This window comes from Shewanella sp. BJSY2023SW001 (genome assembly GCF_047314685.1).
Taxonomy (GTDB): Bacteria; Pseudomonadota; Gammaproteobacteria; order Enterobacterales; family Shewanellaceae; genus Shewanella; species Shewanella indica.
In genome coordinates this window covers 1-57,671 of record NZ_JBKORF010000007.1, presented here as the reverse complement: position 1 = coordinate 57,671, position 57,671 = coordinate 1, and the positions used below count along the sequence as shown (strand labels likewise).

Genomic DNA, 57,671 nt, shown 5'->3' with positions numbered 1-57,671 from the left:
CCGTTGGGCGAACTCAGCGGCGCCGATATTCTCACCGAGGCAGGTAACAGCTTGTGTTTCATCGACAGCAGTAACTTGATGATGCCTGCCATGCCGGCAGCGGTCAGCAAGTGGCTGAGATTGGACTTGACCGAGCCGATTTTAGGCGCGGCGCTGCCTTCCAGACGGGGGCCGAAAAACTGCTCCATGGAGCTGAGTTCCACCTTGTCACCCAGAGGCGTGCCAGTGGCGTGGCACTCAATCACCTCCACCTGGGATGGCGCGATATTTGCCGCCTCGGCGGCCCGTTCAAACGCCAGTACCTGGCCCTTGCTGGCGGGGCTTAAGACAAACTGGCCGCGACCATCGTTGGAAAGCCCTGTGCCTCTGACTATGCCGTGAATGGTATCGCCATCCCTTTGGGCATCGCTCAGGCGCTTGAGCACCAATACGCCGCAGCCTTCACCGGCAAACAGGCCTCCCGAACCGTTATCCAGCGGGGCGCTTTGGCCCGACTCGGGGAAGGCCTGGAAAATGGAAAAGCCCATATGGATAAAGAAGGGATCGGCGCCGCTGACGGCACCGGCCAACATCACATCGGCGCTGTGGTTACTGAGATAGTCGCAGGCCAGGCGCAATGCATAGACTGAGCTGGCGCAGGCAGCATCCAGGCTCAGGCTGGGGCCGCCAAGCCCCAGGCATTCGCACAGCAGTTCAGAGCCCTGGGCGGCGATATCCGTATCCCAATGGCGAATGCCTGCATCTGCCGCCGTTCCCGTATCTATGGCTGACGCCAATGGCGGCATGCCGGGGAAACGGCGCCGCAGCGCCGTATCGACACTGTGATGATACAGCGGCAAAAAGGCTTTGTTGGAAGCTCGGGTCGGGAACGAAAGCGTGCCCATCACGGCGCCGCAGCGCGCCAAGTCGGAAGCGTTTTGTGCAGGGGTTAGCCCGGCGCTTTGCAGGGCCTTGCGGGCGCAATCGAGTGCCCACAACAGGTGCTGATCCCAGGTTTGGGCACCCGTTGCCATTTCATCCGCTGATCTGGCATAGCCCTCGGGCGAGAAGTTTAGCTGGCGAATATAACCGCCCTGATCACAATAGAAACGGTCGCTCTGGCCTTTTGCGCCTTGATAATCGCTGACACTGGCGCCCAATTGGCTGTCATTCAGGGAGCTGATGGCATCCCGGCCTTCGCTGAGCAGTTGCCAGAAGGCGTCCAGATCCTCACAGCCCGGGAAGCGGGCGGCCATGCCAACTATGGCAATGGGCTCGGCTTGTTTACTTGTCACTCTGTTCTCACTTTCTCACGTCACTAAGTTTATCGGGCCGGGCAAGCTGTGGATACAGCGCCGCTGTGGCCAGTGGGACCCTGTGGCTGATGAGTCGAGCCAGGGCCTTGAGTAATGCTTTGTTGTCGGCGGCGCCGCTATGCTTGCGATCGCAGCCAAAGGCCTTGATATCGCTGGAGAGCTGTTTTCCGGCCATCGCCTGGATAATGCTGCTGGTTTGGCTGTCGGCGCCGACCTCCAGAAACAGCTGCGCGCCATGTTTTCGGGCTCTTTGCAGTAGCGACTCCAGATTGAGTGGCTGGCTGAAACAAGTCGCTATGGTCTCGGCTATCTGCTGGCGCTCAAGCCTGGCAGGTTTGAGCGACTGCTCGCTGCCGGCGCTGATATAGACGGGCTGCGGCTGTTCAAGCTCACCCGAGAGTGGTCTGTCATAAAAAGCGGTCAATTCGGGCTTTACACGCAGGGCAGCAGGTGTGTGCATGGCGGTGACCCGGTTGGCGGCAACGCCGCGTTTGCCAAGGGCCTTTATCAGTGCCCGGCACTGAGCCTCATCCCCGGCCAGCACGCAGCTTGGCCCCTGACGTATGGCGAGGTAGACCCGTGAGTAAGCCGGGTTTTGCAATAATGGCGTGATGCTGTCTGCATCAATGCGCAGCAGAAAACTGTTCCAGTAGATGGCATCTCTGGCATCGAGTTGCCACTCCTGGCGCACGGCTGTGAGCGCGCCCGAGATCTGCTCCGAGAAAATCCGGCTTTCCAGCGTAGGTTTAACCAAAGCAAAAGGCTTGTCCCAGACGCCATTGGCGGCAAACATGGCCGCTTCGCCCATGGAGTAGCCGATGGCAAAGGCTGGGCGGAGCTTGAGCTCCCGCCGCAGTATCTGCGTCAGCAGCACACTGGCGCCGACCCCGGAAACGGCCTGCTCGGCGAGTGTCATTGTTGGCGCCGGACTGGGTGCGGCCTCTGCTTTATCGCTCAAGGTTGTTTCTTTGGAAGCATCGCTCAAGGCTGTTGGCAGCAGGGTGGATAGGGCGACATTTTCGGCTGTTGCCGCGGCCTCAAAATCGGCATAACTGTTGGGAAAGGCCTGTTTTAAGGCGCCGAGCATGCCATGGTAAGCCGTACCGACACCCGGATAGACAAAGCAGAGGCGAGCAGGGCCCAGTGGCTTGGCGCAAAAAACGCTGCCATTTGGCGTAATAAGCTCAAGCTCTGGCAGTTCGGCCAAAGACGTTATTTTTTGAAGCTGACCCAGGAGCAATTCGCTCTCGGCAATAAGCTCGGTGGCATCTCGGCCAATAAGCACCAGCGAATAGTATTCGCCGCCCTCGGGTGCTGTGTCTGAAAAGCTCTGCTCCAGGGTTTTTAATTCATCCGTCAGCCAGCGCGCCAGAGCATGAGTGCTCATCGATTGGCTCAGGCGACTTTGGGCCTGCTGCAGCGCAGTTTGCGCCTCACTGAGCAGAGTCTTTGGGCTGGCAATCAAGGTCAGCGGTAAAAGCCAGGGCGCTCCTTGGGGGCAAAGGCCAGAAGTTGATTCTTTTCCAGAAGCCAAGCCGCTCACACCAGAGCTGTTCAGGCAAGAGTCGCTCAGGGCTGTTTCATCACAAGAACCGCTCAAGGCTGTTTTATCGCAAGAACCGCTCAAGGCTGTTTTATCACAAGAACCGCTCAAGGCTGTTTTATCATAAGAGCCGCTCAAGGCTGTTTTATCACAAGAACCGCTCAAGGCTGCTTCATCGCAAGAGCCGCTCAAGGCTGTTTTATCATAAGAGCCGCTCAAGGCTGTGCCTTGGCTGAGGATCAGCGCCATAGCCGGGGAGTTACTGGCCAGCGCCAGAGACTTGCCTTGAAAAGGCAACCCCGCCATTTTCTGCGCCAGGCGCCGCTTGGCAAATGCCTCCAGTTGCAGGCATAACGACTCAAGTTCCAGCGATTGCTCCAGAAACAGAGTGTCCCTTTCTTCTATCTCCGGGCGTTTTGCCTGCTGCCAGGCCTGCTTAAGAAGCTGCTGCGGCTTGTGAGCGCCATGGCTTAAGGCCTGCAGCAAGGCTTGTGGATGCAGTCTTGCTTGCGCCGCATCGACTGCGCTTAGCAGCAATAGCCGCTGCTTTGATGGCAGCACCAGGCTCAGGCTTGCCCCGGCCTTGACCTCGGCCACCAGCCAAGGCCAGTCGGGAGCCTGATTGCTATCAAACGCGATAGTGCGCAAGGCAGCCCTAAGCTTGGGCGCCAGGCTTTGCTCCTCTTCGACCAGGCACAGCGCCAGCCGCAGCGGCTTTTCGGCCGCGGACTCAGCTGGCTTTACTCCAATGTGAGGCATAGGGCCTATCGCTTTGCTCAAGGCCTTTCTCTATTACCTGTGGCGGCCTTGGCCGGTTCAAAGGCGGCATTGAGCCCCTTGCTAATGGTGACCTTGGCATTTTCCAGCCCGGTTTGCAGTTGGCCCTCGGCGTTGAACAGGGCCAGATCGGCGCTGAGCTGACGGCTGGAGTGCTTGGTCACCTGCAGGCGAATAAGGCCGGTGTCATTTTCAGGCAGCAGGGCGTTTTGCCAGAGCGCCGCCAGGGAAGAGGGCAGGCTGGCGGCATCGTATTTGAGCCGGGCCCAGATCAACATGGCCTGCAGCAGTGCGTCTTGCTGGATCAGGGCGCGATCTTCGCTCGATGCGGCATCCGGTAGCCGGTATCGGCAGCTAAGCCCTTGGTCGTCAAACTGCAGCACCTCAGTAATGGCCTGCAGCTGCGGGCCATGGAACAGGGCGCCGCTGTGATAAAGCTCACTGCCTTGACGCACTTGGAGCTCACCTTCGCCGATCTCGGGCCCACTTTCACCTGTTTCGGGCATAGAAACATGTGCCAGTGGCTGACTGGCGGGCTGCTGCATTAACGGTTGCTGCATTAACGGCAGCAGGGTCGCCTGATACTGAGGCCGCTCATCACAGCTGATGCTCGCCTGCAGCTCGCCGTCGGTTCCCAGCGTCAGGCTGAGCTGCAATCGCTTTTCATCACTGTCAAACACCACGCCTTTGAGCAGCTTATAGTCCACGGCGCGCCAATCGCCGCCAAAGAGGCTCTGGGCACTTTGCAGCATCCACTGGAGCGCGCAGACAGTCGGCCATACCGGATTGCCGCCTATGCAGTGATCTTTCAGCAGCGCCAGCTCCTGGCGCTTGATGCTGCGACTCAGGGTTTGCGGGCTAGCTTGGGCCTCTGGCACATCTGTGTGGTTCAGGCCTTGTTTGCCCCCCGGGCCTTGCATACTGGAGCCAATCAACAGCTGCGGCTCCGAGCGGGCCAGAATCGCCTCGGCAAACAGCTTGGCACCGGCTTCTCTTGGGATCACATAGACGCCGCGGGACTCAAACATCTGCTTCAGCGCCGCATTGACCATGCCGCCATCCCAGGGGCCCCAGTTGAAACTGATCACTCGGGTGGTTGGCAACTCATGATGCAGCCGATGAGCGGTTTTATTGAGGATTTCATTGGCCATGGCGTAGTCGCTCTGGCCTGTGTTGCCGTAGAAACCGGCGGCGGAGGAAAACAGCGCCAACAGTTTTAAGTACTCGGCGGCCTTTTTGTTTGGCGCCAAGGCTCTGAGCAAGGCGGAGAGGCCGCCAACCTTGGTGCCTGTAACCAATTCGAGTTCGGCGAGGGTCTTGTCGGCGATGTGTTTATCGGCCAACACCCCGGCGCCGTGAATAAGCCCGCTGATAGGCGCCAATGCCTGAATGGGCGCCAGTGTGGACGCGACCGCATCCGGGTTACTGACATCCAGGCTCAGGTATTCGGCGCTGGCACCTATGGCCTCAAAGCGCTTGAGCGCTGCGTGTATCTCAAGCGCGTTGACCAGAGGTTTTATCAGGGCTTCCACTTCCTTGGGCGAGGGCTTTTGCCCCTTGGCCAATAGCGCGGTGATTGCGGCTGCTTTTAGCTGACCGCTCTCAAGCCCCTTGGCCCAATCGGGGAATGCTTCCAATGCCAAGGCCTTGCTGCGACCGGCGAGAATAAAGTGACTGCCACTTTGGCGGGCCAGCGCCAGGGCACAGTCCAGGGTGACGCCTTTTGCGCCCCCGGTCACCAGTATTTTATCTGAACTATCGAGTCTGCATGGCGCCAGGCTTGTATCGGCAGCATTCTGGTCATCGGCCGAAGTCGCTACCAGGGTCACTCTGCCGGCGGCGCTTTTGCCCCACTCCAACGGATCCTGACTCGGGCTGTAGAGCGCATCCATGACTTGCGAGGCCAGCGCCGAGGCATCAAGCTCAGGAGCAAGATCCAACGCGCGGCAATGCACCTGAGGCCATTCCTGCGCCAGGGTCTTGGTTAAGCCAAACAGGGCGCTCTGATTCAGTTCACAGGGCTGACCGCTGAAACCCAGCTGACCATCCATACGCGCCACAGTGATAAAGGCGCGGCGGCCTTTTGTCGGCGTTTGCCAGGCTGGGCTCAAATGCTTGGCGAACAGGAAGCTCAGTTGTACCTGAGTCTTGGCCGTGATGTTGAGCGGCATCAACTCTTCGAGTTGTTCCCGCGGCAGTTGTGGCTGCAGATGGATATAGATGGCCACTTGCTGTTCGAGCCCGGCGATGAGCGCCTCGACTCCGGCATCATCATTGCTGGCCAGAGTCAGGATTGGCAGTTTGCTATCCAGCGCCGATTGCGAATCGGTTGCCGCCGGGCGCACCAGAGTGACATTGATGCCACTGTCTGTCAGTTTCTTGGCCAGGACACCGGCGTTGTGGCCGTCATCGAGCAGCAGCGCACAGCTGTTCGCGGCAAACAGAGCCTCGGCGCTTGCGCCTGAGAATCTATCTGCCGCCGGCAGCTTTTTTAGGCTGACTCCCGAATGGGGCGGCAAGGCCACACTCGGCTGAGTGTTTGGCGTCTCATCGGTTTGGGTTAGCGGCTCGGCGGCATGCTCAGCGTTTGAACCGGCAAAACAATCTATGATCTGCCCCAGGGTGCGGCATTCGCTTAAGCTTGCGGCGTCCAGCTGTGGCAGCTCTGGCAATTGGTCCTGCACTGTGCCGAGAATTTCCACCCGCTTGATGGAATCGATACCGAGATCGGCCTCCATATCCATCCCCAGTTCGAGCATTTCTGTGGGGTAGCCGGTCTTGTCGGCCACCACTTGCAGCATCAGTGCCGTCACATCACTAGCTGTGTTTGATTGAGTTGTGTTTGATTGAGCCGTGTTTGACAGGGCTGGGCTCGGCTGAATTGGCTCGGGTTGCACGCTTGAATCCACTCCGGCGCTTTGCTGCAGATAATCGACTATCTGCCCCAGGGTGCGGCATTCGCTTAAGGTGGCGGCATCCAGAGGCGGCAGCTCAGGCAATTGGTCCTGCACTGTGCCGAGAATTTCCACCCGCTTGATGGAATCGATACCAAGATCGGCCTCCATATCCATCCCCAGCTCGAGCATTTCGGCCGGGTAGCCGGTCTTGTCGGCCACCACCTGCAGCATCAGTGCCGTGACATCATTCTGATTTGCATGAGCTGTGTTTGACTGGGCAGGGCTCAGCTGAATTGGCTCAGGCTGAACGCTTGAATCCACACCGGCGCTTTGCTGCAGATAGTCGACAATCTGCCCCAGGGTGCGGCATTCGCTTAGGGTGGCGGCATCCAGCTGTGGCAGTTCAGGCAATTGGTCCTGCACTGTGCCGAGAATTTCCACCCGCTTGATGGAGTCGATACCGAGGTCGGCCTCCATATCCATCCCCAGCTCGAGCATTTCTGTGGGGTAGCCGGTCTTGTCCGCCACTACCTGCAGCATCAGTGCAGTGACATCATTCTGATTTGCATGAGCTGTGTTTGACTGGGCAGGGCTCAGCTGAATTGCCTCAGGCTGAACGCTTGAATCCACACCGGCGCTTTGCTGCAGATAGTCGACAATCTGCCCCAGGGTGCGGCATTCGCTTAGGGTGGCGGCGTCCAACTGTGGCAGCTCAGGCAAGGCATCCTGCACTGTGCCGAGAATTTCCACCCGCTTGATGGAATCGATACCGAGATCGGCCTCCATATCCATCCCCAGCTCCAGCATCTCTGTGGGGTAGCCGGTTTTGTCGGCCACCACCTGCAGCATCAGTGCCGTGACATCATTCTGATTTGCATGAGCTGTGTTTGATTGAGCTGCGTTTGATTGAGCCTGGGGTGGCTGAACACTGGAGTTCACACCGGCGCTTTGCTGCAGATAAGCGACTATCTGCCCCAGGGTGCGGCATTCACTTAGAGTTGCGGCATCCAATTGTGGCAAGTTGGGCAATTGATCTTGCACTGTGCCGAGAATTTCCACCCGCTTGATGGAGTCGATACCGAGATCGGCTTCCATATCCATCCCCAGCTCGAGCATTTCTGTGGGGTAGCCGGTTTTGTCGGCCACCACTTGCAACATCAGCTCTTCGACACCTGTGCTTGGCTTGGCTGTGGTTTCGGCTACTGCTGGGGCTGGAGCTTGAGGCCGGCTCTGTAGCACCTGGCTTGGTTGCTGTGGCGTGCTTGCTGCTTTTACTGGCGCTGCGGCGTGAGTTAAAGGCGCTGCGGCCTGGACGGGCACAGACACAGACACTGGTACTGCTTGGGCCTGCTCTATATTGGGCAATACAGCATTGGTCAACACAGAATTTGGTAACACAGCACCGCCCTGAAGTTGTTGCAACAACTGCTGGGCGCCGAGATTTTGCGACTGAATAAAGTCGTTGTGGATCTTCAAAGTCTCGGCCTGGTGCTGGTGGAACATGGCCAGGGTCTGATTGAGGCTGTCAGGAATCGCTTTGCCGGCCGTCGCCAGTTTTACTTGCTCGGCGAGCAGTTGCTGCACACTGTTGCCATATTGCAGCGGGATATTCAGAAACTGCTGATGCAGCTCGGCCAACTGTTGCTGGGCGCTGAAAAACTGCTGTAATCCGCTGCCGCTGTTTGCTGGGAGGCCGTTTGCAGCTTGTGGCGCTGTAGCTTGGCTCGGTTGACTCGGGTTTTGGCTTGCGGCCGCAACTGGGATCTCGACGATTTTTTCCACGACTTTCTCGACTATTTTTGTCTGTTGACTGATCCGGCCCTCTTTGAGTGAGGCCGCCATCTTCTGGGCGGTCGCCGGGCTGATATAGTTACTGGCACCGAGCTTGATAGTCATCGGTGAGGCTTTGTGTTTGGCCTGGGTTTGTACGGCGCGATAGGCATCGGGATCTGTCAGAGGCAGGCCCGCCAATGCCAGGCTGATAAGGGCTTGCTTCAGCTCAGTGTCGGCGGCCAGTGAATCGATACAGCTTGGGCTGTCCAGCGAGAGGAACAGGCATTCGGCGGCGCGATCGCCCAAGGTGGCTTGCGCCAACCTGGCCAGGGTGTTTTTCGGGCCAAACTCGACAAATATTCTGGCGCCGTCCCGGTACATGCTCTCTATCTGCTCACTGAAGCGCACCTGCTTGAGCATATGCTGCTCCAGGTTGGCTCTGAGGCTTTCGGCATCCTGTGCCAGCTTGTCACCTGTGGCATTGACATACAGAGGCGTTTTCGCATCGCTCAAGCCCTGGCGGGCAATCGCCTCGGCAAAGGGTTGCTGCGCATGGGCCACCAGCGGAGTGTGGAAGGCACCGGATACCGGCAGCGCTATGGCGCGCAAACCTGCCTCGTTCAGCTTGAGGTTGAGCCGGGCTACCGCTTCACTCGCGCCGGCAATCACAAGCTGAACCGGGCTGTTGATATTGGCTATCTGCACCTCGGGTTCAGTCTGCAGCAGTTGCTCGAGAGTATTCCGCTCAGCGGCTGAAGGCAGGATAACGGCGCTCATGGCGCCCGGATCTTTATCTTCGGGGACACTGGCCATGGCATCGCCTCGGGCGAAGGCCAGCGCGTAATAGCTCTCACGGCTCAAGGCACCAGCGGCGCGCAGTGCCGACAGCTCACCAAAGCTGTGACCGGCCAGCATATCCGCCTGGAATCCGGCCTGGCAAAGCAGAGTGAACTGTCCCATGCCGAGGGCGCCAATGGCGCTTTGGGCAAAGCGGGTATTGGCCAGTGCCAGTTCATCCTCTTTGCTGGCCTGGGGCGAGAATTTGGCTATCGGGAACACCCGCGCCGACAAGGGGCCCATGCCGTACTTGTCGGCTATGCCCTGGCGGGAAAACTCACGGTCGGCGGCGGCAAATTCGGCGCGAAGCTCGGGGTAGAGTTGGGTTAGCCCAGAGCCCATCTGTAGATACTGACTGCCTTGACCGGCAAACAGGGCGGCGGTCTTGGCCTCAGTCAAAGGCGCGCTGCGGTACTCGACTCCCTGATGTTGCCAACGGTTTTGCGGCTGTTCTTCAGCCGTGCTTTGCAGCTTGTTCAAGGCCTGTTGCAGCTTTTGCTGCAGCTCTATGGTGTCGCAGGCAAGCAGTCCCAGCCTTGGGCCTTGTACCTGTGTCTGGCTGCCGAGGCGATAGGGCGCGCACAGGGTTTCAAGGTCGTCATGGGCATCTGACTCCAGCGTCTTGAGCAGAGCGCTTATCTCTTGAACTAGCGCCGGTTTGTCTGGTGCGCAAAACAGCAGCGGCAAAGGCGTGCGTCTCAGGCGCGAGGGGTGCTTGGGTAATTCGGGGCTGTGCTCTTCCAATACCAGGTGGAAGTTGGTGCCACCAAAGCCAAAGGAGCTGACGGCGGCGCGCCTTGGCGTACCGTCGGTTCTTGGCATCCAGGGGCGGGTTTGAGTGTTGAGATAGAAGGGCGATTGCTCCACTGCCATCTTGGGGTTGGGCTGCTTCACATTGATGGTGGGCGGCAACACCTTGTGATGCAGCGCCAATGCCGCCTTGATCACCCCGGCGGTGCCGGCGGTCGACTTGGTATGGCCCACCTGTGACTTGATTGAACCCAGGGCGATATGTTGCAGCTCAGGATTATCCTGGCTCATTACGGCGTTGAGGCCGCTGAATTCGGCCACATCACCGGCGGCCGTACCTGTGCCGTGGGCTTCCATCAGGCCCAGAGTATGGGGTGGGAACCCGGCATCATCATAGGCCCGCTGCAGCGCCTTGGCCTGGCCTTCGGGGCGCGGCGCGTAAATGCTCTTGAACTTACCGTCGCTGGAGGCGCCAACCCCTTTGATCACCGCATAGATGCGGTCACCGTCGCGCTCGGCATCCTCCAGGCGTTTCAGCGCCACCATGCCTATGCCTTCGCCTATCATCATGCCGCGGGAGTCGGCGTCGAACGGCTTTATCTGCTCGTCGCTGGTAAAGGCCGGGGTCTTGGAGAAGCTCATGTACATATAGGCAGAGTTGTCGGTGCAGACGCCTCCGGTGAGCATCATATCGCTGCGACCTTCGGTCAGCTCGGTGAGCGCCATTCGCATTGCCGCCAGCGAGCCGGCACAGGCGGCGTCGACCACACAGTTCATGCCGCCGAGATCGAAACGGTTGGCAATCCGACCGGCGATAACATTGCCGAGTGACCCAGGGAAGGAGTTTTCCTCCCAGTGTATATATTGGTCCTGGAATTTGCGGATCAGCATTTCGCTGTCCTGCTCACTGACGCCACTCTCGCGAAACACCTTTTTCAGCACAGGGTATTGCAGCCTGGCATTGAGGCTTTGGCTGATCTTCTGGCCACCGCCAATCCCCAAGGTGATACCGATGCGGTCGCGGTCATAGTCCGAGCCTTCATGGATACCTGCATCCTCCAACACCTCTTTGGCTACCACCAGCGACAGCAGCTGTGAGGTGTCGGTCAGTTCGAGGATATTGGGCGGCAGACCAAACTCCATGGGGTTGAAATCCACTTCCGGGATAAAGCCGCCGCGCTTGCAGTAACTCTTGTCGGCGGCTTTCTTGTCGGGGTCAAAATAGTCTGCCACTTGCCAGCGGTCGGCGGGCACTTGGGTGATGGCATCTATCTTGTCGCATATCAGATCCCAAAACTGGTTCAGATAACGACTGCCGGCAAACAGGCTCGCCATGCCGACTATGGCAATCGGCGTGTCTTTCAGCCTTTTGTTGAGGCGTTTGTCTATCTGAGAGGCTTGTGCTTGGCTCATTGAGCATCTCCATTGGTGGCTGCAAGTTGCGGCCTGGGTTTGCGCCCTGCCTTGGCGGCAGCGGGAAACCTGGATTGGAAAATATGATAGTTGCGTACCAGCAAGCGGCGCAGTGCAAACGGGGCACGCTTGAGGACGTAGGCTATGTAGCGGTCGGCGGCGTGGGTGTCGTCATCCTGATAGATGTCGACATAGACCCAGCCGCTGACGGGATCCATCCCTATGAGTACCGAATGGGTCTGTTGGCCAATGGGAATACTCATGGCTTCGACCTGAACCACAGTGTGTTCATCGGTACTGGGCAGCATCAACGCATCGGCGAGCGTTTGGCTGTTGAGGGTGTAGGTTTGCATTTTGCTGCCGCTGTAGACCGGCAGCTTATTGAAGTGTTTCGGCGGCAGCGAGTGCGCAGCATCAATATTGTCGAGCCGGGACGCGCCGTGGCGTTTCAGACAGCGGGCCAGCCCGGAGCGCGAAACATGGGGATTGATAAACTCTTGGGTGACTTGCAACAGCCTGTCCAATGGCAGCTTGAGCTGCCAACGCAGTCCGACAACCACATATTCCTGAATATCGCTCAGGGTAGTATTCAGATGATGCGGGGTATGGGATTGATCCTGGGTCGACTCGCGTTTACGCCACTTGCGAACGGTTGCTTCACTGATATTCAGTAACCGTGCCAGTTGGCTGACATTGAGCTCCGACTCCTGGATAAAGCGGCGCATTTCCGGGGTGGTGGTGGCATTGCGATGGCGCCGTTTTCCGGTTTGAGTTTGCTTCATAATCAGCTGGGACTGGGCCCTTGGGCTTCCTTTCTCGCCTGTCTGCTATGGTTGCAAACTTCCACAATACTGAGCGTCAGGCTGTTATTTCAGTAACAGGTGAAGCAGATTACCAGTGCCTGCCACTCGATACAATCATCTGGGACTGAAAATCCTGCTTTTGTTTTAAGGCTCTTACTCGCAAATGAGTCCGGAATGACTTGTTGTTGATTTGTTTTTAAATTGATATAACTTGGTTGTTTTGGTTTTTTGTGCTGTAAAAATGGATATCTGATACCTATTTATCCCTAATCCCCTGTGATCTGTTGCCGCTTATATTGCAGCTTATGTTACAACCTGGGTATCTGCCTTTAGGGCAGCTGGATGAACTGGCATCAGCAACAGAAATGGAGAGTGTCAGGTGTATTTAACAAAAAATAATCTACTGGGAATGGCGAGCGCGGCCTTGTTTACTGTACTCGGCGCCGGTTGCAGTGCTACCAGTGCCACGACCGCCGAGTTGTCGCCAGAGGACGCGGCCCGTCAACAAAGACTCGATGAACAGGGATACCGCTGCGATCGGGTTAGGGTTACCGGCAGCAATATTCCCAACCGCCGCTGTACAACCGCCCAGCAGCGGGAAAGAGAGCGGGAAGAGGCGAGAGCCTATGTCGATAAAATGAATCAGCAAAACATGAATGATTAGCACTTGAGACCGAGGGGGAGGCCAGGGCAAAATAGCCTACTCCCCCTTGGTTTTTTGGAGCCTCCCATCAACGCCGTTCAGCTCTTTTTGTATCCCTTACGCCCGAGTGAGCCTTTAAAACTCAAAGATCTGGCGCTGTGCCTAGCGCCGGCCGAGCGGGAAAAGTTTGCCCGAATAAGCCATAAAGAGGTAAAGCAACGGGCAATAACAAGCCGCGCCTTGCTGAGAAAGACCCTGAGTACTCAAGCGCCGCTTGCAGCCCGGGAGTGGTGTTTCGATTATGGTCCCCAGGGTAAGCCGCGCCTTTGTGATGAGCAGTTTCAACAGACTCAGCTGCATTTTAACCTCAGTCACAGCGGTGATTGGCTGCTGTTGGCATTGCTGAAACATCCTTCTCCTGAGTTGCAACTTGGCGTCGATATAGAGCGTTTACGGATGCGCACGGCTATCGATACTGTGATGCGCCACTATTTTGCGCCTTTTGAGCTGCAGCAGTTACGAAATCTGGATGATGCCGCGCGGCGAGAGGCGTTTTTCGACCTCTGGGCCTTGAAAGAGTCTTATATCAAGGCGACCGGCAAGGGGTTGGCGCAGCCGCTTGATGGGTTTGCGTTCGACTTGAGCTCAGGGGAAGCCTGCTCGGCCGAGCGGCCTGCCGAGATTGTTTCGATGCGCCGCGGGCTTTTGTTAAAGCCTAAGGAAAACACCCGATGGCAGAGTTGGCTTGGCCATATGGAGCCGGGTTATCGATTGGCCCTGACCATAGGGGCGCCTGCAGCCATCAACTGGCAATTGCAGTGGCACCTTGGCCAGTAGCACTCTGAAATAGGTAACGCGCAAGAATGAAAAAGCGGCCTTAAAGCCGCTTTATGTTCGATTACTGTCTAGCCAGGCGTTGGCTTTCCGGCACGTGCTCAAAGTCACTGCGGAAAGGGTTGATGTCCAATCCACCTCTGCGGGTGTAGCGGGCGTAGACGGTCAATTTACTGCAATGGCAGAAACGCTTCAGATCGGTGAATATCCGCTCCACACACTGTTCGTGGAACTCGTTATGCTGGCGGAAAGAGATCAGATAACGCAGCAGTTTTTCCCTGTCTATCTTGGGGCCCTGGTAGCGGATCATCACGCTGCCCCAATCAGGCTGTGAGGTGATCAAACAGTTGGACTTAAGCAGGTTGGAGTTCAAGGTCTCGGCGACTATCTGCTTGTCGTCTGTGCTTTCTTCGAGCCATTTGGGGTTGAACTCATAGACGTTGACTTCAATATCCAGATCGTCAATGCAGTGCCCCGGCAGCTCAACAACTCTCTGGCTGTTGAAGTGCTTGGGCTCAATCACTCTGACTTTTACCTCGCCATTGGCACAGCGGCTCAGATCTTGGGTCAGGGTCTGCTCGACGGCTTCAGTACTGTCAAAGCGAGTTTGATTGAAACTGTTCAGATAGAGCTTGAATGATTTGGACTCAATTAAATGCTCACTGTTGAGATCCAGCTGGAACTCGGCGATGGCTACCATGGGCTTGCCCTTGGCATTGAGCCAGGAGAGCTCATAGCCGGTCCAGATATCGGCCCCCTGAAACGGCAGAGGTGCACTCAGGTTGATTGCATCACGGTTGAGTTTGCGGGGCACTCCCTGCAACAGCTCTGGGGCGTAATGCTCTTGATAATCTGTCTGCTGACCCAGTGTCAGGCCAGATAAGGCTTCAGCGTTCCGGTAAGGGTCGTGATTCTGTGTCATCAAGCGGGTTTCCGTGTCAAAATAGGTTACCATTATACCTGAATTTGGAAGTGCGATAAGTGTCTTGTGCCCAGGCGTTGGAGCAATTTCTCAGCCGTTATCATCAAAGTTACCAGTCGAGTCTGGGGGAAGGCCCCAGATATTATGCCAGGGGAGAAGCCTCGCCCTGCTTGCTGCAGGAGGATGGCGAAGATCCACTACTGTGGCAGACTATTCGCCGTGAACAGCCAGGCAGTTTTGCCAATGTCAGTCATGCGCTGGAGTTGCCGCTGCATGCCGATATCGACGAGTTTTATGGGCAGTTTTTTGCCGCGCATCTGTTGTTTGAAGCCGATTTCGGCGAAGGGGAACTATTGCAGCCCTGGAGTCAGGATGATTTTGAGTTTCTGCAGCAGAATCTGATTGGGCATTTGATGATGAAACGCAAGCTCAAACAGCCACCGACCTGGTTTATCGGTCTATTGGGGCAAGGTGATGAGATGATCTGCGTGGATAATGAAACCGGTGCTGTCTGGCGTGAGGTCCCGGGTGAGCTTCCCTCAAAGAAGCTGGCAGACAGCCTGGAAGAGTTTCTTGTTATGCTGCGCCCCAGAGTGGCGCCGGCGGTCGAGCCAGTGGAGCCGGCCATGGCGGATGTCGACCATCCCGGTCTCTGGGCGCGAATGAAGCTTATGTGGCAACACCTGTTTTCCCGCCGCTGACAGTCGGGGTTACCACAGTCACTATTGATTGATGATCACTGCTATTGATGATCCTAGGCTATTGATTGTCCCAGTTTATTGATGATCCCAGGAGAGGTTGGAGACTATCCGGCAGTTGTCACAGCGGAAATGAAATAGATCCAGTAACGGGCTGGGTTGGCGCCAATCCGGGTTGCCGCAGCGGGGGCAGGGACGGGCCAATTCGGCTTGTTTACTCTCTCCCCCGACCCGGTAAAGGTAGTAATAGGTAGGAATTTTGGTCAAATATTCGATACGGCCACGCAAATCCCAGCCGCGGCGAAACAGATCGCTGTCCGGGCAGGAAAGCTCCTCAAGGGCGGCAAATTCGGCCTTGGTTGCTGCGGCCATCTGCAGTTCATCACAGGCTTGCCACTCGGTTTGCCAACGGATCACCCGCTTGTGATCGCCGTTGAAGGTCGCGGGAATACGGTAGAGGGGAATGGGTAGCAAGTTATCGCCGCTGCGCAGTGGCGAGCACATATGCACATAGCTGGTATAAAGCAGCTGCCAACTTGGGGGCTCCAGGGTGCTGACCTCGGAATTGATATCCTGACCTATGAGCTTTTCCTTGGGGGCCAGCAATTTGGCCTCGGTTAACTGTTGCAACGCCTGTTTGGCCCAGGGACTGTTATGCCTGTTGGCCAGACTGGTTTCTTCCGGCAGCAGCAGCCTGACTCTGAACTCCCCGTCTCTAAAGGCCACCGCAAATTCCCGCCCCAATACCTGACCATTGGCTCGCCAGGCTTCAAGCAGGGTGTTGATGGCTTTTTCTGCGGCGCTGATCGTGGTGTTGGCAAAGCATTCAAACCTGAGTTCGCAGACAAACATTATTGCTGCTCCTCAAGCTTGGCGAGCCTTTGTTGCAAGTCCGCGAATTCTTGTTTCAGTTGTTGTTGTTCCTGGCGTAGCCAGCTGATTTCCTGCTGAAGAACTTCTACTGTGGGCACTGCTTGCTGTGGTGCAGTTTCATCCTGTTGAGGTTGGCTTTGAGACATTTTTTCCCGTTCACTCTCAGGCAGGGACTTGAAGCGCAGCAGTCCTTCAACCAGCACGGGCATTGGTAACTTATTGCCGAGTCTTGCCTTAATCAATGCCAGAGAGGGAGTATGGCCGCTTTGGGCTACTGCCGCAGCTGCGGCCATGACCTGTTCCAGTGGAGTGGACATCTTGGTAAAAAACCTCACATTTTCGCCAATAGCTACATAGTGCAGCTGGCGTTTGTTTTTATCTTTTTGATATTTATTAAATTATTTATTGGCCCACATGTTGCATTGCGTTTGCTGCATTTGCTTAACAAAAGTCAACATTTGATAAATATAACAAGGAGTGACAATGAATAAGTTATTACTGCCACTAGTGGGGATTGCAAGCTTAGGGCTTAGTGCTTGTGTGGTCAATGTCGGTGATCACGAAGCCAACTGGGATGAAAGGGAATCCTGGCAATTACAACAACAGCAAAATCAGCAACAACTGGCCAAGTTGAACCTGGGGATGGATCAGCAACAGGTGCAGCAGCTCATGGGGCAGGCCGACTTTAATGAAGCCTTTCTCTCCAATGATCAGCAAGTACAGGTGCTCTTTTATCGTACCCGCCACAGACACAGTGATGGTAAGACCACCAAGGATGAGTGCACCCCCTTGGTGTTTCGCGATCAACAGCTGATAGGCTGGGGCGATAAGGCTTACGCGCAGCTGTAATTCAAACTCATTTCAATCAACGCCTGAGCTGGGCGTCCAAATGATCTATGGTATCTGACCATTGGGCGTCCTCGGCCAGAGCCTCTGTTAAAAAAGTGCGTTGTGCATCATTCCAGAATGGTGCATCCACCAGTTTGACTCCCTCGGGGATAGAATGTGCGTCGATAAAGCCTTCTATCGCCTTGCTGCCGCTGGGGAGTCCCAATTGCTCAAACAAATGGGCCAAGTCTGTGTGGGTGGTATCCATATTCTGACCTCCTGAAATCCCGGCATATTGCCAAGTGATGAGTGATGGGCGAACAAGCCTTCATAAAAAAAGTAAGTATTATTGCTTCCTTAGCTTATATCAATTGAACAGCAGATCCATTTCTTTAAATTGAGGAGGGGGCGCTTGTGCACCAGGAGCGCCTAAAGGCTTGGATGCAAGGTTGTAGGTCAAGAGCTTAGTTAATCCCATCTATAATTTGAATAGATACGCTGCCGGCAGAAACTGTGGTGATAGTTGGTAAGCAAGATGTTGTACTCTGATCCAATATTGTTAAATTGGAAAGTGCCCTTTTGGCTGACAAGGACAACAACAAATGGAAACTCAGACTTCTGATTCCCTGCGTGCCGTTTACCTGACGGCAGAAGATTTACGCTTGGCCGCATCAATTCTTTATAACGCCTATCACGATGATGCGTTTTTTCTGCAGACCTTGCCGGCTGCCAATGCCGCCGAATATGAACAAAAGCTCAGGGCCGCAATTCGTGAAGAGCTCAATGAACTTTGGCAACAGGAGCAGCCCCTTATTGGTTTGTTCGACGCTGAGCGCTTGATTGGGGTTGCCTGCGTGGTTACCTCATCACTTCCCCAAGGCGAAGGGCGCTATTGGCATTGGCGTTTGAAAATGCTGCTGGGGACGGGCTGGCAGGCGACGCAGAAGTTGATGCAGAAGGAAAATTCAATTCTGGAGCACCTGCCGGCGACAGAGTACGGCGTTATTCAATTTATCGCAGTAGCGTTAACCGAGCAACACAAGGGGTATGGCAAGTTGCTCGTCCAGGCGGTATTGGGTTGGTGTGATGAGCAGCCGGAGCTGGAAGGAGTTGGGGTCTTTGTGACCGAGGATGGTCATTCTCATCTGTTTCGAGAGCAAGGCTTTGTACCTGTGGTTGAGCTCAATATAGGGTTGTTAACAGGAGAGTTGCTCTTTTACCACAGTCACACTGATGATGACGTCTACCAATAACAGGAGTTAAGCATGGAGCAAAAGTACAAGAGTTTTGCTGAGTTTTATCCTTTCTACCTGTCGCAGCATTCCGATCCCGTATGCCGAGGTTTGCATTATTTAGGTTCGACCCTGGTATTGCTTTTTCTGTTATTCAGCTTGCTTAGTGGACAATTTGTATGGCTCTTGGCTCTGCCTGTGGTGGGTTATGGCTTTGCTTGGATTGGTCACTTTGGTTTTGAACACAATAAGCCGGCGACCTTTCAATACCCAGTCTATAGCTTGATGGCTGACTGGGTCATGTTGGCCCAGTTTGTCAGTGGCAAACGTCGTTTCTGAGTGTTTTTGGTTATTTACCAGTACTAATGTGAGACATGTCTCACAAAGCTGTGCGATAAACATAAGCCTTATTGGCTGTTCTTACTGGTGAATAATTAAATATTTTTAATAAACAAGAGATTAGACTTATATTAGTGACTGCTGAATATTTGTTGTTCCCAGCCTGTTCTAAAATCGACCATCTCAAATAGGGGTCTTTGGGTACACTTAAGTTGTGGTCAGGGCAGGATGCTTTGACAGAGCTTCCAAGGAAGAGGGAGCAGCAAGGAAAGCAACGCCAAGGAGTTTAAGGTGGCAGCCAAGGAAGGGCAAGTGTCAGGATGATACGTTTTGGAAAGGCCTATTCAAGGATGAGCTGCAAGGAAGCCTGATAAATGGATTTTAATCATGGATGACAATCAAGACAGGACGTCTTGAAACCATTGCAGGGAAGTTAAAGCCAAGGAAACGGCTCGCAGGGAAAGCAGACACCAGGATGGATCCACAGGAGATTTTTTCCGGTAATAAGGAAATTGCCGCGCCAGGAAAGGCCATTTGAGACAGGAAGGTCTGCTAAGGAAAGTGTTCAGGATGAAGTAGAGGACAGGCTCAGGGATGCCAGCCTTTGGGTTAAGGGAAAACCCAACTCATGGACGACACCGCTCGTGGATGGGCAAACATGGAAGATGAGTGCCAGGAGGCCACAAGGAGGCTCAAGGGAATTGAGCAGACACCAGGATGGTTGTAAGCAGGGATGAAAAGATGGCTTGGAAGCTGTCATCACTGAGACAAGGTGTCCACAGGAAGAAATTCATACGCATGGAAGGTGCAGGGAGCACAACTCAGCGGGATGGCTGACAGCAGTAAATAGGGCGCGTCTTAGGACGCGCCTTTTCTTTGTGCGTCAGGCTGTAGTGACCAACTCGTTTCAGTTCAGTTCAGTTGGTGTTGGTAGGATGCCATTGTAAGCCCTCTTTAAGCCCGGTCATGGACGCCATTGGCTGTACGGCGAGGGAGCGCATCTTGAGGTGGGAAAGGAGTAATATGGAAAATAGCTCACGGATCTGACGAACTGGAATCGAATAGATGTACCTGCAATGGCTGAAGTAAGTGGATTAAAGTTCAGCATTGAATTGTCACCAATAATCCAGACACTTACCTGCTGTTCTTTCCGCTGAGTGACATGCCATTTACACTGTCTTTTGTACTGTTTGAAACCTGGATAGAGCGATGACTTCTCTGCTTTGTGAGAATAGCATTTGTTTATCTGGCCTCTCTTTGGCGAGAAGGTACAACAAACACAGGATAAAGAAACCTCCAAGCAAGGTGGATTTTTACTTTTTGTCATCCTCATGGCTTGATGATTTGGCGATTTTGTTGGTTACCACAAGTGAGCCAGGCTTGGCATTTAAACCTAGACAGAACACAAACTGAAACCGTTTGCTGTTTCCTTTGCAATAAAGATGAAAATTTTTCCGATTTCGCCCTTGATCTCCCGCTTCAGTCTCGGCATAGTGTAATGCCGTAATGGTGTACCGCTACAGTGATGCGTTCAGGTATGCCGCACAAAATAATTTCAGGTGATCAGAATGCAGTCCAGTAACATAGAGAATGTGCACATCAGTGCCGAACAAGTCCTCATCACTCCCGAAGAACTCAAGCAGCAGTTGCCACTTTCTGATCACGGCTATCGCTATATTCTCAGCGCTCGCAAGACGGTTTCTGACATAGTTCACAAGCGTGACAACCGGGTGTTGGTCGTTACCGGCCCTTGCTCTATTCACGATATTGAGTCGGCCAAGGAATATGCCCTGAAACTGAAAAAGCTCCATGACGAGCTCAAGGATCAGTTTTTTATCCTGATGCGGGTCTATTTTGAAAAGCCCCGAACGACTGTGGGCTGGAAAGGGATGATCAATGATCCCGATATGGATGAGTCCTTCAATATTGAAAAAGGGTTGCGGATGGCGCGGGAGTTGATGCTGTTTCTGGCCGAACTCGAGTTGCCGGTTGCCACTGAAGCGCTGGATCCCATAAGTCCGCAATATATTTCCGAGCTGGTGACCTGGTCAGCCATAGGCGCCAGAACCACAGAGTCACAAACCCACAGGGAGATGGCCTCCGGGCTTTCCATGCCGGTAGGATTTAAAAACGGTACGGATGGCAATCTGGGGGTGGCCATTAACGCCCTCAAGTCGGCGGCCAGCAGTCACAGATTCATGGGGATCAATCAACAAGGGCAGGTGGCTTTGCTGCAAACCGCCGGTAACCCGGATGGGCATGTGATCCTGCGGGGTGGTGCTGGCCCCAACTATGACGCCGATTCGGTGGCTGAGTGTGAACGGCAGCTGCATGGTGCCGGGCTCAATGCCAGACTGATTATCGACTGTAGTCATGGCAACTCCAACAAAGATCATCGGCGGCAACTGCCTGTGTGCCGGGATGTATTTGACCAGATAGCGGCGGGCAATCGCTCCATCATAGGTTTGATGTTGGAAAGCCATCTGTTTGCCGGTAGTCAGGCCTGTGACAAGCCGCTTGCCGAGCTTGATTATGGGGTTTCGGTCACAGATGCCTGCATAGATTGGCAGGATACGGAGCAACTGCTCAGGCAAGGGGCAGCGCAACTGAGTTCTATTTTACCCACTCGCTTTGATATGCTCAGGGTGGCAAATGGCTGACGGAAGATTTGAGATGAGTGAGAAAACCACGGCAGAGCTGGAAAAGTTACGCGGACTGATTGACGGCGTCGACCAAGAGTTACTCAAGTTGCTGCGTCAGCGGCTGGATCTGGTGGCCCAGGTCGGCGCGGTCAAACACAATGCCGGCCTGCCCATCTATGCACCGCAGCGGGAGGCCGCCATGTTGGCCAAGCGCCGCGTAGAAGCCGAAAGTCTGGGGGTATCGCCGCAGTTGATAGAGGATGTGCTCAGGCGTCTGATGCGGGAATCCTATCTCAACGAAAAGGATGTGGGTTTCAAGCAGGTGAACCCGGATATCAACAAGGTGGTGATCATTGGCGGCCGTGGCCAGTTGGGTACCCTGTTTGCCCAGATGCTGACACTCTCCGGCTATCCAGTGCATCTGCTCGATAAAGATGATTGGGATAATGCCGATGCTATCCTCGACGGTGCCGGTCTGGTATTGGTCACTGTGCCGATTGCCATTACCTGTGAGCTTATTCGCTCCCGTTTGCGGCACTTGCCCAAGGATTGCATCCTTGCGGATCTGACCTCGATAAAGTCGGAGCCGCTGCAAGCCATGCTCGAGGCCCACAGCGGGCCTGTGGTGGGGCTTCATCCCATGTTTGGCCCGGATGTGGGCAGCCTTGCCAAGCAGGTTGTCGTGGTATGCCATGGTCGGCAGAGTGAGGCCTATGCCTGGCTGCTGGAGCAGATAGCTATTTGGGGAGCGCGGTTGGTGGAAGCGGATGCCGGCAAACATGATAAAGCGATGCAACTGGTGCAGGCGATGCGTCACTTCTCCAGCTTTGTCTATGGCCTCAACTTGTGCCGGGAGCAGGCCGATCTCGATAGCCTGCTGCAGTTCAGCTCGCCGATTTACCGGCTGGAGCTGGCCATGGTCGGTCGCTTGTTTGCCCAAAGCCCAGATCTTTATGCCGATATCATCTTCGCCCAGCAGGAGAGCCTGGGTGCTATCTCCGACTATCTGGACAACTATGCCGGCGCTTTGGCCATGCTCAAGGCCGGTGACAGAGACGGCTTTGTGCGCCAGTTCCGTGAGGTGGCCGAATGGTTCGGTGACTTTGCACCACAGTTTCGCAGCGAGAGCCGCAGTATGCTGCAGTCGGTCAATGATATGAAGAGTCACTGATCTCAAGGCGGTCAACTCCGCTGGCAGTGCAACGCGATTTATCCAAGGGAGCCTTTTAGGCTCCTTTTTCATTTGTATCAGCAAGATAGAAGTCAAAAAGCCATTTATTCAGCAATTGCTTAAGGTGATCTCCTTCAAGCTTTATGACTCACGTTCTTTCGTCTGAGCGATGAAAGAGTACACTGATTTAAAACATGCAAAAATAAAGCATGATTAAAGGAGATATGCCGTGTTTTGTATTCAGTGTGAGCAAACCATTCGAACCCCGGCCGGTAATGGCTGCAGCTATGCCCAGGGGATGTGCGGTAAATTGGCCGCAACCTCGGATCTGCAAGATCTGTTGATTTACATGTTGCAGGGGCTGTCTGCCTATGCTGTCAAACTCCGGGAGTTTGAGGTTATCGATCCGCAAGTCGATACCTTTGTGCCCAAGGCGTTTTTCGCCACTCTGACCAATGTCAACTTCGACGACGAGCGGATTAGCGAATATGCAAAGGAGGCCGCTCGCTTGCGAGACCAGCTAAAGCAGCGCTATCTGGAGCTTTGCGAACAAAGGGGCGTGACACCCGAGCCTATGTCCGCCGCGGCGACTCTGCTGCTGGGGGCATCCAAGGCCGAGCTGTTACAGCAGGCCAAAGTCGCTGCGCCCAACCGCGGTGATGACCTCAATGAAGATATTCTCGGTTTGCGACTTCTGTGCCTCTACGGCCTGAAAGGGGCGGCGGCCTATATGGAACACGCCCGGGTTCTGGATCAAACCAGCAGCGAAGTGGCCGGTCGTTTCCACGAGATCATGGCCTTTTTGGCGACCGACAGCACAGATGCTGACAAACTGTTTGCCACCGCAATGGAGATAGGTCAGCTCAACTATTCTGTGATGGCTATGCTCGATGCCGGTGAAACCGCGGCCTTTGGTCATCCAGAGCCGACTCAGGTCAACACCAAGCCGGTGAAGGGCAAGGCTATTCTGGTATCGGGCCACGATATGAAGGATCTCGAGCTCATCCTGCAACAGACTGAAGGCAAGGGCATCAATGTCTATACCCATGGTGAGATGTTGCCGGCGCTGGCTTATCCCGAATTGAAGAAATACCCGCATCTGGTGGGGAACTACGGCAGCGCCTGGCAAAATCAACAGAAGGAATTTGCCAACTTCCCCGGCGCCGTGGTGATGACTTCCAACTGCATTATCGATCCCAATGTCGGTCAGTATGCCGACCGCATCTTTACCCGTAGTATCGTTGGTTGGCCGGGCGTGACTCACCTGACCGGCGACGATTTCAGTGCTGTTATCGACAAGGCACTGGCGCTTGAAGGCTTTGCCTATGATGAGATCCCCCATATGATCACCATAGGTTTCGCCCGCAACGCTTTGATGAACGCGGCGCCTGCCGTGGTTGAAAACGTCAAGAACGGCAATATCCGTCACTTCTTCCTGATTGGCGGCTGTGATGGTGACAAGGCTGAGCGCAGTTACTTCACCGACCTTGCCAAGGCGGCCCCCAAAGACAGCCTGATCCTGACCCTGGGCTGTGGCAAGTACAAGTTCAACAAGCTCGAATTCGGTGATATCAACGGTATCCCCAGATTGCTGGATATCGGCCAGTGTAACGACGCCTACTCGGCGATCCAGCTGGCGTTGGCACTGTCCGAGGTATTTGAGTGTGATATCAACGAACTGCCGCTGAGTTTGGTGCTGTCCTGGTTTGAGCAGAAAGCGATAGTGGTCCTGTTGACCTTGCTGTCACTGGGAGTGAAGAACATACGTACCGGCCCAACCCCACCGGCCTTCCTGACCGCCAATTTGCTGAAGGTACTGGAAGATAAGTTCGGCCTGCGTAATGTTGGCACGGTTGAGGAAGACCTGGAGGCGATTCTCGGCGCCGCTTGATGCGTATCTCTTGAGGCCGGGATGCCTGCGGCATACCGGCCATTTCTTTCTCTGTAGAGGGAGTTTCGATGACACTCAATCCATTACAAGTTTCGCCGGCAATCAGTCAATATCAGGCTGGTCAATGGGTTCCCGGAGAGCTGCGGCTCATTTGTGTCGCCCGCTGGCAGGAAACCCCGGATGTGGTGAGTTTTCGTTTTAAAGCGGCCCAGCCGCTGTCTTTTCATTTCAAGCCCGGGCAGTTTGTGGCATTGCAATTGGAGATTGCCGGTGAGGAGTATCGCCGCTGTTATACCATCTCCTCTTCGCCATCTCGGCCAAACTCATTGGTGTTGACCATCAAGAGGGTCGAAGGCGGCAAAATTTCCAACTACCTTATTGATAATCTTAAGCCGGGTCACAGCCTGATGGCTTCAGGGCCCTACGGTCAGTTTAACCTTATCGATATACCGGCCGAGCGCTATCTGTTTTTAAGCGCCGGTTGTGGCATTACGCCGATGTTTTCCATGAGTCGTTTTCTGACCGACAGTTATCTTGACAGCGATATCGCCTTTATTCACAGTGCCAGAAGCGAGCAGGATCTCATCTTCCGAGACAGTTTGCGGGCCATGAACAGCCGTCACGATAATTTTAAGCTGGGCTATCTGCTGGAGCAGGGAAGTGAGACTGCCTCAGTCTCCGGGGACCTTGCCGAGTGTCCTATGTTACCGGGACGCCTGAGCTTGGCGGCACTGGAGCAACTGGTGCCGGATTATTGTCAGCGCACTGTGTATGTTTGTGGCCCTGAGGCTTATATGACGGCCACAGAGCAGATGCTGGCGCAAGCGGATTTCGATATGACGCGTTTTCACAAGGAAAGCTTTGCTGAAAATACCTCGGCGCCCGCGGGTGACGGTTCGGCCAATTACCGTTTGAGTGTTGCCGGCCTTGAGCTCAGCATCAATGGCGAGCAGACCCTGCTTGAAGCGCTGGAGTCTGAAGGCTTGCCCATTATTGCCGCCTGTCGCAGCGGTGTTTGTGGCTCCTGTAAGTGCCGGGTTGTCTCCGGTGAGGTGGAAAGCAGCAGCCAGCAGACACTCAGCCAGGATGAGATTGACTCAGGTATGGTGCTGGCGTGCTCCAGCCGGGTGAAGAGTGATATTCAACTGGAAACCGGCCCCTTCTAATTCTGTTTCCGGCATTGCAGAAGTGGCGATCTCACAGTATGGTTAAAGCAGGGCAAGAGCTTTGGGCCCTGCATTCCAGATGTTGGCCGGAGACAGACTATGACCAGCTTACCCTCAGAAGCATTTGCCAGTGAAGATCGCAGCATGGGCCATTTTTTATATGCGCTTATGTGTGCCTTTCCATTGTTTTTCCTGCCTGTGATCCTGAGCCTGTTGATTAACTTAAGCCAAAGGCAGGTTGCACCTCTGTCGCTGCTGGGCTCTCACTTGCGCTGGCAAAGGCGCAGTATTATGGGTTTGGCACTGCTACTGGTTATGGGCTACTGGGTCAACCCGCTGTGGCTCAGCCTTAGCTTGTGCGCCCTGGGGGTTATCTGGTTCAGCTACCGGATCTTCAAGGGCTGGCTCAGCCTTACAGATGGACAAGCCATGTAGCTCTTGTCTGCTACCAGGGAAGCGGTCAGCCTGATCGCAAGGAAATATGACGGACTATCAACTCTTCTGTGTGCTGGCGGCGCTGGCACTGATTATCTCGCTGTTATCCAGCCGTTTTCACTCACTGCAGGAAACCATAGCCATCACAGGCCTGGCCATGCTCCTTAGCCTGATTATCCTGGTGGTGGGTAAGTGGTTTGAGCTGGATATCCATATCAAAACCATTTCGGTATTGCAGCGGCTCGACTTTCAGGCGCTGCTGCTGAACGGTATGTTGGGTTTTCTGCTCTTCGCCGGTGCACTGCAGATAAGGCTCAAGGTGCTGGCCAGCCAGAAATGGGAAATTCTCTGTCTGGCTCTGTTTGGTACTGTGATTTCCACTCTGACAGTGGCGGCGCTTTGCTTCTATTTGATGCCGCTGCTGGGATTGACACTGCCCTGGAGTTACTGCCTGTTGTTTGGGGCCTTGATATCACCAACCGATCCGATAGCGGTTTTGGCCATCTTGAAAAAACTCGGCGCGCCTGAGGATATTGCCATTCAGGTTGAGGGGGAGTCGCTGTTCAATGATGGCATTGGCCTGGTGCTGTTTGTTGCTGTCTCGCAGCTGGCTTTTTCCGCCGAGGCCCTGAGCCTGGCCGATGTCGGCGCGCTGTTTTTCCATGAGGCCGTTGGCGGCATTGCCTATGGCCTGGCGCTGGCCTTTGCGCTACATCAACTGATGAAACTCACGGATGAAGAAACCCAGAGACTCTTGATTACCTTGGTGGTGCCTACCGCAGGTTATGTGATGGCAGAAAAACTTTCGGTGTCCGGCCCTCTGGCCATGGTGGCCGCTGGAATCGTGCTGGGTAATTTCACAGTGCCCAAATGCTTTGGGGTCACGGGGAGAATATTGCTGCAAAGGTTCTGGGGCCTGCTTGAACACTTTTTCAATTCGCTCTTGTTCCTGCTATTGGGACTCCTGCTGCTGTTGACCCATCTGGATATGCAACTCTGGTGGTTCGTGCTGCTGAGTATCCCTGTGGTGTTGTTGGCAAGATGTGTCAGCGTGTACTTACCTTATCTGGGGTTCAGGCGTATGCGGCAATACAGCCAAGGCGCTGAGGGGATCCTGATCTGGGGTGGGCTCAAGGGCGGCCTGGCGCTGGCTATGGCCATGAGTATTCCGGCGGGGATAGTGCTGACCCCTGAGCTGGAGCTCAGGGATCTCTTGCTGGTAATGACTTATGCCGTGGTGGTCTTTTCTATCATGGTGCAGGGCTCAACGGTTTCCCGTTTGATCCGCCGCAGCCGTGAGGCGGCAGAGGCCGGTAAAGCCGCTGCCGAAGCGACTCAGGCTGTCTGATACAGCTTGGTGATTAAGCCTGCATGTTGCTGTGGATGACGGACATCTGCAGCGATGATTAAACCATCTACGCCCAACGTCTTGATAGCCAAGGCCTGAGCCGTCAGTGTTTGCTCACTGCTGCTTGGGCTGAGGCACAGGCTTGGATTCACCAACAGCGGCAGGTGACTCAGGGTTTTTAGTTCCACCAGGGCGGCGAGATCCAACACAAGTTGTTCTGGTTGATTCAATCCACTGACCCCCGCATCACAGAGGATTAACTGCTGATTCCCGCCGGCGAGCAGGGTATCGGCGCTGGCCAGCCAATCCTGTTGACTGGCCATGGGATTACGCTCCAATATCACCGGCAGGTTCTGTCCGCCAAGCGCATTGAGCAGCTCTGTGTTGTACATCTGTTTGCCGCTGAGCAGCAGCATGTCGGCCGCAGTCTGGGCCAGAGCCAGATCTTCTGCATGCTCCAGGGCAATAATGCTCTGCAGCCCGGCTTGGTTTAACAGGCTTTGCAACTTGGGCAGTTGCTGCTTGGCATCGGGCTGACGCGTCAGCGCACTGAGAACCACCCCTTGAAATCCTGCCTCCCTGAGGGCCTTGGCGCTTGGGGCAAAGCTGTCTGCATCTATGGGGAGGTTCAGTTGCGCCAAGGCGGCGAACTGGCCTTGTCCCAGTTTGAGCTGACCGCAACTAATTTCTGTGCTTGCCGGTTTATAGTGGCGGGAATGTCTCTGGGGTGACGGTTTGGCGCTGTCCTGCCTGGAACTCTCTGGTTCAATCAACAGTTGGCTGTGACTCAGCTGAGTTGGCTCGACCGTCTCACAAGGGTAACAGCCAAGTACCTTGATAAAGCGGGTGAGCCGTTCAAGCTCGGCAAGTGCTTGCTGCATAGCTATGGATGCCAGATTGGCATCGACATCTAGATAAAACATCTCTTCCCAAGGCGTGCCCGGGATAGGGCGTGACTCCAGCTTACTCATATTGAGGTTGTGATCTTTGAGGATCAGCAAAGCTTCCACCAAGGCGCCTGGCTTTTGACCGGTTGCCATAATCAGTGTGGTTTTGGCCGGCAGTTGCTCCGGCACTTCTATCGCCTTGCGGGCCACTACGATAAAACGGCTCTGGTTGATTTTTTGATTGGCCAGTTCCTGCTCCAGAGGTTCCAATTGGTAGAGGGCGCCGCCTTCACTGGAGCCGATAGCGGCCACAGTGCTATCGCCCTGGAGAACCTTTTCCATCGCTTCGGCGCTGCTGGCGCAATATTCCAGACGAAAGTCGGGATGGCGGCTCAGGTAGCGACTGCATTGGCTGATGGGTTGGGGGTGAGCGTAGACGGTTTTGATATCGGCAAGTTTGCTTCCCGCTTTGGCCAGCAGACAGTGGCCCACTTCTATAGTGGTTTCACCCACAATAGCCAGGCTGGTGTGCTGCAACACATCGTAGACTTCGTTGATGGAGCCGGATGAGGTGTTCTCTATCGGCAGAAACCCATAATCGGCATGGCCGGACTCAACGGCCTGTACTATATCATCGAAGTTCTGACAACCCAGATCCTGCATCTCTACCTGACGGCGTTGACAGTAGCGACTGGCGGCCAGATAGGAATATGAACCTCTGGCGCCCAAATAGGCGATGCAGTATTGCTGTTTTTGGGTTTCGGGATTGGCTCTGCCCTGGAGGTAGGCCTGCTGGTTCAGCACTGAATCTTCAATTATGGCCTGGTACAGACTGATGACATAATGGGCATCCAACCCCTGTTCCCGCCCTTGGCGAACCAACCTTGCCAAGAGTTCTTTTTCTCTCTGGGTATCACGGATAGGGCGAATGTCCACCTCTTTGCTGCGGGCGACTTCCAGGCTGAGTTGTCGACGTTTGGCCAACAGCGCCAACAGATCCCTGTCCAGAGTAGTGATGTCATCCCTTATTCGCTCCAGCGGCGGTACTTTATTCATTCAGACCTCTAAACCAGTAATACTCAGTGCATGATACAGACAAAAAAGCCTCCCTGGTGGGAGGCTTGGCAATTTTCATTTTCGTTTTTACACGTCAGGGCCGCCTCCGGGAATAAGGTGTAAAAAAGAAAATAAAAAACGAGCGATTAAGGTATGGCATGACGATTAAGCTAAAACTATCCCCTTGGGCTGTCAATCAAAAAATCCTAGGCTTCAATAATGAAAAGCGCACCCGGAGGTGCGCTGGTTAGTGGGAGATTGAAATATCAAGCTGCGTAGTCCTCCTTGTAATCGTATTCGAACTCAGGTTCGGTGGCTTCGGGTTCAAAGGCACCACGCTGAGCTGCGGGTTTGTGGGTCAGGCGATTGAGCTGTTTTTCCAGCTTTTGTCCCATTGCATTTATGGCTGCGTAGAGATTTTCATGTTTCGCCTGGGCAAAAAGTTGTCCGTTGGCCAGTTTAATTGATGCTTCTATTTTAAAGAGTGGCCCTTCTTTGAGGATGATGACATGGGGATTAATCAGCTGAGTATCGTAACGGTCCAGTTTGGTAAGGCGACTCTCAACGCGTTCACGGATGGCAGCTGTGACTTCAAATTGCTTGCTGGTGATCTTTAGCATATTGTCAAACCCTCTGTTGCTTCCTTGGCTTCAGATTAACAATCCCCAGACTTAAAAATGTGATCCAGATCAATATTTGTGGCGAGTCAGAGAGCGTTTGTCACTTATTTGATCACTTAGACAAGTTTGGATTATTTTGCCCTGAAAAGTCTTGAACCCTGGTTGATAAAGGGCCATATTTGATGAGATCACTGAGTATCAGTCCTTTCCGATTGCCTCCTCCCGTCGCTTTAAATATCATCATGTGTATTATCTACAACTCTTTACCCTTATGCCGTTCGGGCCAAAACGGGTGATAACAGGAAGTACTTTATGAATAACAACGAAGTTAAAGTGAAGGTCTGGGATATACCTGTACGGGTGTTTCATTGGGGCATGTTGCTGCTCTTGGGCGGGCTGTGGTGGAGTGCCGATCAGGGCGAGATGAGCTATCACCAGTTGTTCGCCTATAGTCTGATGATCTTGTTGGTGGTACGGCTTATTTGGGGCTTTATCGGCAGTGACACCGCCCGTTTCAGTCATTTTGTTCGCCATCCCCGTCAGGCATTGGATTATCTTGCCAAAATGCGGGCTAAGCAGGCTCCTCATTCTCTGGGGCATAATCCTCTAGGGGGTTATATGGTAATACTCTTGCTGACCATCATCAGTCTGCAACTGGTGTCGGGGTTATTTGCCACAGATGAGATATTTACCGAAGGACCCTTGGTTTCTTTTGTTAGCGGTGAAACTGCCAGTTGGTTTACCTGGCTACACAAGAAAAATTTTGATCTTTTATTGATCCTTGCCGGGATTCATGTGGCCGCCGTCTTGCTGCACCGCTTCAAAGGTGAAAAGCTGGTGGGGGCAATGTTCAGTGGCTATAAGCGCTTACCGGCTGCGGAAGCGCAGCAACCCAGGTTTGCCTCTTTGATACTGGCATTGGTGCTTTTATTGGTAGTCGCCGTGCCTGTGGTGCACTTTTTGATGATGCCCGTGATAGGTATGTTGTAAGCTTCCAAACAATAAAAAGCCTGCTTGATGCAGGCTTTTTTAATGTAATCAACGAAAGAGATTAGTCTTTCTTGTATACGTCGTGGCAGCCTTTGCAGCTCTTGCCAACGGCACCGAAGGCTTTTTTCAGCTCATTCTTGTCGCCGCCTTTGGCTGCAAGAGCCAGGGCGTCGGCATTGGTTTGCAGTTCTTTGAACTTGGCTTCAAAGTCAGCCTTGTCGGCCCAAATCTTGGCCAGGGCTTCAGTATCACCTTTGTCTGAACCATCGATAAAGCCTTCCAGTGGCAGTTTCGCCAGGGCTGCCACATTGGCTGCACGCATAGCTGCAACATCGGCGTTAAAGTCTTTCTTGCCTTTGAGCATGGCACCGATATCACCGAAGTTATAGGCCATCAGGCTGAAACCAGACTGACGGTACTGGATGGCATCATCGCTGCTTTCAAAGTTGTGGGCCTGAACAGCTGTAGCGCTAAGCGCCGCGGTGGCGGCTAACATCAGTAAGTATTTTTTCATTATCATTCTCACAAGTTTGTGCGTTAATGTGACATTGCTTGGCTATTGTACACATTTTGTTTGACCTAGGGAGTAGACTTTTTCAGTTTACATGTAAAGTTTTGTCAGTAACTGGCTGCTAAAACACGACTTTTTTTCGCAAGAAAACAACGCTATACTGTGTTCACGTACCATTACGTGAACACGAAAGAGTTGCTATGCGCCCTGATTGGATATCAGTACTGGAGAAAGTACTGACTCACAATAATCCCGAAGACCTTAATTGCCTGTTTGAATTACTGCTGACCGATGATGAAAGACATGCCATCGCCGGCCGTTTGAAGGTGTTTCAGGTATTGCTTGAAGGTGAGATGAGTCAGCGGCAGATTGCGGCCGAGTTCGAGGTGAGCATAGCAACCATAACCCGTTGCTCCAATTATTTGAAGCATATGCCCGAAGCGCTTAGAGAAAAAATCCGCGCCTTGATCCTTTGAGTCACATTAGGGGTTGTCGCGGCAATTTGTGGCGGCGGTATAGATGGCGCTGATTCAAAATATAGCCGCCCCAGGCACAGATGAGCAGTCCTAGTAGTTGATATACTTCCTGGTCGGCAAACCTTAACAGCAACATGCCCGACAACAGCCAGAGGAAAGGCAATCCTGCATACAGGGGGGCGGGCCAAACTCCTCCCCGTCGCAGGCGTTTGGGATCGCTGCGTCTGTGACTCGAACGCAGGTTGTAAATCCGGGCCGCAACCAATATAAGCAAAACTGATCCCAGGATCCCAAGTAAGGATTCGAGTAAATAGAGCGTCAGGCTACCGGTTAAAAAATACAGATAGGGCAGGCTCTCATAGACCAATCTGGATAAGATCACGGGGCATTTCTTCGCATCCGGGAGTATCTATTAATTTTAGTCCAAAGCAGGGCACCAGGCCTTGTTTTTCCAAGTGCCATAAACAAAGAGTCCGGCATTGGCCGGACTCTCGATTGTAATCAGTAATATGTTTAGGCGTCAGTATGACTGGCTATCAACCTCGGCAGCCGCAACCACCGTTACCGTCACAACCTTCTTTCTTGGCGTCTTCTTCGGCATCTGAATTACAGCAGCCGCCGTGTTCGTGATCGTGACCGCCACAGCAACCGCCGTGATCGTGGCCGTGACCACCACAACCGCCATGGGCGTGGATATGGCCGTGAGCAATCTCTTCGGCTGTCGCTTCACGCACGTCCATCACTTCGACATTAAAGGTCAGTGATTGGCCTGCCAGAGGGTGGTTGCCATCAACGATAACACTGTTGTCCAGTACTTCGGTCACTTGTACCGGGCGCTGGCCCATTTCAGTTTCGGCGATGAAGCGCATACCAGGTACTATGTCCTGGATATCGCCAAAGGCTTCCAGAGGAACTTCCTGACGCAGACCATCATGGTATGGGCCATAGGCTTCCTCGGCATCTATGGTCACTTCCAGCGTATCGCCTTTGCTCTTGCCTTCCAGTGCTTTTTCAAGTCCCGGGATCAGGTTTTCCATACCGTGGAGGTAGACCATAGGATCTGCCTCAAAAGAACTTTCTATCAACTGACCCTTGGCGTCAGTCAGGCGGTAGTGAATGGTAACCGCGCTGTGTTGGGTGATTTGCATATCGCCTCCCGTTCAGAATGTGGCCGCATGATAACGTGCTTTTTCCGCGCTGGCGATATCCGAGCGTTGCTTATGCCAACTGTTGCACAGAGTTTTGCCACCAAGATGACATTTTAGGTCAGGTTGGCATTAGAAAAGCCATTATTGTTCAGGCGTCTTTTCTAAAATTTCTATTTGGGGGTACTGACTTGAATCTTGGTGTGCTTGACTGCGCTTGCTTGGCTGATACTCAACTTTTAATCCAATACACTTTACGTCAAGGTTAAAGGTAATAAGGGAGTTTTGTTGATACTTATCCAGTTAAAAACAGACTTTGGTGAGACTTATTTAATGAGATTGGCATTTTATTAAAACTTTCATGAAAACGCCCCTTGACAAGCGCCACATAAAAAAGCAATCCTGTTTGCATTGCTGCCATTCCTGGGAGATTGACTCCTGAATGAACCGGCCTGAATACAAGAGAACGAACGAGTATAGAAACCTAATGTATCAGCTAAGCTCAGTTGTAATTACCACCATTACAACCACCACCATTACCAGTGTGGGGGCGGGCTGACTATACCCTGAAGAATTGCAAACAAGAAGCCCGCTCCCATCCAGGAGCGGGCTTTTTTGTTTCCTGGGCGGGCGCGGTAATTAAAGGAGATACAGATGAAAGTGATGAAGTTCGGCGGTACCTCGCTGGCAAACTGGCAAAGGTTTGAAATGGCAGCAGAAATTGTTCTGACCAGTGCCAGAGAAGAGCAAGTGGCCACAGTACTGTCGGCGCCGGCAACCGTAACCAACAATCTGTTGGCCATGGTTAATATGGTGTTGGCCAAGGGGGATGTTGACGAGGCCCTTGCCAAGGTGGCTGAGGTATTTGAAGCCTTGTATGCCGATGCATCTGTATCTCTCGCAGAGGAAGCCAGACAGCAGCTGAAGAAGGTATTGGCACAGCAACTGGCGAGTTGGCGCGCAAAATTGGCAGGAGTTCAGCTTCTCGGGGAGTGTCCTGACAGTGTGCGGGCCGAGATCCTGGTAGCCGGGGAGCGACTCTCGGCCGCCTTGATGGTTGAAGTGCTCAAAAATAAGGGAGTCAGCGCCGGTTTACTTGATCCGAGGGAATTATTCCTAGGTGTCGGTACACCCCTGGAGTCTGTGGTGGATATCGCCGTCAGTAAGCCCAGATTTGCGTTGCTCAAACTCGATGAGCAAAGAGTGTGGGTTATGCCCGGGTTTACCGCCGCCGGTGCCGATGGCAAGGTGGTGACTCTGGGACGCAATGGTTCGGATTATTCGGCCGCAGTTCTGGCAGCCTGTCTGGATGCCGACAGCTGCGAAATCTGGACAGATGTCGATGGGGTATACAATACCGACCCCCGGGTGGTTGCCGATGCCAAGCTGCTCTCTCAGCTCAGTTATCAGGAGGCAATGGAACTTTCCTATTTTGGCGCCAAGGTGCTGCACCCCAAGACCATTTCACCCATAGCCCAGTTCCAAATTCCTTGCTACATCAAAAACAGTTTCAACCCCCAGGCGCCGGGTACTCTGGTATCCAATCAGCCGGATCAGACCGGGCTGCAGGTCAAGGCGATCTCTAATCTGGACAACCAAACCATGTTCAACGTTTCAGGCCCGGGAATGAAAGGCATGGTGGGTATGGCGTCGCGTATTCTGGAGTCCATCGCCAGAGCCAAGGTTTCGGTATCACTAATCACTCAAAGCTCCAGTGAGTACAGCATTAGTTTCTGTGTGGCCACTTTGGATGCCCCCAGAGTCAAGTGGGCGCTGGAGCAGGAATTTGAACTAGAGCTCAAGAGTGAACTGTTGGAGCCGCTGGAGATGCGGGATCAACTGGCGATAGTATCCCTGATAGGTGACGGTATGCGTACCCACAAGGGCGTGGCCGCGCGCTTCTTTCAGGCTCTGGCTCAGGCCAGTGTCAATATCATTGCCATTGCCCAGGGCTCGTCCGAGCGCTCTATTTCTGCCGTGGTCGAGCAGCGCAAGACGCGTCATGCGGTGGCGGCCTGTCACCAGGGCTTTTTCGATGTGCAGCAGTATCTCGATGTCTTCCTGGTTGGTGCCGGTAACATAGGTGCTGGCTTGTTGGAGCAGATAAAACAGCAGGAAGCCATGCTCAAAGGGCAACATATCAGCATTCGGGTTTGTGCCATCGCCAACTCAGGCAAGATGTTGCTCGACGCCGCCGGTATCTCTCTGGCCGATTGGCAGTCAAGGCTCAACGACTCGTCCGTCGCTTTTGATCTGACACAGATGTTGGCCTGGGCCAAGGAGCAGCAGTTACTCAATCCCGTATTGCTGGATTGTACCTCTTCGGATGTCATTGCCGGTCGTTATCTGGATGTGATGAATGCCGGTTTGCACGTGGTGACACCCAACAAGAAGGCCAATACCCGTGAGTTGGCTTTTTACCGCGCGCTGCGGCAAACCGCGCTGGCCCAGCGGCGTCAGTTCCTTTATGAAACCAATGTCGGCGCCGGTTTGCCGGTTATCGATAACCTGAAAAAGCTGCTGTTTGCCGGTGATAAGCTGTTGCGTTTCCAGGGGATACTCTCGGGTTCGCTGTCGTTTATCTTCGGTATGCTGGATGAGGGGATGAGTCTGTCACAGGCCACGGCCATTGCCCGGGAAAAATGCTTCACTGAGCCGGATCCCAGGGACGATCTCAATGGTATGGATGTGGCGCGCAAGGTGTTGATTCTGGCCCGGGAAGTGGGCTTGCCGCTGGAGCTGGATGATATTCAGGTGGAGTCTGTCTTGCCGGATGACTTTGATGCATCAGGCGATGTAGCCCAGTTTATGGCGGCTTTGCCACAGCTGGATGCCGCCGTTGCCGAACGAGTGGCTGCTGCCCATGCCAAGGGTAAACGCCTGCGTTATGTCGGCCAGATAGATGAATCAGGTTGCAGGGTGCGTATCGCCGAAGTGGCGGCTGATGATCCCCTGTTCAGCGTCAAAGGTGGTGAGAATGCGCTGGCTTTCTACAGCCGCTACTACCAGCCGATCCCCTTTGTGCTCAGAGGCTATGGCGCCGGTACTGAAGTGACGGCCGCCGGGGTGTTTGCCGACTTACTCAGAACCCTCAACTGGACTCGGGAGGTCAGCGCATGAGTCAGTTTATTCCCGCCAATGTCCCCGTGACTGTCTATGCGCCCGCCTCTATGGGAAATGTCGGTGTCGGCTTTGATTTGCTGGGCGCCGCACTGGCCCCCATTGATGGCAGTTTACTGGGGGATACAGTCACAGTGGGCGCCGCGCCTTGCGGCGTTTCTCTGACTCAACTTGGCCCCTGGGCTCATAAGCTGCCGCAGGAGCCGCAGCAGAATATTGTCTATCGCTGCGCCGAGTTTTTCCTAGGTGAGGCCGGGATCAATCAAGGCGTTTCCTTGACCCTGTCCAAGAACCTGCCGGTTGGCAGTGGTCTTGGTTCCAGCGCCAGTTCAGTGGTGGCAGCGCTCTATGGTCTCAATGAATATTTCAACCGTCCCTATGATGAGCAGGCCTTACTGGCGTTGATGGGGCGTTTTGAAGGGGAGATCAGCGGCTCGGTGCACTATGACAACGTGGCGCCTTGTTATTTGGGTGGATTGCAACTGATGCTGGATTTGCCCGGGCGTATCTGCGAGCCCTTACCGGCCTTTGATTCCTGGTACTGGTTGGTGGCCTATCCCGGGATTTCATTGTCGACGGCGGCAATGCGCGCCTTGATGCCGAACCAATACGATAAGGGAACCTGTATAGAATTCGGTCGCAATCTCAGTGCCTTTGTTCATGCCTGTTACCGCCAGGATGAGGCACTGGCGCTGACTGTGTTGAAAGACGTGTTGGCTGAACCCTATCGGGCCGAGGCTATCCCCGGGTATCTGGCGGCGCGGCGCGGATTGTCTGAGCTGGGTATGTTGGCCACCGGGATTTCCGGCAGCGGCCCAACTCTGTTTTCCATCAGCGCTGATCTGGCCCGCGCCGAGCAGGCCAAACGCTACCTGGAACAACACTATTTAACCGAAGCGAGCGGCTTTGCCCACATCTGCCGCCTGGATATGCAAGGCACCCGGGTATTGTCCTGAAACGCATTTTCATCCAAAAAAGAATTTAAGGCATCAATATGGAACTCTATAACCTCAAGCACCCGGCACAGCGGGTAAGTTTTACTGAAGCGCTCAAGCTGGGTCTTGGCATGGACCGAGGGCTCTTTTTCCCAACCCGGATCCCGAAACTGGCAGATGTCGATGCCCTGTTGGCCCTGCCTTTTGTCGAGCGCAGCAAGCAGATACTCGGTGCCTGGCTCGCCGATGAATTGGGGCAGGACTGTGTCGACAAGCTGGTGGAGAAGGCGTTTAATTTCCCTCTGCCGCTGGTGCAGGTAGACGAACAGCGCAGTTGTCTGGAGCTGTTTCATGGGCCAACCTTGGCTTTCAAGGACTTCGGTGCCCGCTTTATGGCTCAGTGTCTCAATCAGCTTGGCGGCTCAGAGCCTCTGACTATCTTGACCGCTACCTCAGGGGATACAGGTGCGGCGGTGGCCGATGCCTTCTTTGGCCTGGATAAGGTGCGGGTGATGGTGCTCTATCCCAAAGGCAAGGTAAGTGAGTTGCAAGAGAAGATGTTTGCCACTCTGGGCGGCAATATTCACACAGTTGCGGTCGAAGCTGACTTCGATGCCTGTCAGCATTTGGTCAAGCAGGCCTTTGAAGACAGTGATATTCGTGACGGTTTACACCTGAACTCGGCCAACTCTATCAACATCAGCCGCTTGCTGGCGCAGATCTGTTATTACTTTGAAGCGGTTGCCCAATATAGAAAGCAGCATCAATCGGCGCCGGTTGTCAGTGTTCCCTGTGGTAACTTCGGTAACCTGACCGCGGGTCTGCTGGCCAAAGCCATGGGATTGCCCATCAAGCGCTTTGTGGCGGCCACCAACAGCAATGATACTGTACCGCGCTATTTGAGTTTTGGTGATTGGGCACCGCGGCAGACCGTTGCGACCATGTCCAACGCCATGGATGTGTCCGAGCCGAGTAACTGGCCCAGAGTGGAAGCGATTTTTGCTGAGATGAAATGGCCACTGTCTGACTTGTCCGGCCTGGCGCTGTCCGAGGGGCAAACCCGTCAGGCCATGTTAGCGCTTGAGCAGACAGGTTATCTGGCCGAGCCCCATGCGGCGGTGGCTGCCGAGGCACTGCGCTTGTCATTGAAGGAGGAAGAGCAGGGGATCTTTCTGGCAACCGCGCATCCGGCCAAATTCAAGGATGTGGTCGACCGCGAGCTGAACACCAGTCTGCCACTGCCTCAGGCATTGCAAAGAGTGGCCGATAAGGCGTTGCTGTCGGCTGTTCTGCCGGCCGATTTTGATAGCCTTAAACAGCACATGTTTGCGGTTCTGGATGAGGAATTATAGTCTGGTTTTGGAAGCCAAGCAGGCCTCCAAAATTAACAGCTAGATGAAACATCTACAGCTGTAGGTTAATAAACACAGATCCAACTGATAAACAATACGTTGGATCTGTGTTTGGCTTGGCAGTGCTTACCAAGTGTATTATCAATCCGGATGTGGATCTGAGCCGGTTTGGTAGTCGAAGGTTGGCATGGCCCAGTGATACTTTATAGCCAGCATCCGCAAACTGAACCCTAGAGTGAGGCACAGGCTGAGATTTAGCCATTCTGTCAGTTGCCATTGCGATAAAAATACATAGAGCCCAGCCGTGATAATGGAGATCACAGCGTACAACTCTTTGCGGAATATAAGCGGCATCTGATTACAGAGAATATCGCGAATAATACCGCCAAAAACCCCGGTAATCACTCCCATCACCACAGCGACAACTGGGCTGAAGCCCAGCAGCAGGGTCTTTTGAGCTCCGACAATGGAAAACACTGCCAGGCCAAGAGCATCGATTGCCAGAAACAGCTTTGACAGGTAACGCATCACAGGGGCGATTATCACCGTCAGCAGTGAAGCAAAGCCGATAGCCACCAGATAATGCCAGTTTTCTACCCAGATTAACGGGTAGTTACCCAACAAGATGTCTCTGAGCGTGCCGCCGCCTATGGCGGTAGCACAACCTATAATTACCACGCCAAAGAGATCCATCTGTTTTTTACCCGCCGCCAAGGCACCGGTCATAGCTTCGGCCAGTACACCAATCAGCCAAAGTATGGCGATAAACTGAGCTTCTTGCATAATATTCGCATCAAAATAACAGAGGATCAGAATTCTGCCGGAAAACACCGCAGTTTAATAGTGATTTTATTTAAATATTTGGATTAGTTTTATTTATGTTTTATTTGATTTGTTTAGATTCTTGTTTTTTAGTTTTATGATTTTAAATGGTTTTGTATTTTTTGTGCATGAGGATTACTGATTGATTTTTATCTTTGTCTTGCTGTCGGTTTGTTTGGGTTTATTGTTGCTCCCAATTAGGTGAAAACTCCAGTTATTCCGCTTTGCGCTCCTGGCGCTGTACAGTCAAGCCGAGCAGCGCTAGAGTGTTTTGGCCTCATGTATCTTAATGTGGGGCAACTGGATGTGATATGGGGGATAGATGATAGATTTCAGAAGCGATACCGTGACTCAACCTACTGCTGCGATGCGTCAGGCCATGGCGGCCGCGCAGGTGGGCGATGATGTTTACGGCGATGATCCTACGGTAAATCGCCTCGAAGCTATGGCCGCCGAGATGTTCGGCTTTGACAGTGCCTTGTTTACCAGCTCGGGCACTCAGGCCAACCTGTTGGCACTCATGTCCCACTGCGAGCGGGGCGATGAATATCTGTGTGGTCAACAAGCCCACAATTATAAGTTTGAAGGCGGTGGCGCGGCCGTGTTAGGCAGTATTCAGCCTCAACCACTGAATAATCAGGCCGATGGCAGCATAGCGCTTGAAGATATTCGCGCTGCCATCAAACCCGATGATTTTCACTTTGCCCGCACCCGTCTATTAAGCCTGGAAAACACCATAGGCGGAAAGATATTGCCGCAGGAGTACCTGGCCAAGGCGCAGCAGCTGGCCTTCAATCACGGTTTGAAAATCCATCTCGATGGCGCCAGGGTGGCCAATGCGGCTGTGGCGCAGGGGTTGGAGATAGCCGATATAACCCAGTATTTCGACTCGGTATCCATCTGTCTATCCAAGGGGTTGGCGGCACCGGTTGGCTCTTTATTACTCGGGGATGAGCGGCTTATTCACAAGGCGCGTCGCTGGCGCAAGATGCTGGGTGGCGGAATGCGCCAGGCCGGGATCCTGGCTGCTGCCGCTGAGTTGGCCTTGACTGAGCAGGTGGCGCGCTTGGCGGAAGATCACGCCAATGCCAAGGCTTTGGCCGAAGGTTTGAGTCAGTTGGATGAGCTGGCACTGGATATGAGCCAGGTACAAACTAATATGGTGTTTGCCACTTTGGCCGATGAAGTGGATATTGAAGCTCTGGTCAAAGGCTTGTTGCAGGAAGGAGTGCGTATCAGCGGCGCTCGGCAACTACGCTTGGTGACGCACAAAGATATCAGCGCCGCCGATATCGACAAGACTCTGCAGGCCTTCAAGCGGGTGCTCAGTCAGGTTTGAGCATGGTCCATTACGGTGCAGCAGGAGTTATCCTGGTGCACCGTAATGGCATTTATGAGCATAAGTGTGTTGTAACTTATTGAATTATATTGATTGAATGTTTGGCGTCCAATTTGCTTTAGTTCAAGTGAGAATTCCAATCACAGGTGAATGCGAGGACGCAAACATGAAATACTACAGTCGGCGTTTGGTTAAACACGAACATCTCAACCCGGCGGGAGCCTTGTTCGGTGGACAGTTGATGAGCTGGATTGATGAGGAAGCCGCCATCTTCGCCGCATGCCAGATGAAGAGTGTCAGCCATGTGACCAAGCTTATCTCGGAAATCAACTTTATGACCCCGGCCAAGCTTGGGGATGTGATTGAGTTTGGCCTCGAGCTTATCAGCCTGGGACATACTTCCATCACTATTCGCTGCGAAGTGCGCAATAAATTGAATCTGGCGCCTATTGTCAGCATTGACAAGATGGTCTTCGTTAATGTGAATGAAGCCGGTTTGCCCGTGCCTCACGGTATGAGGGCCAATGCCGCCTGATAACTCTGATGTTTGAATGTGCTTGCCAACCGGGCAGAACTTTGCCCTGTTGGCTGGCGAGAAAGGGCTTGAACTTCTTGGACGTGATGGCTCAGTCTTTCAATTCTTCCTTGACCGATTTGGCGGCATCACGGGAGGCGTGGCCGATTTCACGGGTCACATCCCGGGTGGTGTGGCCTATCTCCTTGGTCACGTCTCTGGTGGTGTGGCCTATGGTTCGGCCGGTTTCCTTGAGCTCGGCACAGGCGCCAAGACTGAGTAATGCAGCAATAAGCAGTAATGTTTTCATCATTTTATCCTTATAGCTTGCCGGTCAGTTGAGCGTATTTTACCAGCAATTCGTCTTGGGTTTCCTGATGTTCGGGATCCTTGTCGATACAGTCTATAGGGCAAACAGAAACACAGGTTGGGTTGTCGTAGTGGCCAACACATTCGGTGCAGCGCGCCGGATCTATCTCATAGATCTCTTCCCCCATAGTAATGGCTTGGTTGGGGCACTCGGGCTCACACATGTCGCAGTTAATGCAGCTGTCATCAATGATTAAGGCCATTGCCTTGTATTACCTCGGAATTACTTATCCTGCCGAGCAGGTTTTCGGTCAACGCTTGGCGCACAAAACAGTAGCAGGTGCAGCCCAAACTAAGTCATAGCACAGATTTTATCACAGGGGGAGCACCTCTGTCGGCAGCACTATTATTGATAACCAGCACGCATGACTACAACGGGATTGTTATAGAGCACTATGACTTGCGTAAAACGAAAGACTGCCTGAAGGCAGCCTTTCGAGTAAGGTTGGGAATATACTCAGGAAGACAGGACTCACTTGGTTGCGGCGTGGGGATTGCGGGTGTCCATCCCCTCCGGCAAGTTACGCAGCAAGATGGCTGAGTCCAGTTCCAAATCGGCCGGTACCGGCATGTAGACGGTATGGCCCGAACCTAAACCTGCCTCAATGGCTTCACCCTTACGGTTTTGCAAGCTTTCCAATATCAGGTTGATGTTGCCCTGCGGCGTCATCATCTCCAGGCTGTCACCCAGCAAAAACTTGTTCTTCACTTCGATTTCGGCCAGGCCTTCGGCGTTACGCTTACCGGTAAACTCACCGACAAACTGCTGGTTGTCACTGATAGAGTGGCCGTATTCATAGTTCTGGTACTCATCGTGAACGTGACGCCGCAGGAAGCCCTCGGTGTAGCCTCTGTGGGCCAAGCCTTCCAAGCGATTCATTAAGCTGCGGTCGAAGTCTTTTCCGGCTGCGGCATCGTCTATGGCCTGACGGTAAAGCTGCGCCGTGCGGGCCACGTAGTAGAAGGACTTGGTGCGGCCTTCAATCTTCAATGAATCCACGCCGATACGGCTCAGGCGCTCCACATGCTGAATGGCGCGCAGATCTTTGGAGTTCATTATGTAGGTGCCGTGCTCGTCTTCGAAGGCCGGCATATATTCGCCGGGACGGTTGGCTTCCTGCAGCAGGAAAATCTGATCGCTGCTAGGGCCCTGGCCCAAAGTCGGCTGCTCTATCTGCACCGGGTTGACTGCGACTATGTCGCCGGTTTCATTTTCCTTGGCCTCGTGGGCATCATACTTCCAGCGGCAAGCATTGGTGCAGGTGCCTTGGTTGGGATCGCGCTTATTGATATAGCCGGACAACAGGCAACGGCCGGAATAGGCCATACACAGTGCGCCGTGAACAAACACTTCCAGCTCTATGTCCGGGCAACGCTGACGGATCTCTTCAATTTCATCCAGTGATAGCTCGCGGGAGAGGATCACGCGCTTGATCCCTTGAGACTGCCAGAATTTAACCGAGGCCCAGTTGATGGCGTTGGCCTGTACTGAAAGGTGTACAACCTGTTCGGGAAAGGCTTCACGAACCATCATGATGAGACCGGGATCTGACATGATGAGGGCATCCGGCTGCATAGCAACCACTGGCTCCATATCCTTGATATAGGTCTTGAGTTTGGCATTGTGGGGAGCGATATTGCTGACCACATAGAGCTTTTTACCCAGAGCATGGGCTTCCTGAATGCCTGTAGCCAGATTTTCCATCTTAAAGTCGTTGTTACGTACCCTTAAGCTGTATCTGGGTTGGCCCGCATATACGGCGTCTGCACCATAGGCAAAGGCATAACGCATATTTTTCAGGGTCCCGGCGGGAGACAGAAGCTCTGGTTTAAACATAATTTACTCTCAATTAACGGCAGTCCGGCGGTTGCGCGACTTGGCAGCAGGGGCGGCATTTTACTTAATAAAAGTGGGGCTATGCAAACATCGCAAGATAAGTGTTTTAGTAAAGGATGTTGATTATAGCATTTCGGAGCAGCAGTTCATCTCGCCGGGGAATATCTGCTAAGGGGTATTTTATTCTATAAATCAATATTCCCCCCACAGCGTCGTCGGCTTGGTGATACTCTCCGCCACGGTTTGGCACAAATCCTAGAGATAACTTATTACCTAAATAAATTAGTATTAATCTGTGACCTACTGTCGATTTCAGGTGTTGGCTTTAAACGAATTGATATCATTTGACGCTTTTTTACGCTCGCGGCCACCTGGGTTACTGATATACTGAGTCACAGTATTTGAACAGTTTTTTTACATTGGAGAGTGCATGTCTACCGAACATCAACTCTTGGTTGGTTTGTTGCGGAAACTCAAGAACGATACCCTGGTGCTGCCAACCTTGCCGGAAGTAGCCATGCGGGTGCAGGAAGTCGTCAGTCGTCCCGATTCAAGCTTGAGGGAAGTTGCCGATATCATAGGTCAGGATGCCGCCATATCGGCGCGTATGATCAAGGTAGCCAACAGTGCTTTCTACAGCCGGGGGATCCCGGCGGAAAACATCAACAGCGCGGTGACCCGTATAGGTTTGGCGCAGATAAAATCTATCGCTACCTCTATCGCCATGGAGCAGTTGTTTATCTCCACCAACGAGATGGTGTGGGAGGTCATGGACGAAGTGTGGCGCACTTCAATAGATGTTACTGCTGCGGCCGGAGCCATGTTACTTATCTATAACAAGACCCATCCGGGTAGCGGCCTGAATTATGATACTTTGACCCTGGCCGGGTTGGTGCACAATATCGGTGCCTTGCCGGTACTGACCGAGGCCGAGGCTCACCCAGAGCTTTTTGGCAGTATAGATCAGCTAAGAGCTTTGGTGCGCAAGATGCAAGGGCCGATAGGGAGAGCGGTACTCAAGAGCTGGGACTTTGCCCCGGATGTGATGGAAGTGGTCGAACGTTGGGCTGATCTGCCCTATCTGCCGGATCATGTGACTTACCTGGATTTTATTCGCTCGGCGGCTTTTTATACCGGTGAGTTACGAGCCGGCGCCGAGCTTGAACAGCGTTTGGAAGTCTTTGTCGACAGAGGCTTACCCGTCAGTGCCGAACTACTTGGCTGTGATGAGTTTTTGGACAAATATCACTCAATCAAGCAAAGCTATGAGTAAAAGTTAAAATAATTCATTTCGATCATTAACGGGAGAATACCGCTTTGATGATAGGCCCATGGTTGCTTTCTATCGCGTTAATTACTGTGTTTATTCTCCTTTTGTGGCGCCGCCAGCGTCAAAAAGAGCGGCGTTTTATCAAACAGCTCGGCAAACAACTCGACAATCAGATAAAAGCCCGCGCGCCACTCGATCTCCCTTGGGTGCCGGTCGCTTTTTATGATTTGGTTAATAGCCTGGAAAAGTTGCTGCAGGCGCTTCCGCCACCTGTGGGGAAAGATAAACTCACAGGCCTTGCCAATCGGCTAGGGCTCAAGCGCAGCGTGACCGCTTTGATGCCGCTGCAGCAGGGGACTATGGTGCTGCTGGACATCTACCGTTTCCGTTACGTCAACGACCTGTTTGGCTTTGCCTTTGGCGATCAACTGCTCAAGCAGATGGCAGATCGCCTGCTGGGGTTGCAACATGCGCCCAGGTTATTGGCGCGAATGAATGAAGATGAGTTTTTGCTGTACTTTGAGCAACAACAGACAGAGGAGGATCTTCATCGGTTGCGGGGACGGTTACAGGTTCCTTTTGATATTAAAGGTACGCCTTTGAGCCTCCGCATCCAGATGGGCTATCTGGATTTGCATGCGCATCATACCGATCTCAGCTTGATGTTGCGCCGCCTGGATCTGGCGCTGAAAAAAGCCCGTAATAGCCGTGATCTGCTGGCCGGTTATCAGACGGGTGAAGACAGCATTCAAATGCGTGAGTTGGAGATCATCAATAGTCTACCCAAAGCGTTGAAAACCGGTCAGTTGTATCTGGTTTATCAGGCCAAAGAAGAAGTGAGCAGCGGCCTTTGCCGCCAGGTCGAAGCGCTTATTCGCTGGGAACATCCTAAATTCGGCGCCATTTCTCCAGCCGAGTTTATTCCGTTGGCCGAGTATTCCGGCATGATAGGCCTGGTGAGTCATTGGGCGCTTGAGCAAGTGATGTTACAGCAGCGTAAGTGGCGCAGTGGCGGCTTTAAAGTACGAATTGCACTTAACCTATCGGCGCAGGATCTCAACAACGGCTGTATGTTGCAGGAGATTGAACGCCAATTGCAAGAATACCAGTTGCCGGGTGATGTGCTGGCGCTTGAGATCACCGAGAGCAGCTTGATGGCCGACCTTGAGCAGGCGATTAAAATTTTACAACGTTTGCGGCAACTGGATATTCGTCTGGCGATAGATGATTTTGGTACCGGGCACTCGTCATTGGCCTATTTGAAGAATCTGCCGGTAGATGAAGTTAAGATCGATAAGGCGTTCAATGAAGAGCTGCTCAGTAACAGTAATGCCAAGCATATAATGCGCGCCAGTATCCAGATGGCCAAGTCATTGGGTTTTGAGGTTACAGTTGAGGGGGTTGAGTCGATGGCGCTGAAACAGGTGCTAATTTCTATGGGGGCCGACCAACTACAGGGAGATATTATCGCCAAACCCAAAACGGCGCCGGAATTGGAATACTGGTACGCTAAACACAGCATTCATGCCAAGAGCGCAGGCTGAGTTCAAAGGAATTAAATCTGTTGTAGTTGAGCGCCCAATTGTTCAAGCAGCGTTGCCGGCATGGGGCAAAGTTGGCGCTGACGATTCATGCACACCATTTCCACTCGGCCGTTGACTGCTGCTCTGACAGCGTTTTCACGCCAGATCTCTTGCTCCCACACGGTGCGATATTTGCTTTCGAAGGCAAAACGGGTGCGGATATCCAGGATATCGGCAAACTCGACTCCCTCCTGACAAATAAGCTCGGAGCGATAAACGGCAAAGCCCACTCCCTCAGATTGCCACAGGCGTTTTAATTCGTTGGCACCTATGACTTGCTCACGGGCGCGTTCGAAATATTTCAGAAAATTGGGGTGATACACCACGCCGGAAAAGTCCGTATCTTCATAGTAGATCTGCAATTGAAAATGAAACCAAGGGCTGAAGCTGAGCTGCATGCAAATACCTGTAATTGAGTCGCGCCCGGCAGTTTAACACTGTGATAGGCAAAGATGAGCACTCAGAAGCGACCATTGTTGATTATTTGCTGATATTGACCGCTTTGTTTCATCTGTCGCAACCCTTTATCCAATGCCTTGGCCAACGCAGGTGAATCGGCATCCTGTAGTGAGAATGCCAGGAATATTCGGCTCTGATGGTTGGGAAATGCCGGCAGAATCTCCTCTTTCACCCCCATACGTTTGATAACGCCTTCGGCTACCTTGTCGAACATAATGGCGGCATCGATACGATTGAGCAGCAAGAGATTGAGCAGTTGCTCCTGACTGGCAACCTGTACCAGTTGCAACTGTTTGCTCAGCTCGGAAAACTCATCGCCATATTCATAACCCTTGATAACCCCAACGACACTCCCCCTCGGAAGTTGCCATTTGTTTTTGGCACTCAGTGGCCGGTTTTTGTTGTAGTAGAAGGAGGCGTTGGCAATAAACAATGGCTCTTCACCGAACAAAAAAGCCGCCTCAGTACTGCGCTCACGAGTCACATTGAACACTCCTTGAACCTGTCCCTTTCGGGCCATCATCAAGGCTCTGGAGTAGGGCACCACCAAGCTTTCCACTTGGATATGTTCAATAGAAAAAGCCGCGGCTATCAGTTGGTGAGATAAGCCTTGCCCGGTTCTGTCGGCGAAAGGGGGCCAACTGTCTTCGGCGGCGAGTAAGACTTTATTCTGAGGGGTTGCCCTGGTTGACTCGGTAGGTAATATGCAAAGAAAACAAATTAATACAGTTATTATTCCAGATCTCATTCTCGTCCTTGGGTTGAGCGGCCCGGTTATAAAGACTAAAAATAGTACCTGAGTCTTAGTCTTTTCGATAGTCTCAGCGAGACAAGTTTTTGAGTTGTGAGCTTGGCGACATTTACGTTATACGGGTTTGCATTACAATAATTATTAGATTAATCTCATTAAAAATTTTCTAATGGATGAGGTAGTACCATGCCAGAAAAGATCATTGAACTCGAAACCAAAATGGGCAAAGGCTGGAAAGTGACGGCGCAGGTGCGTGAGCATACCTTGGTCATTGACCAAGCTTCCGCCGGTAACGAAGGAGCCAATCCGCTGGAGACTTTCCTGTTTTCTCTGGGGGGCTGTATTTCTGCTATTGCCAGAATGGTAGCCAGAGAGCAGAAAATTGATCTCCGGGGAATGAATATCAAGGTGCGTGGCGAGATGAATTCCGACGGGTTGCTTGGGAAACCCAGTGAGGATCCTGTTGGGTTTCGCCGTATTACCCTGGATGCCGATATTGATGCCGACTTGACGGCAGAACAAAAGCAGCAGTTTCTCGATACTGTCTGCCATCGTTGTCCCGTGCATGACAACCTGTTGAGCGCTTCCAGAGTAGAGCATCAAAGCGTCTGAGGCCTGAAGCTTCAATTGCTCTTGGCTTGAGCACAGCCAATCCTGACCAAGCCCGGGCTAAATAAAATAAAGCGCTGAACCAGGCCTGCTGCGTGAATACTGACAGGCTGACAGATAACCACTGACTCAGACGGCAAAATGCCGTTGCGCCTCCTACACTTGCAAGGGAAGATGCAAGTTCAGGGAGAACAGAGCAAAGGAGGCGAAAATGAGTTATATCGATGTGATGGTCGCTCCGGTTCCAACGGCCAAGAAGCAGCAGTATCTTGAGCATGCACGCAAGGCGGCGGGGCTGTTCAAGTCTCAGGGCGCTTTGGAGCTGGTAGAATGCTGGGGGGATGATGTCCCGGAAGGTAAGCTTACTTCCATGCCTATGGCGGTAAAGCGCCAGGATGACGAGACTGTGGTGGTTTCCTGGATCGTTTGGCCGGACAAGGCTACGCGCGATAGAGGCATGCAGTTCATCATGACAGATCCTTCCGTTCCCGAGACTCTCGGTGATATGCCGTTCGATGGCAAGAGAATGATCTGGGGCGGCTTTGAGATGCTACTCAAGGATTAGTTTTTCTTTGACGCCTCAATAAAACAAGGGATGCCGTTTGGCATCCCTTGTTTTATTGAGGCTCCTTATTGACCCAGACAGAATCAATCTGAACCTGAGCCTATGTTTATCTGCGCCTGCTGCCGGGCGATAGCGGCATTGAGCCTGTCTTTGACATGGCCGGGCGACTTGGTGTTATAGGACAAGAGTCGATACATGGCCGGGATCACCAACAGGGTGACAAAGGTCGCAAACGCCATACCGAAGAACACCACAGTACCCACGGCAATACGGCTCTCAGAGCCGGCACCGGTGGAGAAGATAAGGGGAATCGCGCCGACAATCGCGGTGAAGGAGGTCATCAGGATCGGCCGCAAACGCCGCGCCGAGGCATCGATAACCGCCTGTTCGAAGGCCAGCCCCTTGTCTCGCAGTTGGTTGGCAAATTCGACTATCAGAATACCGTTCTTGGTTACCATGCCTATCAACATGATCATCCCTATCTGGCTATAGAGGTTGAGTCCTTGTTGTGTCAGCCACAGACCAAGGAAGCCGCCGAATACCCCCATGGGGACGGTCAACATCACCACCAGTGGGTTGATAAAGCTTTCGAACTGAGCCGCCAGTACCAGATAAACCACCAAGAGGGCCAAACCGAATACCAGCAGCATGCTGCTCTGGTTTTCCTTGAAGTCTTTCGACTCACCTGTGTAGCTGATACTGATATCACCGGGCAGGGATTCAATCGCCTTGGCGTCGAGGAAATCCAGTGCTTCCCCCAGAGTGGCGCCATCCATGAGGTTAGCCTTGATGGTGATGGATTTTTGTTTATTGGTATGGCTCAGTCGCTGCGGCGAGGCGACTTCTTCGATATGCGCCAGGCTGTCGAGGGTAACCAGCTCGCCCTTGCTGGTACGCATATAGATCTGACTGAGGTCGCTCATGTTGCTGAACTGTTTTTCATCTCCGCGCACGTAGACATCATACTCTTCACCTCTGTCCACATAGGTGGTTTGTTTGCGGCCGCCGAGCATCACCTCCAGGGTTTCCGAAACATCGGCAACACTGACACCAAGCTCTGCCGCCCTTTGTCTGTCAACCGTGACCAGAAGCTCAGGGGTGGTTTCGGCATAATCGAGATCGGCGCCGCGCATCAGGCCGCTGCTGTTGGCCTCCTGTTGCAGCAGTTGTGCCCATTTGAACAGCTCTTTATAGTCGGATCCGCCGATCACAAACTGCACCGGCTCACTGGAGCGGCCACGGAAGCCGGGTAACATGGGACGCACCATCACATCGGGAATATCTTTCAATACCTGGGCTATCATCACCAGCGCCTGCTCGGCGTTGATATCCCTGTCTTTCCAATCCTCGAGCTGCATGATCACAAAACCTGTCTGATCACCGGCGCGGCCACCAAAGGCCGGCGCCTGCACACTGAAGGACTTGAGCACGCCCTGGCCCAGCAGCGGCATCAGCCTGTCCTGTACTATATCCATGTTGGCTGTCATGCGGTTATAGCTGGTGCCTTCGGCGCCCTTGATAAAGGCGAAGATCACCCCGCGGTCTTCCTGTGGTGCCAACTGAGCTGGAATATGGTTTACCAGCAAGGCACTGCCGCCGATACAGGCGAGGATCACCAAGGGCGCCGCAACCTTGTGACGTATGGCAATGGCCACCATGGCGCGATACTTAAGCTCGAGCGCCGCAAAGAAGCGATTCAAGGCGCGGTTGAAGGCGTTGGGTTTGACATTGGCCTTGAGCAACTGGCTGCTGAGTACAGGTGTCAGCGTCAGCGCGACCAGGGATGAGAACAGTACTGATACCGCCAGTAGCACGGAAAACTCGGTGAACAGTAAGCCGACCATGCCTTCCATAAAGGAGATGGGCAGAAATACCATCACCAATACCGCCGTGGTGGCAATAACGGCAAAACCCACTTCGCGGGTGCCCTTGTAGGCGGCCAGCAGCGGATCTTCCCCGCGCTCTATGTGGTGAGAGATATTTTCTACCACCACAATGGCGTCATCCACCACCAGGCCTATGGCCAGGATCAGTGCCATCAGGGTCAGCAGGTTGATGGAAAAGCCCATGAAGTAGGCGGCCATAAAGGCCGAGATCAGCGATACCGGCACAGTCACTGCCGGAATTAGCGTTGCCCGCAGTTGGCCGATAAAAATATACAGCACCAGCAGTACCAGCGCCGCCGTAATATAGAGGGTGTAATACACCTCGTCTATGGCCTGATCGATAAACACGGTCGAGTCGTAGTCCACATACAGCTCGGTACCGGCCGGCAGAAACTTTTGCAGTGCGTCCACCTGCTTGTAAACATCTTTGGCGACATCCAGCGGGTTGGCATCCGATTGCGGCACTATCCCCAGGCTGAGGTTGACTATGCCGTTGCTCTTGAAGGTGGAGTTCTCATTTTCGGCGCCGACAAACACTTCGGCCACATCCTTGAGATAAACCGGCGAGCCGTTTGCGCTGCTGACCTGCAGATAGTCGAACTGTTCAGGACTTAGATAGAGGCGGGCGGTGCGCACCGTCATCACAGTGGTGTCGTTACGCAGCTCGCCGCCGGGGGATTCCATATTCTCCGCCTTGAGGGCTGCAAGGATATCCTGCACAGTGACATTGCGACCGGCCATCTGCTCAGGCTTGAGGCGCACATACATCACCTTGTAGAGGCCACCTGAGATATCCACCGAGCTGACCCCCGTGATCAGGTTGAACTTATCTTCCAGTACCCGGCGGGAATAGTCGGTGAGCTGGGTACGATCCATCTCGCTGGAGCTCAAGTTGACATAGATGGAGGGCTCGCCCGAGCCGTTGTCTTTGGAGACTATCGGGTCGTTGGCCTCTTCCGGCAGCCGGCGCTGCGCCCTGGCCACCGCATCACGGACATCGCTCACCCCTTCGGTGAGGTTCCAGCCCAATTTGAAGGTCACTGTGATCCGCGACATGCCGTTGCGGCTCACCGAGGTGATTTCATCGATACCGCTGATGCCTGTCAGCTCATCCTCAAGGTTTTTGGTGACCTGACTCTCCATGATAGAGGCGCTGGCCCCTTCATAGGTGGTCATCACAGTGACGACCGGGCTCTCCACATCCGGCATTTCCCGCACCGACAGCTTGCTGAAAGACACCAGACCAAAGACACACAAAAGCAGGCTCAGCACTATGGCACTGATCGGCCGTTTGACCGAGACATCGGATAACAACATCAGTGAAGCTCCCCGGTCTGCTGTACTGCTTCGGCGGTCAAGGGCTTGACGCTGGCGCCATCACGAATATTCACCAGCCCCTGCACCACAATGCGATCTCCCAGGCTGACGCCATCTGTGATAAGCACCAGATGTTCGACCCGGGCGCCCAGATGCACTTCGGTTCGGTGGGCTATGTTATTTTCATCTATGCGATAGACATAGCGCTTGGTGCCGGAATACTCCAACGCCTGCACCGGCACTACCGCCTGGTGCAGTGGTGGGAAGGTCAGGGTGGCCGACAGCATCATGCCCGGTCTCAAGCGTTTGTTTGGGTTGTTGAATTCTACCCGCACCCTGACATTGAGGGTATCCGGGTTGACTCTGGGATCTATGGCAATCACCTTGCCCTGAAACAGTTGGCCGTTCCAGGCACTGCTGCTGCCTTGAACCTGCATGCCGACACTCAGTTGCGACAGATAAGACTCGGGTACCTGCAGATCGAGCCGCAACAAGCTCAGATCATCGAGACTCAAGAGTTCGGTTCCCTGGCTCACCAGCTTGCCCTTGCTGAAATCCACCAGGCCCACTGTACCGGAAAAGGGAGCCCGCAGATGGTGGTAGGACAGTTCGGCCCTGGCCGAGGCCAGTCTGGCTTCGGCGATACTGACGCTGGCGCGTTGGGCATCAATTTCTGTCTGGGTAATGGCGTTACGGCCGATCAGTTTTTCATATTCGCCCAACTTACGCCGCTCATCGGCCAGATAAGATTCGGCTTCCATCACCGCCGCTTTGGCCTTGGATTCTTCCAAAACCAGCAAGAGCTCACCCGCCTTCACCTCTTGATTGGAGCGCACCGCGATAGCGTCTATCTTGCCGGCGACTTGAGGCGCTATGGTGACAGAGCGTTCAGCTTCCAGCTTGCCGATCAGAGTCAGGGATTGCGCCAGGGATTGCTCTGTGACTGTGGCGGTAATTACGGGAACGGCGGCTTTGCCCATCCCCATGCCTGAGCCGGGCTTTTTGACGGTATTTTCTGCCGTTGGAGTTAATAGGAGATAGGTGGCCACACAAAGGCCAAGGACCAGGAGTCCGATATAAGGTTTTTTCATTGTGTCCCATCTGATGCCGTTAGAGATCCGCTAGGATCTGATTGCCGCCTATTTTACGGGAGCCTCGAGCATAAAACTGGTAAATCAATGTAAAAAAGCGCAAATTCCGGTGCGAAAATGTGACTGAAAAACTTATCTTGGAAATGTTTGTCATCAGTCGAACTAAGCAAGGTGCGAACAAGTCCCATGTGTGCTCTGCGTCGACTTACAGGCATGGATGTAAGGCGTGGTTCGCAGCAAATGGTCTAGTCCTTTGCAAGAAGCATTCCCTAAGTAAGTACATAAAGTGACCTTAATAGATGAGTCAGATATTTGGCTAAGGTCAATATTGTTTGTTTTTTATGAGGTTTGGTCGACACATTTTGATAATAATGTGAATAAATCTATTTATTTGTTGTTTGCTTGTTTTTTGTCGTGGTAAATAGAAGGCTAAAGAGATAAAAGCCTTATTTTACAGTCTAGTGTGTTGTTTGTCTCTCATCGAAAAGTGGAATAAACACAGGGTGAAATACAAGCTGGTTACCATGAACAAGCAAATATTTATCAGTCCTTATTGGCGTTTTGACGGCAAACAATTCTTAACCTTACTGCTTTCCTGTATTGGCAGTTTTATATTGGTCAGCCCGTTATTGGCCGATGACACAGAGCTCTATGTTTACGAGTCTTCATCGCGTACAGGTGCTCGACCGCAAATGCTGATTATTTTCGATAACTCCGTCAGTATGGGTAATTATGTATACGATGTGGATGAGAGTTATTTCCCCGGCGCAGGTGGTGGCGCCCTTGAGCCCAAGAAAGAGTTTATTTATTTCACCAAAGGAGCACCGGATTCAGATAATATGCCGGTTCCGGGTAAGCAGGATAAAACCTGGCGTTTTCTGCGCAGCAATAACGGCTGTCAAACCTCCTGGGAGTATCTGAATAAATATGGAATTTATACCGGGTTTGTTCGTGAGTACAGTTTCTCCGGGCAAAATGGCACCTGGAAAGAGTTGCCGGAAAATAATGGCGCCAATATCACTCTGGTAGATTGTTTGGAGGATATTCAGGATGAGCGTTATGGCAATGCGGCTGGGATACCCGATGGTTTGCCGCTGGATAGCGTCGGTAACCGCAATCAGGTGATCAGCTACACCCAGGTCAGCAATCGTTCGACCGAAGCGCAGAAGAAGGCGGCCAAGGACGCTGCAGGGCGTACAGGTTTTGGCACTGGCCGCGTGGTAACCCTCTATACAGAAGATTATTTGCGCTGGCATCACAGTGATAAGAAAAAGGTCACCAAGACACGTTTGCAACTGGCTCAGGAAGCGATTCAGAACGTGATTGTGACAACTCCCGGGGTAGATTTGGGGCTGGCCATTTTCAACTTAAACCATGATAGGGAAGGCATGCGCGATGGTGGGCGGATTATCTCCGGGATTAAACCGCAGAGTGCCGACAGTAAAATAGCGCTTATTAAAAGCGTCAATGATATTACCTTCGCCCAGAATACACCCTTGTGTGAAACTCTCTATGAAGCCTATCGATACTTTAGTGGCCAAGGGGTGTATTTCGGTGATGATGATAGTGATTACACTTATTACCGGCGTGATGAATGGGGAAGGCTCAGAGTCGTAGGTTATTATGATTCCGCCAATACCCCGCAGCAGGATATGAGCATTATCAAGAACGGCATTTATGAGTCGCCGTTCAAAAAGTGTCAGAACCAAGCCTATATAGTCTATATCACAGACGGTGAGCCGACGTTGGACAAGGCCGCCGACGGCTTGGTGCAGAGTATGACCGGGGGCAAGGATGCTTATGTGAGCAGTAATCGTCGCCGAAGTTATCTCAGTGCCCTGAGCAGTTGGATGGCCCGTAATGACGTTAACCCCAATATGGCCGGCAAACAGACGGTCAATACTTTTACCATAGGCTTCAGTGAGGGGGCGGCCAGGGCGGAAGCCTTATTGAGAAAGACTGCTGAAAAAGGCGGCGGCCGTTACTTCGATGCCCAGAATGCCAGCAAGCTGCAGTCGGCAATTCAGTTGGTGGTCAATCAAATTCTGGAGAAGAATGCCAGTTTCACCTCGCCCTCAGTGGCCAGCAACAACTTCAACAAGGTACAGACCTTTGACTCTGTGTATTACTCCATGTTCCTGCCCAACAAGGGCCCCCGTTGGCGTGGCAATCTCAAGAAATTCAGGGTGACAGGCACAGGGGATGTGGTAGACAAAAACGGCAATCCGGCCATTGCCGACAATGGCAATATCAATACTTCGGCCTGCTCTTTCTGGAGTTCTCAGGCCGTTTGCAACGCCGGTGGTGATGGCGACGATGTCACCAAAGGTGGGGTGGCCGAGGCCCTCTATAACCAAAAGCAGCGCACTTTCTACGGCAATTTTGCTGCCAAAGGTGGTTTGTCGCCCCTGACCAAGGTCGCGGCCAGCAGTTACGCCGGCGGCGAGGCCAAGCTGGCGCAGCATATGGGAGTAGATAAAAGCCAACTGCAGGATCTGTTCGACTGGGTTATCGGCAAGGATATTGACGATGACAACCAGAATAACAGCCACAGCGATAAGCGCCGTGACCTTCTTGGCGACCCCTTGCATTCCAAACCTTTGGCGATAGATTTCGGTTCGTCCGCAAAGAACCCGGATATCCGTATTCTGCTGGGCAGTAACCACGGCATGCTGCATATGTTTCAGGACAAAGGGGACTCGGTCAATGAGAGCTGGGCCTTTATGCCCTGGGAGTTTTTACCCAATCTGGCAACGCTCAGGGCCAACGTACCTTCCGGCGTGCATTCGGTTTATGGTTTTGATGGCTCACCCGCAGCTTATATCAAGCGCAGCGGCAACAAGATGGAGAAGGCCTGGGTATTTATGGGGCTGCGGCGTGGCGGCCGTGGTTACTACGCCATGGATGTGACCAATCCGGATAAGCCTAGTCTGATGTGGCATATCAGCGCAGACTCGGCCGGCATGAGTGAGTTGGGGCAAAGCTGGGCCAAGCCTGTGGTGACCACCATTCCAGGTCAGGGTGACAAGCCGGTACTCATCTTTGGAGCAGGGTACTCTCCGGCCAAGGATACTCTTGAGGTCGGTGGCGCCGATAGCCAGGGCCGCGGGGTGTTCATTCTGGATGCCGAAACCGGCAAGTTACTCCACAGATTTGGCCCCGGCGGTGATACGCCAATGCCGGGGCTGAGGGACAGCATTCCCAATTCGGTCGCGATTCTTGACAGCAATGGTGATGGCGTTACTGACCGTATCTATGCCACAGATACCGGGGCCAATGTTTGGCGACTGGATATGGCTGGTGCCGACAGCAAACAATGGAGTGCCTTCAAGTTTGCTTCTCTTGGCGGCAGCACAGAAAATACCGACAGGCGCTTCTTTGCTGCCCCTGTGGTGGCGCAAACCATGTTTGGCAATCTGAGCGAGAACCGTGTCACGGTCAATGGCCAGTCAAAGATGGTGATTTCGGCGCAGCAAGTCCCTTACGATGCCGTGGTGGTCGGCTCCGGACTCAGGCCATCTCCATCGAACACCAGTCGCTCGGATATCTTCTTTGTTCTGCAGGACAGAAATACCCTCAGTCAGAGTTTCAAGGGCAAGGCAGTGCCTCAGGCACTGACGTTGGCGGATCTTTACGATGTGACGGCCAAGGCACCGGCTTCAGAGAAAGAGCACATCGCTTTTGGCCGTAAGCGTGGTTGGTATTACGACTTTACCCGCAATGGTGAAAAAAGCCTTGCCGATGCCAGTATCATCAAAGGGCGGGTTTTCTTTACCTCCTATGTGCCTGGCTCGCAGACTTCCAGCAACCAGTGTTTGGTTGCCGGGCAGGGCTACCTCTATGGCTTTGATCTGCACAAGGGCACCCGCAGTTTCACAAAAACCTATCTGGAGATGGGGGAGAGTGTTCCGGATACACCGCAGTTGGTTGTGCCGCCCAATATCAGCAGTGATGGTACTGTGGCCGATAGCTATATGTATTTGATAGGCATTGGCAATGCCGGCGAAAAGATGGAGAAGGTGATGCCGGATCCCGGCTGCCCACCCGGCGATCACAAGTGTGTCGGCGGCGGCCCGGCCACTAACAAAATCTATTACTATCAGGCCAATTGAGGAGCGGATGATGAATAAGCTGATATTGCCTTTGGCCATACTCTTGAGCCTGCCTCTGGCTGCTGCACAGCCCAAGGGGCAACGTCAGGACTATAAGTGCCTGGTGGAAACAACAAGAGCGGCGCAGGAGATTATTCGGGTCTCTTGGGATCCGGCCAAGGCCGAGCTCTACCAGCGGCAGATGCCGGGAATGAAGCTGGAGCGGATAGGTAACCGCGGCAAACGCCATTATGTGCGTGAAGTGTTTGAGTGTGTGCCCAGAGAGCAGGCGTTTCGCTCGGACAGTGGCAGGCAGTTGGACGATTCTGAAGCCGGCCTGGGTTAAAGGAAGTAAAGAATCCACCTTCTGAAGAAGGTGGCTTTGTATATGCCCCCTCAAAGGGGGCGTTGTTTACTCCAGCGTTAACTGAGTTTGCTCCTGCTTTTCTTCTTTCTCTTGATGCCGGACATAACGCCTTATTATCTCTTCATTTATTCCAACCGTATCGACAAAGTATCCTCGCTGCCAAAAATGGTTACCCCACATTTTGTTCTTCCTCAAGTATGGATATTTACTAAATAGTTTTAGTGCTATTTTGCCTTTGAGCGCTCCCATCAGTCTTGATATCGATAACTTTGGCGGAACTTTTATAACTAAATGAACATGGTCTACCTGAACATTTAACTCTACTACTTTGCACCCAAGTTACTCACTGTAAACGTGAATACAGCGGTAAACCTCCTTACCTACTTTGTTTTTGAGAATCCTAAAACGGTACTTTGGAGTCCAAACTATATGATATTGACATCGCCAATACACATGCGATGCTTGCTCGTATCTACTCATGCTTTTTGTCCTTTGACTTCGCTAAAAATCAAAAGAGCAATTAGCATGGGTAGCCTTTACAGGCCAAGCCTAAATTGATGATAACCACCTACTGAAGTAGGTGGTTTAGGGGCTGAAAA

47 protein-coding genes, 1 pseudogene and 2 other annotated features (1 of these 50 running past the window's edge) are annotated in these 57,671 nt (G+C 53.2%); of the genes and pseudogenes, 25 read left to right on the top strand and 23 right to left on the bottom strand.

The window, feature by feature from the left end; genetic code table 11:
* The 4 genes in view from ACMHXH_RS00950 to ACMHXH_RS00935 are tightly spaced (at most 7 nt apart) and all read right to left on the bottom strand, a layout consistent with a single transcriptional unit that may run on beyond the window.
* Positions 1–1,274, bottom strand: partial view of a beta-ketoacyl synthase N-terminal-like domain-containing protein gene (locus ACMHXH_RS00950; protein ID WP_335912413.1) — the beginning only. It extends 4,573 nt beyond the left edge of the window; 1,274 of the gene's 5,847 nt are visible here — the first part of the coding sequence; it begins with the start codon at positions 1,272–1,274; its stop codon lies beyond the left edge, outside the window.
* Positions 1,275–1,281: 7 nt separating this feature from the next.
* Positions 1,282–3,618 (bottom strand): PfaB family protein, encoded by a 2,337-nt coding sequence (locus ACMHXH_RS00945; RefSeq protein ID WP_335912414.1) that lies wholly within the window; start codon positions 3,616–3,618, stop codon positions 1,282–1,284.
* Positions 3,615–11,285 (bottom strand): SDR family NAD(P)-dependent oxidoreductase, encoded by a 7,671-nt coding sequence (locus ACMHXH_RS00940; protein WP_335912415.1) that lies wholly within the window; start codon positions 11,283–11,285, stop codon positions 3,615–3,617. The genes ACMHXH_RS00945 and ACMHXH_RS00940 overlap by 4 nt, the downstream gene beginning before the upstream one ends.
* A complete protein-coding gene (locus ACMHXH_RS00935; RefSeq protein WP_039034214.1) occupies positions 11,282–12,067 on the bottom strand; it encodes a helix-turn-helix domain-containing protein in 786 nt (261 codons plus the stop codon). Before ACMHXH_RS00935 ends, ACMHXH_RS00940 begins: the two co-directional genes overlap by 4 nt.
* A 400-nt stretch (positions 12,068–12,467) precedes the next feature.
* Between ACMHXH_RS00935 and ACMHXH_RS00930 the strand changes: the two genes are divergently transcribed.
* On the top strand, positions 12,468–12,752 hold the full coding sequence (locus tag ACMHXH_RS00930) for a hypothetical protein (protein ID WP_335912416.1): 285 nt from the start codon (positions 12,468–12,470) through the stop codon (positions 12,750–12,752).
* Between the two features lie 87 nt (positions 12,753–12,839).
* Entirely contained in the window at positions 12,840–13,568 is a 729-nt protein-coding gene (locus tag ACMHXH_RS00925) for a 4'-phosphopantetheinyl transferase family protein (protein WP_335912417.1), read from the top strand.
* A gap of 61 nt (positions 13,569–13,629) precedes the next feature.
* On the opposite strand, the gene queF is transcribed toward ACMHXH_RS00925, so the two are convergent.
* Positions 13,630–14,487, bottom strand: coding sequence for an NADPH-dependent 7-cyano-7-deazaguanine reductase QueF (gene queF / locus ACMHXH_RS00920; protein WP_200887990.1), 858 nt, complete (start codon positions 14,485–14,487; stop codon positions 13,630–13,632).
* 59 nt (positions 14,488–14,546) lie between these two features.
* Here queF and syd point away from each other — a divergent pair, with 59 nt between their 5' ends.
* Positions 14,547–15,188: a SecY-interacting protein gene (gene syd / locus ACMHXH_RS00915; RefSeq protein ID WP_039034216.1), complete on the top strand. Its 642-nt coding sequence runs from the start codon at positions 14,547–14,549 to the stop codon at positions 15,186–15,188.
* Between the two features lie 75 nt (positions 15,189–15,263).
* Here the strand turns inward: syd and ACMHXH_RS00910 are convergent, their stop codons facing one another.
* Both ACMHXH_RS00910 and ACMHXH_RS00905 read right to left on the bottom strand, forming a co-directional pair.
* The gene (locus ACMHXH_RS00910) at positions 15,264–16,037 is read right to left on the bottom strand and encodes a Zn-ribbon-containing protein (protein WP_101095209.1); all 774 of its coding nucleotides are present in this window, start codon (positions 16,035–16,037) and stop codon (positions 15,264–15,266) included.
* Positions 16,037–16,375, bottom strand: coding sequence for a hypothetical protein (locus ACMHXH_RS00905; protein WP_039034218.1), 339 nt, complete (start codon positions 16,373–16,375; stop codon positions 16,037–16,039). Before ACMHXH_RS00905 ends, ACMHXH_RS00910 begins: the two co-directional genes overlap by 1 nt.
* 166 nt (positions 16,376–16,541) lie before the next feature.
* Between ACMHXH_RS00905 and ACMHXH_RS00900 the strand changes: the two genes are divergently transcribed.
* Positions 16,542–16,907 carry a DUF3192 domain-containing protein gene (locus ACMHXH_RS00900; protein WP_039034219.1) on the top strand — a complete coding sequence of 122 codons (366 nt, stop codon included), beginning with the start codon at positions 16,542–16,544 and terminating at the stop codon, positions 16,905–16,907.
* Positions 16,908–16,923: 16 nt separating this feature from the next.
* On the opposite strand, the gene ACMHXH_RS00895 is transcribed toward ACMHXH_RS00900, so the two are convergent.
* A complete protein-coding gene (locus ACMHXH_RS00895; RefSeq protein WP_039034220.1) occupies positions 16,924–17,154 on the bottom strand; it encodes a DUF2789 domain-containing protein in 231 nt (76 codons plus the stop codon).
* 334 nt (positions 17,155–17,488) lie between these two features.
* Here ACMHXH_RS00895 and ACMHXH_RS00890 point away from each other — a divergent pair, with 334 nt between their 5' ends.
* The 8 genes from ACMHXH_RS00890 to ACMHXH_RS00855 all read left to right on the top strand — a co-directional run bounded on the left by ACMHXH_RS00890 (position 17,489) and on the right by ACMHXH_RS00855 (position 27,110).
* A complete protein-coding gene (locus ACMHXH_RS00890; RefSeq protein ID WP_039034221.1) occupies positions 17,489–18,139 on the top strand; it encodes a GNAT family N-acetyltransferase in 651 nt (216 codons plus the stop codon).
* Between the two features lie 12 nt (positions 18,140–18,151).
* Positions 18,152–18,457, top strand: coding sequence for a DUF962 domain-containing protein (locus ACMHXH_RS00885; RefSeq protein ID WP_039034222.1), 306 nt, complete (start codon positions 18,152–18,154; stop codon positions 18,455–18,457).
* Positions 18,458–20,025: 1,568 nt separating this feature from the next.
* A complete protein-coding gene (locus ACMHXH_RS00880; protein WP_025887857.1) occupies positions 20,026–21,117 on the top strand; it encodes a 3-deoxy-7-phosphoheptulonate synthase in 1,092 nt (363 codons plus the stop codon).
* Between the two features lie 13 nt (positions 21,118–21,130).
* A complete protein-coding gene (gene tyrA / locus ACMHXH_RS00875; RefSeq protein ID WP_039034223.1) occupies positions 21,131–22,270 on the top strand; it encodes a bifunctional chorismate mutase/prephenate dehydrogenase in 1,140 nt (379 codons plus the stop codon).
* A 229-nt stretch (positions 22,271–22,499) separates the two neighbouring features.
* Positions 22,500–24,161 carry a hydroxylamine reductase gene (gene hcp, locus ACMHXH_RS00870; protein WP_039034224.1) on the top strand — a complete coding sequence of 554 codons (1,662 nt, stop codon included), beginning with the start codon at positions 22,500–22,502 and terminating at the stop codon, positions 24,159–24,161.
* A 68-nt stretch (positions 24,162–24,229) separates the two neighbouring features.
* Positions 24,230–25,327 carry a hybrid-cluster NAD(P)-dependent oxidoreductase gene (locus ACMHXH_RS00865; RefSeq protein ID WP_082014279.1) on the top strand — a complete coding sequence of 366 codons (1,098 nt, stop codon included), beginning with the start codon at positions 24,230–24,232 and terminating at the stop codon, positions 25,325–25,327.
* 99 nt (positions 25,328–25,426) lie between these two features.
* Positions 25,427–25,762 (top strand): hypothetical protein, encoded by a 336-nt coding sequence (locus ACMHXH_RS00860; RefSeq protein WP_039034226.1) that lies wholly within the window; start codon positions 25,427–25,429, stop codon positions 25,760–25,762.
* Between the two features lie 46 nt (positions 25,763–25,808).
* Positions 25,809–27,110, top strand: coding sequence for a cation:proton antiporter (locus ACMHXH_RS00855; RefSeq protein ID WP_162206964.1), 1,302 nt, complete (start codon positions 25,809–25,811; stop codon positions 27,108–27,110).
* Here the strand turns inward: ACMHXH_RS00855 and ACMHXH_RS00850 are convergent.
* Positions 27,098–29,053: a chorismate mutase gene (locus ACMHXH_RS00850; protein WP_335912418.1), complete on the bottom strand. Its 1,956-nt coding sequence runs from the start codon at positions 29,051–29,053 to the stop codon at positions 27,098–27,100. The genes ACMHXH_RS00855 and ACMHXH_RS00850 overlap by 13 nt on opposite strands.
* Before the next feature lie 38 nt (positions 29,054–29,091).
* Positions 29,092–29,209 (bottom strand) — a sequence feature (Phe leader region).
* Positions 29,210–29,319: 110 nt separating this feature from the next.
* Positions 29,320–29,673 (bottom strand): ribosome hibernation-promoting factor, HPF/YfiA family, encoded by a 354-nt coding sequence (gene hpf, locus ACMHXH_RS00845; RefSeq protein ID WP_039034229.1) that lies wholly within the window; start codon positions 29,671–29,673, stop codon positions 29,320–29,322.
* Positions 29,674–29,985: 312 nt separating this feature from the next.
* Between hpf and ACMHXH_RS00840 the strand changes: the two genes are divergently transcribed.
* Positions 29,986–30,663: a cytochrome b/b6 domain-containing protein gene (locus ACMHXH_RS00840; RefSeq protein WP_039034230.1), complete on the top strand. Its 678-nt coding sequence runs from the start codon at positions 29,986–29,988 to the stop codon at positions 30,661–30,663.
* Positions 30,664–30,724: 61 nt separating this feature from the next.
* Here ACMHXH_RS00840 and ACMHXH_RS00835 read toward each other — a convergent pair whose 3' ends face one another.
* Positions 30,725–31,177 (bottom strand): c-type cytochrome, encoded by a 453-nt coding sequence (locus tag ACMHXH_RS00835; RefSeq protein ID WP_162206962.1) that lies wholly within the window; start codon positions 31,175–31,177, stop codon positions 30,725–30,727.
* Between the two features lie 197 nt (positions 31,178–31,374).
* On the opposite strand from ACMHXH_RS00835, the gene trpR reads away from it, so the two are divergent.
* The gene (gene trpR, locus ACMHXH_RS00830) at positions 31,375–31,650 is read left to right on the top strand and encodes a trp operon repressor (protein WP_039034232.1); all 276 of its coding nucleotides are present in this window, start codon (positions 31,375–31,377) and stop codon (positions 31,648–31,650) included.
* A gap of 1 nt (position 31,651) precedes the next feature.
* Here trpR and ACMHXH_RS00825 read toward each other — a convergent pair whose 3' ends face one another.
* The 3 genes from ACMHXH_RS00825 to ACMHXH_RS00815 form a co-directional block, all read right to left on the bottom strand.
* Complete coding sequence (locus ACMHXH_RS00825) at positions 31,652–32,032, bottom strand: hypothetical protein (RefSeq protein ID WP_052248087.1); 381 nt, start codon at positions 32,030–32,032, stop codon at positions 31,652–31,654.
* Between the two features lie 154 nt (positions 32,033–32,186).
* Positions 32,187–32,798, bottom strand: coding sequence for a peptidylprolyl isomerase (gene slyD / locus ACMHXH_RS00820; RefSeq protein WP_039034233.1), 612 nt, complete (start codon positions 32,796–32,798; stop codon positions 32,187–32,189).
* A gap of 292 nt (positions 32,799–33,090) precedes the next feature.
* Positions 33,091–33,216 carry a hypothetical protein gene (locus ACMHXH_RS00815; RefSeq protein WP_256213954.1) on the bottom strand — a complete coding sequence of 42 codons (126 nt, stop codon included), beginning with the start codon at positions 33,214–33,216 and terminating at the stop codon, positions 33,091–33,093.
* 78 nt (positions 33,217–33,294) lie between these two features.
* Positions 33,295–33,415, top strand: a sequence feature (Thr leader region).
* A gap of 34 nt (positions 33,416–33,449) precedes the next feature.
* Between ACMHXH_RS00815 and thrA the strand changes: the two genes are divergently transcribed.
* The 3 genes from thrA to thrC are packed head-to-tail and all read left to right on the top strand — an operon-like array spanning position 33,450 to position 38,202.
* Positions 33,450–35,915 carry a bifunctional aspartate kinase/homoserine dehydrogenase I gene (gene thrA, locus ACMHXH_RS00810; RefSeq protein ID WP_039034234.1) on the top strand — a complete coding sequence of 822 codons (2,466 nt, stop codon included), beginning with the start codon at positions 33,450–33,452 and terminating at the stop codon, positions 35,913–35,915.
* Positions 35,912–36,871, top strand: coding sequence for a homoserine kinase (gene thrB, locus ACMHXH_RS00805; protein ID WP_335912419.1), 960 nt, complete (start codon positions 35,912–35,914; stop codon positions 36,869–36,871). The genes thrA and thrB overlap by 4 nt, the downstream gene beginning before the upstream one ends.
* A 38-nt stretch (positions 36,872–36,909) precedes the next feature.
* Positions 36,910–38,202, top strand: a complete 1,293-nt coding sequence (gene thrC, locus ACMHXH_RS00800; RefSeq protein ID WP_335912420.1) for a threonine synthase — start codon at positions 36,910–36,912, stop codon at positions 38,200–38,202.
* A gap of 141 nt (positions 38,203–38,343) precedes the next feature.
* Here the strand turns inward: thrC and ACMHXH_RS00795 are convergent, their stop codons facing one another.
* Complete coding sequence (locus ACMHXH_RS00795; protein WP_039034237.1) at positions 38,344–38,985, bottom strand: trimeric intracellular cation channel family protein; 642 nt, start codon at positions 38,983–38,985, stop codon at positions 38,344–38,346.
* A gap of 361 nt (positions 38,986–39,346) precedes the next feature.
* Between ACMHXH_RS00795 and ltaE the strand changes: the two genes are divergently transcribed.
* Positions 39,347–40,363 (top strand): low-specificity L-threonine aldolase, encoded by a 1,017-nt coding sequence (ltaE, locus tag ACMHXH_RS00790; protein WP_071476819.1) that lies wholly within the window; start codon positions 39,347–39,349, stop codon positions 40,361–40,363.
* A gap of 166 nt (positions 40,364–40,529) precedes the next feature.
* Complete coding sequence (locus ACMHXH_RS00785) at positions 40,530–40,898, top strand: acyl-CoA thioesterase (protein ID WP_025009448.1); 369 nt, start codon at positions 40,530–40,532, stop codon at positions 40,896–40,898.
* Between the two features lie 91 nt (positions 40,899–40,989).
* On the opposite strand, the gene ACMHXH_RS00780 is transcribed toward ACMHXH_RS00785, so the two are convergent.
* The 3 genes from ACMHXH_RS00780 to yegQ form a co-directional block, all read right to left on the bottom strand.
* Positions 40,990–41,187 carry a hypothetical protein gene (locus tag ACMHXH_RS00780; protein ID WP_373297519.1) on the bottom strand — a complete coding sequence of 66 codons (198 nt, stop codon included), beginning with the start codon at positions 41,185–41,187 and terminating at the stop codon, positions 40,990–40,992.
* Between the two features lie 10 nt (positions 41,188–41,197).
* Positions 41,198–41,449, bottom strand: a complete 252-nt coding sequence (locus ACMHXH_RS00775) for a YfhL family 4Fe-4S dicluster ferredoxin (protein WP_028779037.1) — start codon at positions 41,447–41,449, stop codon at positions 41,198–41,200.
* A 269-nt stretch (positions 41,450–41,718) separates the two neighbouring features.
* On the bottom strand, positions 41,719–43,083 hold the full coding sequence (yegQ, locus tag ACMHXH_RS00770; protein ID WP_039034240.1) for a tRNA 5-hydroxyuridine modification protein YegQ: 1,365 nt from the start codon (positions 43,081–43,083) through the stop codon (positions 41,719–41,721).
* 430 nt (positions 43,084–43,513) lie between these two features.
* Between yegQ and ACMHXH_RS00765 the strand changes: the two genes are divergently transcribed.
* On the top strand, positions 43,514–44,356 hold the full coding sequence (locus ACMHXH_RS00765) for an HDOD domain-containing protein (RefSeq protein ID WP_039034241.1): 843 nt from the start codon (positions 43,514–43,516) through the stop codon (positions 44,354–44,356).
* A 47-nt stretch (positions 44,357–44,403) separates the two neighbouring features.
* Positions 44,404–45,897: a putative bifunctional diguanylate cyclase/phosphodiesterase gene (locus tag ACMHXH_RS00760; RefSeq protein ID WP_413737513.1), complete on the top strand. Its 1,494-nt coding sequence runs from the start codon at positions 44,404–44,406 to the stop codon at positions 45,895–45,897.
* 11 nt (positions 45,898–45,908) lie between these two features.
* Here ACMHXH_RS00760 and ACMHXH_RS00755 read toward each other — a convergent pair whose 3' ends face one another.
* Both ACMHXH_RS00755 and ACMHXH_RS00750 read right to left on the bottom strand, forming a co-directional pair.
* Entirely contained in the window at positions 45,909–46,334 is a 426-nt protein-coding gene (locus tag ACMHXH_RS00755) for a thioesterase family protein (RefSeq protein ID WP_101095192.1), read from the bottom strand.
* A gap of 62 nt (positions 46,335–46,396) precedes the next feature.
* On the bottom strand, positions 46,397–47,143 hold the full coding sequence (locus ACMHXH_RS00750; protein WP_052248088.1) for a substrate-binding periplasmic protein: 747 nt from the start codon (positions 47,141–47,143) through the stop codon (positions 46,397–46,399).
* Between the two features lie 189 nt (positions 47,144–47,332).
* Between ACMHXH_RS00750 and ACMHXH_RS00745 the strand changes: the two genes are divergently transcribed.
* On the top strand, positions 47,333–47,758 hold the full coding sequence (locus ACMHXH_RS00745) for an OsmC family protein (protein ID WP_039034245.1): 426 nt from the start codon (positions 47,333–47,335) through the stop codon (positions 47,756–47,758).
* A 208-nt stretch (positions 47,759–47,966) separates the two neighbouring features.
* Positions 47,967–48,320 carry a DUF1428 domain-containing protein gene (locus tag ACMHXH_RS00740; RefSeq protein WP_039034246.1) on the top strand — a complete coding sequence of 118 codons (354 nt, stop codon included), beginning with the start codon at positions 47,967–47,969 and terminating at the stop codon, positions 48,318–48,320.
* A gap of 83 nt (positions 48,321–48,403) precedes the next feature.
* Here ACMHXH_RS00740 and ACMHXH_RS00735 read toward each other — a convergent pair whose 3' ends face one another.
* Together ACMHXH_RS00735 and ACMHXH_RS00730 are read right to left on the bottom strand one after the other, a co-directional pair.
* Positions 48,404–51,523, bottom strand: coding sequence for a multidrug efflux RND transporter permease subunit (locus tag ACMHXH_RS00735; protein ID WP_413737501.1), 3,120 nt, complete (start codon positions 51,521–51,523; stop codon positions 48,404–48,406).
* On the bottom strand, positions 51,523–52,614 hold the full coding sequence (locus ACMHXH_RS00730; RefSeq protein ID WP_071476814.1) for an efflux RND transporter periplasmic adaptor subunit: 1,092 nt from the start codon (positions 52,612–52,614) through the stop codon (positions 51,523–51,525). The genes ACMHXH_RS00735 and ACMHXH_RS00730 overlap by 1 nt, the downstream gene beginning before the upstream one ends.
* 524 nt (positions 52,615–53,138) lie before the next feature.
* Here ACMHXH_RS00730 and ACMHXH_RS00725 point away from each other — a divergent pair.
* Both ACMHXH_RS00725 and ACMHXH_RS00720 read left to right on the top strand, forming a co-directional pair.
* Positions 53,139–56,726 carry a PilC/PilY family type IV pilus protein gene (locus ACMHXH_RS00725; RefSeq protein WP_335912421.1) on the top strand — a complete coding sequence of 1,196 codons (3,588 nt, stop codon included), beginning with the start codon at positions 53,139–53,141 and terminating at the stop codon, positions 56,724–56,726.
* A gap of 10 nt (positions 56,727–56,736) precedes the next feature.
* Positions 56,737–57,051: a TapY2 family type IVa secretion system protein gene (locus ACMHXH_RS00720; protein WP_039034255.1), complete on the top strand. Its 315-nt coding sequence runs from the start codon at positions 56,737–56,739 to the stop codon at positions 57,049–57,051.
* A 66-nt stretch (positions 57,052–57,117) separates the two neighbouring features.
* On the opposite strand, the pseudogene tnpA reads toward ACMHXH_RS00720, so the two are convergent.
* A pseudogene (gene tnpA / locus ACMHXH_RS00715) lies at positions 57,118–57,552 on the bottom strand (IS200/IS605 family transposase).
* Positions 57,553–57,671 lie beyond the last annotated feature (119 nt).

What these genes read in the sequence shown, in the direction of transcription:
- ACMHXH_RS00940 (WP_335912415.1), bottom strand. Translation starts at nt 11,285, where the DNA reads ATGAGCCAAGCACAAGCCTCTCAGATAGACAAACGCCTCAACAAAAGG.
- ACMHXH_RS00935 (WP_039034214.1), bottom strand. Translation starts at nt 12,067, where the DNA reads ATGAAGCAAACTCAAACCGGAAAACGGCGCCATCGCAATGCCACCACC.
- queF (WP_200887990.1), bottom strand. Translation starts at nt 14,487, where the DNA reads ATGACACAGAATCACGACCCTTACCGGAACGCTGAAGCCTTATCTGGC.
- ACMHXH_RS00910 (WP_101095209.1), bottom strand. Translation starts at nt 16,037, where the DNA reads ATGTTTGTCTGCGAACTCAGGTTTGAATGCTTTGCCAACACCACGATC.
- ACMHXH_RS00905 (WP_039034218.1), bottom strand. Translation starts at nt 16,375, where the DNA reads ATGTCCACTCCACTGGAACAGGTCATGGCCGCAGCTGCGGCAGTAGCC.
- ACMHXH_RS00900 (WP_039034219.1), top strand. Translation starts at nt 16,542, where the DNA reads ATGAATAAGTTATTACTGCCACTAGTGGGGATTGCAAGCTTAGGGCTT.
- ACMHXH_RS00895 (WP_039034220.1), bottom strand. Translation starts at nt 17,154, where the DNA reads ATGGATACCACCCACACAGACTTGGCCCATTTGTTTGAGCAATTGGGA.
- ACMHXH_RS00890 (WP_039034221.1), top strand. Translation starts at nt 17,489, where the DNA reads ATGGAAACTCAGACTTCTGATTCCCTGCGTGCCGTTTACCTGACGGCA.
- ACMHXH_RS00885 (WP_039034222.1), top strand. Translation starts at nt 18,152, where the DNA reads ATGGAGCAAAAGTACAAGAGTTTTGCTGAGTTTTATCCTTTCTACCTG.
- ACMHXH_RS00880 (WP_025887857.1), top strand. Translation starts at nt 20,026, where the DNA reads ATGCAGTCCAGTAACATAGAGAATGTGCACATCAGTGCCGAACAAGTC.
- tyrA (WP_039034223.1), top strand. Translation starts at nt 21,131, where the DNA reads ATGAGTGAGAAAACCACGGCAGAGCTGGAAAAGTTACGCGGACTGATT.
- ACMHXH_RS00865 (WP_082014279.1), top strand. Translation starts at nt 24,230, where the DNA reads ATGACACTCAATCCATTACAAGTTTCGCCGGCAATCAGTCAATATCAG.
- ACMHXH_RS00860 (WP_039034226.1), top strand. Translation starts at nt 25,427, where the DNA reads ATGACCAGCTTACCCTCAGAAGCATTTGCCAGTGAAGATCGCAGCATG.
- ACMHXH_RS00855 (WP_162206964.1), top strand. Translation starts at nt 25,809, where the DNA reads ATGACGGACTATCAACTCTTCTGTGTGCTGGCGGCGCTGGCACTGATT.
- ACMHXH_RS00850 (WP_335912418.1), bottom strand. Translation starts at nt 29,053, where the DNA reads ATGAATAAAGTACCGCCGCTGGAGCGAATAAGGGATGACATCACTACT.
- hpf (WP_039034229.1), bottom strand. Translation starts at nt 29,673, where the DNA reads ATGCTAAAGATCACCAGCAAGCAATTTGAAGTCACAGCTGCCATCCGT.
- ACMHXH_RS00840 (WP_039034230.1), top strand. Translation starts at nt 29,986, where the DNA reads ATGAATAACAACGAAGTTAAAGTGAAGGTCTGGGATATACCTGTACGG.
- ACMHXH_RS00835 (WP_162206962.1), bottom strand. Translation starts at nt 31,177, where the DNA reads ATGAAAAAATACTTACTGATGTTAGCCGCCACCGCGGCGCTTAGCGCT.
- trpR (WP_039034232.1), top strand. Translation starts at nt 31,375, where the DNA reads ATGCGCCCTGATTGGATATCAGTACTGGAGAAAGTACTGACTCACAAT.
- slyD (WP_039034233.1), bottom strand. Translation starts at nt 32,798, where the DNA reads ATGCAAATCACCCAACACAGCGCGGTTACCATTCACTACCGCCTGACT.
- ACMHXH_RS00815 (WP_256213954.1), bottom strand. Translation starts at nt 33,216, where the DNA reads ATGGCAGCAATGCAAACAGGATTGCTTTTTTATGTGGCGCTTGTCAAG.
- thrA (WP_039034234.1), top strand. Translation starts at nt 33,450, where the DNA reads ATGAAAGTGATGAAGTTCGGCGGTACCTCGCTGGCAAACTGGCAAAGG.
- thrB (WP_335912419.1), top strand. Translation starts at nt 35,912, where the DNA reads ATGAGTCAGTTTATTCCCGCCAATGTCCCCGTGACTGTCTATGCGCCC.
- thrC (WP_335912420.1), top strand. Translation starts at nt 36,910, where the DNA reads ATGGAACTCTATAACCTCAAGCACCCGGCACAGCGGGTAAGTTTTACT.
- ACMHXH_RS00795 (WP_039034237.1), bottom strand. Translation starts at nt 38,985, where the DNA reads ATGCAAGAAGCTCAGTTTATCGCCATACTTTGGCTGATTGGTGTACTG.
- ltaE (WP_071476819.1), top strand. Translation starts at nt 39,347, where the DNA reads ATGATAGATTTCAGAAGCGATACCGTGACTCAACCTACTGCTGCGATG.
- ACMHXH_RS00785 (WP_025009448.1), top strand. Translation starts at nt 40,530, where the DNA reads ATGAAATACTACAGTCGGCGTTTGGTTAAACACGAACATCTCAACCCG.
- ACMHXH_RS00780 (WP_373297519.1), bottom strand. Translation starts at nt 41,187, where the DNA reads ATGAAAACATTACTGCTTATTGCTGCATTACTCAGTCTTGGCGCCTGT.
- ACMHXH_RS00775 (WP_028779037.1), bottom strand. Translation starts at nt 41,449, where the DNA reads ATGGCCTTAATCATTGATGACAGCTGCATTAACTGCGACATGTGTGAG.
- yegQ (WP_039034240.1), bottom strand. Translation starts at nt 43,083, where the DNA reads ATGTTTAAACCAGAGCTTCTGTCTCCCGCCGGGACCCTGAAAAATATG.
- ACMHXH_RS00765 (WP_039034241.1), top strand. Translation starts at nt 43,514, where the DNA reads ATGTCTACCGAACATCAACTCTTGGTTGGTTTGTTGCGGAAACTCAAG.
- ACMHXH_RS00760 (WP_413737513.1), top strand. Translation starts at nt 44,404, where the DNA reads ATGATAGGCCCATGGTTGCTTTCTATCGCGTTAATTACTGTGTTTATT.
- ACMHXH_RS00755 (WP_101095192.1), bottom strand. Translation starts at nt 46,334, where the DNA reads ATGCAGCTCAGCTTCAGCCCTTGGTTTCATTTTCAATTGCAGATCTAC.
- ACMHXH_RS00750 (WP_052248088.1), bottom strand. Translation starts at nt 47,143, where the DNA reads ATGAGATCTGGAATAATAACTGTATTAATTTGTTTTCTTTGCATATTA.
- ACMHXH_RS00745 (WP_039034245.1), top strand. Translation starts at nt 47,333, where the DNA reads ATGCCAGAAAAGATCATTGAACTCGAAACCAAAATGGGCAAAGGCTGG.
- ACMHXH_RS00740 (WP_039034246.1), top strand. Translation starts at nt 47,967, where the DNA reads ATGAGTTATATCGATGTGATGGTCGCTCCGGTTCCAACGGCCAAGAAG.
- ACMHXH_RS00735 (WP_413737501.1), bottom strand. Translation starts at nt 51,523, where the DNA reads ATGTTGTTATCCGATGTCTCGGTCAAACGGCCGATCAGTGCCATAGTG.
- ACMHXH_RS00730 (WP_071476814.1), bottom strand. Translation starts at nt 52,614, where the DNA reads ATGAAAAAACCTTATATCGGACTCCTGGTCCTTGGCCTTTGTGTGGCC.
- ACMHXH_RS00725 (WP_335912421.1), top strand. Translation starts at nt 53,139, where the DNA reads ATGAACAAGCAAATATTTATCAGTCCTTATTGGCGTTTTGACGGCAAA.
- ACMHXH_RS00720 (WP_039034255.1), top strand. Translation starts at nt 56,737, where the DNA reads ATGAATAAGCTGATATTGCCTTTGGCCATACTCTTGAGCCTGCCTCTG.